Annotated in this window: 29 protein-coding genes and 1 pseudogene; 14 read left to right on the top strand and 16 right to left on the bottom strand. The window is 71.8% G+C overall.

Annotated features, from left to right (window positions below; all coding sequences use genetic code 11):
- Positions 1 to 30: 30 nt before the first annotated feature.
- From WH07_RS07720 to WH07_RS07710, 3 genes are all read right to left on the bottom strand, one after another.
- Positions 31 to 1,797: an MOSC and FAD-binding oxidoreductase domain-containing protein gene (locus tag WH07_RS07720; RefSeq protein ID WP_046496945.1), complete on the bottom strand. Its 1,767-nt coding sequence runs from the start codon at positions 1,795 to 1,797 to the stop codon at positions 31 to 33.
- 54 nt (positions 1,798 to 1,851) lie between these two features.
- Entirely contained in the window at positions 1,852 to 2,721 is an 870-nt protein-coding gene (locus WH07_RS07715; RefSeq protein WP_046496943.1) for an alpha/beta fold hydrolase, read from the bottom strand.
- 146 nt (positions 2,722 to 2,867) lie between these two features.
- Complete coding sequence (locus WH07_RS07710; RefSeq protein ID WP_198533749.1) at positions 2,868 to 3,467, bottom strand: CGNR zinc finger domain-containing protein; 600 nt, start codon at positions 3,465 to 3,467, stop codon at positions 2,868 to 2,870.
- Between the two features lie 212 nt (positions 3,468 to 3,679).
- Here WH07_RS07710 and WH07_RS07705 point away from each other — a divergent pair, with 212 nt between their 5' ends.
- From WH07_RS07705 to WH07_RS07690, 4 genes are all read left to right on the top strand, one after another.
- Complete coding sequence (locus WH07_RS07705) at positions 3,680 to 4,537, top strand: DUF427 domain-containing protein (RefSeq protein WP_046496939.1); 858 nt, start codon at positions 3,680 to 3,682, stop codon at positions 4,535 to 4,537.
- A 39-nt stretch (positions 4,538 to 4,576) separates the two neighbouring features.
- Complete coding sequence (locus WH07_RS07700) at positions 4,577 to 5,293, top strand: SDR family oxidoreductase (protein ID WP_046496936.1); 717 nt, start codon at positions 4,577 to 4,579, stop codon at positions 5,291 to 5,293.
- Between the two features lie 195 nt (positions 5,294 to 5,488).
- The gene (locus WH07_RS07695) at positions 5,489 to 6,940 is read left to right on the top strand and encodes a dihydrolipoyl dehydrogenase family protein (protein ID WP_198533748.1); all 1,452 of its coding nucleotides are present in this window, start codon (positions 5,489 to 5,491) and stop codon (positions 6,938 to 6,940) included.
- Between the two features lie 34 nt (positions 6,941 to 6,974).
- Positions 6,975 to 7,511 (top strand): HPP family protein, encoded by a 537-nt coding sequence (locus WH07_RS07690; protein ID WP_079023034.1) that lies wholly within the window; start codon positions 6,975 to 6,977, stop codon positions 7,509 to 7,511.
- 351 nt (positions 7,512 to 7,862) lie between these two features.
- Here the strand turns inward: WH07_RS07690 and WH07_RS07685 are convergent, their stop codons facing one another.
- The 4 genes from WH07_RS07685 to WH07_RS07670 all read right to left on the bottom strand — a co-directional run bounded on the left by WH07_RS07685 (position 7,863) and on the right by WH07_RS07670 (position 12,533).
- The gene (locus tag WH07_RS07685; protein ID WP_046496929.1) at positions 7,863 to 8,357 is read right to left on the bottom strand and encodes a pyridoxamine 5'-phosphate oxidase family protein; all 495 of its coding nucleotides are present in this window, start codon (positions 8,355 to 8,357) and stop codon (positions 7,863 to 7,865) included.
- Positions 8,358 to 8,541: 184 nt separating this feature from the next.
- A complete protein-coding gene (locus tag WH07_RS07680; protein ID WP_046496926.1) occupies positions 8,542 to 9,384 on the bottom strand; it encodes an NmrA family NAD(P)-binding protein in 843 nt (280 codons plus the stop codon).
- Between the two features lie 158 nt (positions 9,385 to 9,542).
- The gene (locus WH07_RS07675) at positions 9,543 to 10,721 is read right to left on the bottom strand and encodes an acyl-CoA dehydrogenase family protein (RefSeq protein ID WP_046496924.1); all 1,179 of its coding nucleotides are present in this window, start codon (positions 10,719 to 10,721) and stop codon (positions 9,543 to 9,545) included.
- A 408-nt stretch (positions 10,722 to 11,129) separates the two neighbouring features.
- A complete protein-coding gene (locus WH07_RS07670) occupies positions 11,130 to 12,533 on the bottom strand; it encodes an MFS transporter (protein ID WP_046496956.1) in 1,404 nt (467 codons plus the stop codon).
- A gap of 218 nt (positions 12,534 to 12,751) precedes the next feature.
- Between WH07_RS07670 and WH07_RS07665 the strand changes: the two genes are divergently transcribed.
- Positions 12,752 to 13,189 (top strand): winged helix-turn-helix transcriptional regulator, encoded by a 438-nt coding sequence (locus WH07_RS07665; RefSeq protein WP_046496921.1) that lies wholly within the window; start codon positions 12,752 to 12,754, stop codon positions 13,187 to 13,189.
- A 128-nt stretch (positions 13,190 to 13,317) separates the two neighbouring features.
- On the opposite strand, the gene WH07_RS07660 is transcribed toward WH07_RS07665, so the two are convergent.
- Complete coding sequence (locus WH07_RS07660; RefSeq protein WP_046496918.1) at positions 13,318 to 16,581, bottom strand: BTAD domain-containing putative transcriptional regulator; 3,264 nt, start codon at positions 16,579 to 16,581, stop codon at positions 13,318 to 13,320.
- Between the two features lie 180 nt (positions 16,582 to 16,761).
- On the opposite strand from WH07_RS07660, the gene WH07_RS07655 reads away from it, so the two are divergent.
- From WH07_RS07655 to WH07_RS07640, 4 genes are all read left to right on the top strand, one after another.
- The gene (locus WH07_RS07655) at positions 16,762 to 17,370 is read left to right on the top strand and encodes an NADPH-dependent FMN reductase (protein ID WP_046496913.1); all 609 of its coding nucleotides are present in this window, start codon (positions 16,762 to 16,764) and stop codon (positions 17,368 to 17,370) included.
- Positions 17,371 to 17,377: 7 nt separating this feature from the next.
- Positions 17,378 to 18,160, top strand: coding sequence for a thioesterase II family protein (locus WH07_RS07650; RefSeq protein ID WP_046496910.1), 783 nt, complete (start codon positions 17,378 to 17,380; stop codon positions 18,158 to 18,160).
- A gap of 51 nt (positions 18,161 to 18,211) precedes the next feature.
- A complete protein-coding gene (locus WH07_RS36130) occupies positions 18,212 to 20,509 on the top strand; it encodes a BTAD domain-containing putative transcriptional regulator (RefSeq protein WP_052744287.1) in 2,298 nt (765 codons plus the stop codon).
- Between the two features lie 336 nt (positions 20,510 to 20,845).
- Positions 20,846 to 21,475 (top strand): hypothetical protein, encoded by a 630-nt coding sequence (locus tag WH07_RS07640; protein ID WP_046496907.1) that lies wholly within the window; start codon positions 20,846 to 20,848, stop codon positions 21,473 to 21,475.
- On the opposite strand, the gene WH07_RS36125 is transcribed toward WH07_RS07640, so the two are convergent.
- Both WH07_RS36125 and WH07_RS07630 read right to left on the bottom strand, forming a co-directional pair.
- A complete protein-coding gene (locus WH07_RS36125) occupies positions 21,444 to 23,621 on the bottom strand; it encodes a BTAD domain-containing putative transcriptional regulator (protein WP_198533747.1) in 2,178 nt (725 codons plus the stop codon). The genes WH07_RS07640 and WH07_RS36125 overlap by 32 nt on opposite strands.
- 148 nt (positions 23,622 to 23,769) lie before the next feature.
- On the bottom strand, positions 23,770 to 25,365 hold the full coding sequence (locus WH07_RS07630; protein ID WP_046496905.1) for an aspartate aminotransferase family protein: 1,596 nt from the start codon (positions 25,363 to 25,365) through the stop codon (positions 23,770 to 23,772).
- 200 nt (positions 25,366 to 25,565) lie between these two features.
- Here WH07_RS07630 and WH07_RS07625 point away from each other — a divergent pair, with 200 nt between their 5' ends.
- Positions 25,566 to 26,117 carry a flavin reductase family protein gene (locus WH07_RS07625; RefSeq protein ID WP_046496902.1) on the top strand — a complete coding sequence of 184 codons (552 nt, stop codon included), beginning with the start codon at positions 25,566 to 25,568 and terminating at the stop codon, positions 26,115 to 26,117.
- A gap of 93 nt (positions 26,118 to 26,210) precedes the next feature.
- Here WH07_RS07625 and WH07_RS07620 read toward each other — a convergent pair whose 3' ends face one another.
- From WH07_RS07620 to WH07_RS07610, 3 genes are all read right to left on the bottom strand, one after another.
- Positions 26,211 to 27,386, bottom strand: a complete 1,176-nt coding sequence (locus WH07_RS07620) for an acyl-CoA dehydrogenase family protein (protein WP_106409526.1) — start codon at positions 27,384 to 27,386, stop codon at positions 26,211 to 26,213.
- A 138-nt stretch (positions 27,387 to 27,524) separates the two neighbouring features.
- Positions 27,525 to 27,950, bottom strand: a complete 426-nt coding sequence (locus tag WH07_RS07615; protein ID WP_046496897.1) for a YybH family protein — start codon at positions 27,948 to 27,950, stop codon at positions 27,525 to 27,527.
- Between the two features lie 49 nt (positions 27,951 to 27,999).
- Positions 28,000 to 28,377, bottom strand: coding sequence for a YybH family protein (locus WH07_RS07610; protein ID WP_046496894.1), 378 nt, complete (start codon positions 28,375 to 28,377; stop codon positions 28,000 to 28,002).
- A gap of 261 nt (positions 28,378 to 28,638) precedes the next feature.
- Between WH07_RS07610 and WH07_RS07605 the strand changes: the two genes are divergently transcribed.
- The 3 genes and pseudogenes from WH07_RS07605 to WH07_RS07595 all read left to right on the top strand — a co-directional run bounded on the left by WH07_RS07605 (position 28,639) and on the right by WH07_RS07595 (position 53,562).
- Positions 28,639 to 42,408, top strand: coding sequence for a type I polyketide synthase (locus tag WH07_RS07605; RefSeq protein ID WP_046496948.1), 13,770 nt, complete (start codon positions 28,639 to 28,641; stop codon positions 42,406 to 42,408).
- A gap of 115 nt (positions 42,409 to 42,523) precedes the next feature.
- Positions 42,524 to 47,119, top strand: a pseudogene (locus tag WH07_RS41715) (type I polyketide synthase); the annotation flags it as partial.
- Between the two features lie 74 nt (positions 47,120 to 47,193).
- Positions 47,194 to 53,562, top strand: coding sequence for a type I polyketide synthase (locus tag WH07_RS07595; RefSeq protein ID WP_046496888.1), 6,369 nt, complete (start codon positions 47,194 to 47,196; stop codon positions 53,560 to 53,562).
- A gap of 252 nt (positions 53,563 to 53,814) precedes the next feature.
- On the opposite strand, the gene WH07_RS07590 is transcribed toward WH07_RS07595, so the two are convergent.
- Positions 53,815 to 54,825, bottom strand: a complete 1,011-nt coding sequence (locus tag WH07_RS07590) for a methyltransferase (RefSeq protein WP_046496886.1) — start codon at positions 54,823 to 54,825, stop codon at positions 53,815 to 53,817.
- A gap of 43 nt (positions 54,826 to 54,868) precedes the next feature.
- The gene (locus WH07_RS07585) at positions 54,869 to 55,360 is read right to left on the bottom strand and encodes a PhzA/PhzB family protein (RefSeq protein WP_046496882.1); all 492 of its coding nucleotides are present in this window, start codon (positions 55,358 to 55,360) and stop codon (positions 54,869 to 54,871) included.
- 185 nt (positions 55,361 to 55,545) lie between these two features.
- Here WH07_RS07585 and WH07_RS07580 point away from each other — a divergent pair, with 185 nt between their 5' ends.
- On the top strand, positions 55,546 to 56,385 hold the full coding sequence (locus WH07_RS07580) for a PhzF family phenazine biosynthesis protein (protein ID WP_046496877.1): 840 nt from the start codon (positions 55,546 to 55,548) through the stop codon (positions 56,383 to 56,385).
- 163 nt (positions 56,386 to 56,548) lie between these two features.
- On the opposite strand, the gene phzG is transcribed toward WH07_RS07580, so the two are convergent.
- Positions 56,549 to 57,187, bottom strand: coding sequence for a phenazine biosynthesis FMN-dependent oxidase PhzG (gene phzG / locus WH07_RS07575; protein ID WP_046496875.1), 639 nt, complete (start codon positions 57,185 to 57,187; stop codon positions 56,549 to 56,551).
- Positions 57,188 to 57,252: the final 65 nt, after the last annotated feature.

The following is a 57,252-nucleotide window of genomic DNA, read 5'->3' as shown; positions in this document are numbered from 1 at the left end:
CGCTGTACACCGTGCCGGCAGGCAGGAAGCTCAGGGTTCCAGGGGCGGGGTGGTGTAGTCGACCTCGCCCGAGACGAGAGGGGTGACACAGGTGTGGCAGACGCCGGTGCGGCAGGACCAGCGGGTGGGGATGTCACACGCTTCGGCGAGTTCCAGCAGGGAGTTGTAGACCGCCGACCAGGGCGCGGAGATTCCGCTGCGGGTGAAGGTGACGAGAGGGCCCGAGCCGGGCGGGCCCGGGGGCTGGTGGGGGCGCACGGCCGCGGCCGCCGCAGCCGCGATGCCGGGGTTGAGGGGGGCCCGGGCGCCGAACAGTTCGGTGTGGATGCGGTCACTGGGGAAGCCGAGATCCCCCAGCGCCTTGCCCAGGTCGGTCATGAAGGATTCCGGCCCGCACAGATAGACGTCGGCGTCTGCCGGAATCCCCAGGGCGGCCAGAGCCTCGGGGGTCAGATGCCCGTACGTGACAGGTGTTCGCCGCCCGGCCCCGGTCCCATCAGGTGGTGCCGTGTAGAAGATGTGCTGGTGCGCTTCGGGCAGCCGGTCCAGGAGGCGGCGGGCTTCGTCTGCGAAAGCGTGCTGTTCAGGGTTGCGTGCCGTGTGGATCCACCACACGGGCGCCGGGTGAGGTCCTGAGGCCAGTCGGTACAGCATGGCGAGTACGGGGGTGACACCGATGCCTGCGGAGAGCAGCACGACGGGGTCGGTGCCCTCCGCCAGCACGAAGTCGCCTCTGGGGCTCGCGACGTCCAGGAGCGTCCCGGGGCGCACTTCGGTGTGGAGATACGTGCTCACCAGGCCGTGGGGCTCGCGCTTGACGCTGATGCGGTAGCTGTCCGTACCCGGGTCGCCCGCACCCAAGTCGCCCGTACCCGAGTCAGCCGTACCCGAGTCGCCCCTTCCCGGCGCGGAGGACAGCGAATAGCTGCGTACCGGAGCGGGCTGAGGGCCGTCGGTGATACGGATCGCCAGGTACTGACCCGGCCGCGCCTCGGGCAGTGGACGGCGGTCGGTGGGTTCGAGGTGGATCGAGGACACGGTGGGGGTCTCGGAGACGACGCGGGCGACCCGCAGCGGTCTGAACCCCGGCCAGCGCGCGCTTCCCTTGTCCGGCCGGGCCGGGGCCTCGGCCTGATCGGCGGCCTCGGCCTGGTCGGCGGCTTCGGCCAGCTCGTCGAAGGACCGCCGCCAGCCGGGGCTCAGCGCCGGGATGGACCGTGCGGTACGGATCTTCGCCGGATCGCGGCCCGGCAGATAGAGCAGGGCGTCGATTTCGGCGACGCTGAGCTCCCCCGGCCCGGTCCGGGTACGGATGATCTCGTCGCCGGCCTGGACCCGGCCTTCTTCGATGACGCGCAGATAGAAGCCGGGGCGGTGGTGGGCGACGAGCAGGGAGGCCATGGCGGGCACTCCCAGACGCATTCCGACCCGGTAGCACGTGACGCGCGGCTGGGTGACCTCGAATTCGGCTTCGCCCATCCGGTAGCGGTCGCCGATGCACACCTCGTCGTCGGCGAGCCCGTCGACGGTGAAATTCTCGCCGAAATGACCGAACCGCAAGTCATCGCGTTCGAGCTGTTTCCGCCAGTACCGGTAGGAATCCAGTTGGTATACGAGCACGGCCCGGTATTCCCCGCCGTGTCCTTCAAGATCTCCCTGACCGTCGCCGTCGATATTCAGACGCCGCACCATCCGGGGGCCTTGAACAGGTACTTTCCACACCCCGGTGTGGACGGTCCTGCCTTGCCAGGACACGTCCTTCGGCATACCGACATTCACCGAAAGCAGCGTCGCCATCACGCTTCTCCTGAGTGGGCGGATCCTATGACGCGGATCGAATGACGCGGCCCGTCAGACGACGATGCGGCCGAGGAAATCGCGGATGTGCTCGGCGATGATTTCCAGATGGCTCTCCAGAGCGAAGTGCCCGGACTCGACGAGATGGATCTCGGCCTTGGGCAGGTCCCGCTGGAACGCGCGGGCACCGTCGGGGCCGAAGATCTCGTCGTTCGCGCCCCAGACGGCCAGCAGCGGCACCTGGGACTCACGGAAGTACTGGTGGACGGCCGGATAGAGATCCACGTTGGTGGGATAGTCGCGGAACAGCTTGAGCTGGATCACGTCATTGCCGGGCCGGTCCAGCAGCGCCTGGTCGTGGACCCAGTTGTCGGGGCTGACGAGGCTGGTGTCGGCCACGCCGTTCACGTACTGCCAGCGCGTGATCTCGGCGGTCAGCGCGGCGCGTACCGGTGCCTCTGTCTCCGGACTGGGCGACTGGGCATAGGCGAACAGGCCGTCCCAGAAGGTTTTGACAAAGCCGTCGCTGTAGGCGTTGCCGTTCTGGCTGACGATCGCGGTGACGCACTGCGGGTCCCGCAGCGCCAGCCCCCATCCGATGGGGGCGCCGTAATCCTGTACGTACATGGCGAACCGGTTGACGTTCAGTTGGTCGAGCAGCCCTGAGGTGATCTCGGTGAGCGCGGCGAATGTGTACGGGAACTCGTCCAGGCCCGGCATCGCCGACTGGCCGAAGCCGATGTGATCGGGAGCGATGATCCGGTAGCGGTCCGAGAGGGCCGGAATCAGATTCCGGAACATATGAGAGCTGGTCGGGAAACCGTGGAGCAGCACCAGGGCGGGTGCCTGCGGATTGCCCGCCTCCCGGTAGAACACGTCCAGGCCATTGACGGTGGCGGTGCGGTAGTGCACGGGAAGTGTCATGTGCCTAACCCCTTCGATGATTCATGCGGTTGGTTCATGCGATTGCACACCGGATCCCATATGCCCAACCTTGCACCAAATTCTAATAAGTGCAGCAGTTTTGGTGCGCGATCAGGTGCCCGGGAGGTCGGACGCGTACCGGCAGGTCAGGCGTCCCGGGAGTGGGTGCGCCCGTAGTGGCGGGCGACCCGGGCGCGATTGCCGCAGACATTGCCGACACACCACTTGCGGCGCTTGTTCTCGGCGAGGAACAGCATCGAGCAGTCCGGGCTGTCGCATCTTCGCAGGAGCTCCAGCCGCTCGGGGCGCGCCAGGAGTCCGATCACTTCGCCGGCGATGGCCGCGAGCGCGGCGTTCCCGCCGTGCTCGATGTGCCAGCGGGTCTCCTGGCGCACCCCTTGCCCGGTCATGACCAGGCGCGGGCTGCGGGGAACCGACGACGCGGTCGCGTTGATGTCCTCCACCGAGGCGGGGTCCGCCTCGCGCCCCTCCACCCGGGCGTCGAGCACATCGCGGACGGCCGTACGCAGTCGCCGGACCGCGGCGGGAGCGGGAGCCGGGCCGGGCGGCAGCCGGCGCGCCTGGATGCCCCACCAGACCGCCCCGGCCTCGGGGGTGCCGATGAGATCGACCGGCGGGTCCCTGACCGTCATCACCGTGTCCGCGAGGTCCAGCGCGACCAGCGGTTCCCCTCCCATGGGGAAGCCCGCCGCCTGTAGCTCCTCGACCGTCACCTTAATGTTCACATCCGGATTGTACCCATTAGGTTACGTGGCGTCCAGCGAGCTTCCGACTCACGTGACCGCTGATGGATCCACAGGATTGACCGCCTTGCTCATCGGAGTTAATGGATATAGCTTCAACCTATACATTAGGCGACTACGGGTCGCGCGGTGATTCACCGGGGTGCATCGTGGACAGGGGGCGGCCTCCGGCCCGTCGACGGGAAGGAACGGTCATGGGACTGTCATGGCAGCAAGGCCCGCTGTCCTCCGGCCGGATCGGACACTTCTTGACACCCGGTCCACTGCCCGAGCGGCTGCTGTTCGCCGAGCCGCTGCGCCGGCGGATGCGTGTGCTCTTCAACGGCGAGTGGATCGCCGACAGCGAGGACGTGGTCCTGCTGCACGAGCCCGGGCGCTACCCGGTGGCGTACTTCCCGCGCGGCGATGTACGGGCGGACACACTGGCGGCGAGCGACCGCGTCACCTCGCACAAGGAACTGGGCGACACCGCCTGGTACGCCGTACGGGCCGGTGACCGCACCGCCGAGCGAGCGGCCTGGGAGCTGACCGGCCCGCCGGAGTACGCGGGCGAGCTGAGGGGCCGGATCGCGTTCGCCTGGCGGGCGATGGACGCCTTCTACGAGGAGGACGACCGGATCCTGGGGCACGCCGCCGACGCGTACCACCGCATCGACATCCGCGGCACCTCACGCACGCTGGAGGTCCGCTCCGAGGGCGAGGTGGTGGCCCGGTCCGCGCACCCGACGGTGCTGTACGAGTCGGGATTCGCGCAGCGCTGGTACGTACCGCGTTCCGACATCGACGAAAGCCGGCTGCGTCCTGTGGAAGGGCAGACGTTCTGCCCGTACAAGGGCGTGTGCGACTACTACGACATCGATGGCGCACACCGCGCGGCATGGACCTACCGCAACGCGCACACCGAGGTCGGCCGCGTCAACGACATGGTCTCCTTCGAACCGGACGGCGTCGAAGTCCTCCTGGACGGAAAGCGCCTGGAACCGGAGCCGGGGCAGCTCGTCGTTCCGCACGGCGTCGACCGTGATCTGGACACCACGGCCGGCACGCACTGATCCCGACCGGCACTCACCGACCCCCAGAAGGAGACCGTCATGGCAGCGTCCCTGCACAACAGGACCGTGCTCGTCGTGGGCCGCGGCAGCGGACTCGCCCGGGCGGTGGTCGACGCCGCGCTCGCGGCCGGCGCCCGTGTGATCGCGGCAGGCCGGGACCGTTCCACACTCGAAATGGAATACAAAGGCACCGACGTGCTCACCAGGAGCGTCGACCTGACCGACGAGAACTCGATCGCGGTGCTGGCCGAGGACGTCGGCAGCGTCGACCATGTCGTCTCGGTCGCCTCCGCCAGGGCACGGGGAAAACTGAGCGAACTGAAGCCCGAGGCGGTTCTCCTCTCGTTTCACACCAAGGTCGTCGGGCCGATCATGCTCGCCAAGCACTTCGCGCCGAGGATGCCCGAGGACGGGTCGTTCGTACTCTTCTCGGGAGTCGCCGCGCTCGAGCCCGACCCGGGATATCTCGGGGTCGCCGCGACCAATGGATCGGTCAACACCGTCGTCCGCTCGCTCGCTGTCGAACTCGCACCGATCCGGGTCAACGCGATCTCGCCGGGCACCGTCGACACCGGGGCCTGGGACGGTCTGGGCGAGCAGAAGAAGGCGGAGATGTTCGCACGTCTGTCGAAGGAGAACCCCTCGCGGCGTATCGGCACCACGGACGACATCGCCGAGGCGGTCGTCTTCGCGCTGACGAACACATTCATGACAGGCGTCTCACTGGCCGTCGACGGTGGCCAGCCCCTCGTATGACCGTCGTATGACCGACGTGGCCGGCGACCGTACGACCGACCTGGCCGACGACACGGTCTCAACTCCCCGGCTTGGTAAGGTGCCGAGAAATCGGCAACAAACCGACATACAAGGCATTTTTTGTCCGGGCGCCGGCCCTCCCCGCGCCGGAGGACGCGCAAGACGGGCACCGATCGTGGAAGACGGGAGCGGATCGTGAGTGACGCAGTGGGATCCTCCGCGGAGAACACGTATGACGTCGTCGTCATCGGCGCGGGGCCCGTCGGGCAGACCGCCGTCGAGCGGGTGCGGGCCGCCGGGCTGAGTGCGGCCGTGGTGGAGAAGGAACTGGTCGGCGGCGAGTGTTCGTACTGGGCGTGCATTCCCAGCAAGGCCCTGCTGCGGCCGGTCGTCGCCGTCGCCGATGCCTGCCGGGTCGACGGCGCGCGGCAGGCGGTCGGCGGTTCGGTCAGCGCCCCGGGGGCGTTCGGCCGCCGCGACCGTTCCGTTTCGAGCTGGGACGACGGCGGACAGGCCGACCGGCTGGCGGGCATGGGTGCCGAGTTGGTGCGCGGCCACGGACGGCTGGACGGGCCGCGCCGGGTCGCCGTCACCCCCGCCGACGGCCCGCCCGTCGTTCTCACCGCCCGGCACGCCGTGGCCGTGGCCACCGGCAGCGACGCCGTACTGCCCGAGCTGCCCGGGATCGCCGAGGCCCGGCCCTGGACCAATCGCGAGGCCACCGATTCCAGCACCGTGCCCAGGCGGCTCGCCATCGTCGGCGCCGGAGGTGTCGGGGTGGAGATGGCCAGCGCCTGGCAGGGCCTGGGGTCCTCGGTCACCCTGCTCGTCCGCCGCTCCGGCCTGCTCCCCCGGATGGAGCCCTTCGTCGGCGAAGTGGTCGCCAAGGGGCTCACGGAGGCGGGAGTGGATGTACGTGTCGATGTCGCCGTCACCGGGCTGAGCCGTCCCGACTCCAGCGGACCGGTCACCCTGACGCTGAGCGACGGCGGCCGACTGGAGGCAGACGAGGTGCTGTTCGCCACCGGCAGGAGCCCGCGCACCGACGACATCGGGCTGGAGACGGTGGGCCTCACCCCCGGCGACTGGCTGGAGACCGACGAGACCTGCCGGGTACGGGGTGTCGAGGACGGCTGGCTCTACGCGATGGGCGATGTCAACCACCATGCCCTCCTCACCCATCAGGGCAAGTACCAGGCCCGTATCGCCGGCGATGTCATCGGCGCCCGCGCCACCGGGCAGCCGCTGGACACCGCGCCATGGGGCGCCCATGCCACCACCGCCGACGTCCACGCCGTACCGCAGGTCTTCTTCTCCGATCCGGAGGCGGCCGCCGTCGGTCTGTCCGCGGCTCAGGCCGAGCAGGCCGGGCACCGGGTGCAGGTGGTCGACGTCGACCTCGGCGATGTCCCCGGGGCGTATCTGTACGCCGACGGCTACCAGGGCCGGGCCCGGATGGTCGTCGACCTCGACCAGGGCCATCTGCTCGGTGTGACCTTCGTCGGCCCGGGGGTCAGCGAACTCCTCCACTCCGCCACCGTCGCCGTCTCCGGGCGGATCCCGGTCGAACGGCTCTGGCACGCCGTCCCCTGCTTCCCCTCCATCAGCGAGGTCTGGCTGTTCCTGATGAAGGCGTACCGGGGCTGAGCGGCGCGGCCACGGAGATACGGAGAGAACCCGCGTGCCGGTGCGTCGAGCGACCAGCGTGCCCGCGCGGCTGCGTACGGGAGTCCGGCTGTTCGTCCTGGCCGCCGTCGCGCTGGTGGCGGTGGGGACCATCGGCCGGTCACTGGAGTGGGTGCTGCTCACCACGACCCTCGGCCCCACGGCGTACATCCTGCTCGCGCACCCGCACACGGAGGCCGCCCAGGTCCGCAGCTCCGTCCTCGGACACACCTGTGCCGCCGCCTCCGGGCTGCTCTGTCTGGCGGTCTTCGGTCTGTGGCGCTATCCGTCCATCGCCGATCAGCGGACCGACACCTGGCGGCAGATCGGCGCCGAGGCGCTGTCGGTGGGGCTGACGCTCTTTCTGCTCGTCCTGCTGAACGCCCATCATCCGCCGGCCGCCGCGACCGCCCTGCTGATCACCTCGGGGATCGCCAGGCCGGGACCGCCGCTGTACGGCATGCTCACGGGCCTCGCCCTGCTGATCACCGCGGCCGCGCTGCTGTCCCATGTGCCGTTCCCGGCGAAAGGGCGGCGGGCGAAGCGCGGCTAGGCCCTGTCCGGCCGATCTTCGCGGGCCCGGAACGCCTGGCACGGCGCCTCGCTGCGTTGTCGGAGTCGTCCAAGTACGTCCAGTACGAGAACGATCCTCCGCCTTCCGATGCACCGCACCAGCCGCCCCGGGCTGATCCACGAAGATCGACCGGACAGGACCTAGCGCGGGCTGCCCGGGGGGCGTCTGGCCGAACTGCCCTGCTCTGCCTGGGGATGTTGAGGCATCGGATGAGCCGCCGGGCGGACCGGTCGCGTCCGGTCGTACGCGGTGCGGGAGTTGTCGTGGGTGCGGGTGGAGCACGACCCGGCGGCCGACGAGTGGGGGCCCATCGGCCGGCGGCCTGAACGGTCAGCTCTTCTCGTCCTCGGGCTTCGTCCAGATACGGCTGCTCAGGTCAGTGCCCCGGAGCACCTGTACGCGCCAGGGGTCGATCCGCAGGACGTGGTACTGCGGGTCGGCGGGACCGCCGCGCCAGAAGTTGTACGGGTCGTACCCCACACCGGGCGGGCTGCCCTTCTGGTACAGCTCCCAGGCGTACGTCTTGGTCTCCATGTCCTCCGCCCAGGTGGAGACACTGTCGACATAGACCGCGTTCTGGCGCGGGCTCCAGTACGCGTAGGTGGTGTGCGGGTTGTTGGCCAGGTGGGCGACCTTCACCGGGGTCTTGTAAGCGGCGAGCCAGCCGACCGGCTTGCCGTCCACGACCTCCCAGATCGGCAGCAGCACCCGGGCACGCGGGCGGGACTTCTTGTCCACCGTAATCATCGTGCAGTAGCGAATGTCTTTGATGTATTCGAAGAATTTGTCCGCGAGCTCGGAAAACGAGTCGACCTTGGCGGCCATGCGGGCTCCTGTCCGCTAGCAATTAACCTGAACTGAAAGGTGATCCGTAGAAGGTCACACCGAAACCAGCATGCATCGGCCGCAAGAGTCCTGGAAGAGGGCACTTTGAAGTCACCTACTCACCCTCGCCATACCGTGGAATACGAAAGATTCCATACCGCGGACGGGAACTGACTGCCCCGGCTCAGACGTTCCAGGCGCCGCGGGCCGCCGCGTCGGCCACGAAGTCGGCGAAGTCGCGCGGCTCACGGCCCAGGACCCGGCGCACGGTGTCGGTGGGGACGGCGTTCTTGTTGTCGCGGATCTGCGCGACGAGATCGGCCACGAAGAGGGCGTAGTCGGCGGGGACCTCGTACTGGACGAGTTCGTCGACGTAGTCCTTGTGGTCGACATCGACGTAGCGGACGGTACGGCCGATGGCGGCGCTGATCGTGTCGGCCGCCTCACCGAGGCCGATCGCGCGCGGACCGCTCAGCTCGTAGGTCTCCCCGGCGTGCCCGTCGTCCAGGAGCGCGGCGGCGGCGACCGCGGCGACATCGTCCGCGTCCACGAAGGGCTCCAGACCGTCGCCCGCGGGAAGCCGCAGCTCACCGTCCTTGACGCCGTCCAGCAGGACGCCCTCGTCGAAGTTCTGGTTGAACCAGTTGGGGCGCAGCACGGTCCACTCGGCACCGGACGCCTTGACCGCCTCCTCGCCGGCGATCAGGGACTTGCCGCCCACCGGCTCGGTCACCCGCGCCTGGAGCAGCACCAGTCGGCGCACCTTCGACTCCACGGCGAACTTGGCGAGTTCACGGATGTTGGTCTCCGCGTCCCAGGCCCCGGGCTTGTCCTGCATGTCGACCAGATAGGCGGCGTCGGCGCCCTGGAGCGCGGGTTCCCAGGTGTTCCGGTCCTCCCAGTCGAAACGTACCTGGCCGGACCTGCTCGCGGCACGGGCGTGCGCGCCGCGTTCCTGGAGCCGGCTCACCAGACGGCGGCCGGTCTTGCCGGTCCCTCCCAGGACGAGAACGGTCTTGTCGGTCATAGCAGCGGAGTCCTTCCCAGCCGTGGATGTACGAGGATCGAAAAACTTGTTGTGGGCATGACAGAGATACGCACGTCCGGGCCACCCGCCCGCCTGCTCGGCGGGTGGCCTGGACGACGTGGTTCTGCCGGAACCGGCCCGCGGCGCGGGTCAGCGGCTCACAGGAAGGGCGTGTCGGGGGCGAGGCCCAGAATGGAGCGCCCGTGCACTTCCTGGTTGGAGTTGAACGCGAACAGCGCGTGCAGCGCGAGCCCCCGGATGTCCCGGTGGAAGCGCTGGAACGGGACATCGCGCATGATGACCGAGGCGCCGCTGGCCTCGAACAGCTCGTCCACGGCCTCCTTGGCGAGCTGGATGGCGTACGCCGCCTTGCCGCGCACGGCAGCCCGCTCCTCGACCGACGGCTGGGTGCCGGCGTCGGCGTGCTGCTGGATCAGGCTCAGCCAGCCCTCCTGGAGCCCCTCGGCCGCCGCGATCTTGTTGGCGGCCGTGGCGACCTGGATCTGGGTGACCGGCGACTGGCTCTGGTCGGTCCACGAGGTGTACGTGATACCGCGGCCCGGCAGCCGGTCCAGGAACAGGTCGAAAGCACCCTTGGCGATCCCGATGTACGCCGAGGCGCCCTGGGCCATGAAGAAGGGAATGAACGGGTAATTACGGCCGGTGGCACCGGTGTTGGAACGGTCACCGGTCGCGCCGTTGAGGATGTCGATCAGGAACGCCACCCGGTGGGCGGGCACGGTCACGTTCTCGGCGGTGACGGTGGAGCTGCCGGTGCCGGCCGCGGACGAGGTGTGCCAGTCGTCGGCGATGCTCAGCTCGGAGAACGGCACCAGGGCCGCGAACGGGGCCGGGGTCCCGTCCGGGCCGGTGAGCAGCGCCGACAGCAGCGCCCAGTTGGCGCCCCGGGAACCGGAGATCCACTTCCAGGAGCCGTTGAGGGTGTAACCGCCCTCGGTGGGGGTGAGGGTGCCCGTGGGGGTGAAGCCGGTGGAGACCCGGGCGGAGCCGCCCGCGTACACCTCCTCCTGCGCCTGGTCGGAGAACTGGCTGGGAACCCATGAACTGGACACCCAGATCATCGACACCCAGCCGGTCGCCGTGTCGGCGCGGGAGATCTCGGTCAGGATCCTGATCTGGTCGGCGAGCGGCGCCTCGAGTCCGCCGAAGCGGCGCGGCACCGACAGGCGGAACACGCCGGCCTTGTCGAGCAGTTCGATATTGGCTTCCGGGATCCAACGGCGTTCCTCGGCCTCGGGACCGCTCTCCCGAAGCGTCGCGGCCAGACCGGTCACCTCGTCGAGAACCGCGGCGACGGCGCTGTCCGTCGTAGTCATTCTGCCTCCTGAGCAGTCTCGTCCCACCCGGGGGAGGTGGGAGGGGGCCCGGGCAGCCGCCGGGCAGCGGCCCTGGACCGTTGATGCGAATGGGTCAATACGCGCCGCGCGGTTCAGACCGCAACGCAACTGGGCGGAAGCAACCGAAAGCAATCGACCTCGATTCCGGCGCGCACCGACATTCTCTCGGAGGTGCGGTCTCCTACCGGTAATCAGTAAGTCTTCGCCAATCCTCGCCCAATCCATGCCCAATCCACTGCCAATCGCGCACCAATTGGGGCCGGGCACAGCGGTCCCGTACCGGAGCCGGACATGAAAAAGCGACGCCCTGGCCGGCGGGGGAATTGCGGCCAGGGCGTCGCGTTCGGGGAGCACCGCGCGGGGCGGCGCCGGGGGTGTACAGGCGCGTTACGAGACGGGCGCGGCCTCGGCCACGGACTTGTCGGCGACACCGGAGCGGTCACGCAGCCCGAAGGCGCTGATCAGTGTGGCCAGCAGGGCCGCGACCAGCGGTACGACCAGGGCGGCCTGGTATCCGTCGAGCTGAGCCGCGGGCGACGAGCCGTCCGTGGTGGCGATGTTGACCGCGGCCACCGAGGAGAGGCCCAGAGCGGCGCCGAACTGGAAGGAGGTGTAGAGCAGACCGCCCGCGACGCCCTGCTCCTCCTCGTCGATGCCCTCGGTGCCGACGATGGTGAGCGGACCGTACGCCAGGGAGAACGCCAGGCCGAGGATGATCAGGCTCGGGAACATCATCGCGTACGTCCAGTCCGGCCCGACCGGCAGGAACAGCGCGTACGACAGCGACGCCAGGATCAGACCGCCGAAGATCACCCGGGCGTTGCCGAACTTCTCGACCAGCTTGGGCGTCAGGGTCGGCGACAGGATCGCGTCGATACCGATCACGATCATCGCGAAGCTGGTCTCGAGCGTCGACCAGTTCCGCAGTTCCTGGAGGTACAGGACGACGATGAACTGGAAGCCGAAGAAGCCGGCCGCGAACAGGAGCGCGGCGATGTTGGAACGGACGAGCTTGGAGTTGGCGAAGATGCCCAGCCGGACCAGCGGCGAGGACGACCTGCGCTCGATGGCGACGAAGGCGAGGAACAGCACCAGGCTGGCGGCGACCGTACCGACCGTCCAGGAGACCGCCACATGAGTGGCGCGCTCGACGGAGAACACCAGCAGCAGGATCGCGCCGGTGACGGTGATCGCGCCGCCCAGGTCGACGGGCTGGCCGTCGCGGCTGGGGCGGGCCGACTTGGGGATGAGGGCGAGGGCGGTGATCAGGATCAGGAAGGACAGGATCACCGGCGCGAAGAACACCCAGCGCCAGTTGACCGCGGCCAGCAGACCGCCGACGACCAGACCGATGGAGAAACCGCCGGCGGCGGTGCCCGAGTAGACGAGAAGGGCCTTGTTGCGCTTGGGGCCCTCCTCGAAGCTGGTGGTGATGATCGACAGACCGGCCGGGGTCATGAAGGCCGCCGCGACACCGGTCACGAACCGGGCGACGATCAGCATCCAGCCCTCGGTGGCGAAACCGCCGAGGCCGGAGAAGAGCAGGAAGACCACCAGCCAGAAGACGAACATCTGACGGCGTCCGAACAGGTCCGCGGCCCGGCCGCCGAGCAGCATGAAGCCGCCGTAACCGAGCACATAGGCACTCATGACCCACTGGAGCATGCCGGTGGACATGCCCAGATCCTCACGGATCGACGGAAGGGCCACATTGAGCATCGCGACATCGATGCCCTCCAGGAAGATCGCGCCGCACAGCACGAACAGCACGCCCCAAGCGCGCCCGCTCATGCGGTCGGTGCCGCTGCCCGACGGGTTTTGCACTGTGGACACAGGATGTCTCCTTGAACACGCAGGAATGATGAAAGGAAATCCGCCCGCGCTCTTGTCCGGCGCAGGTGAAGCGCCCGGGGAAGCTATTGCGGTTCCCTGGGCGCACATTCGGGTTACGCGAGAGCCTGCCGGTTCCCACTTGTAACTCTCGGAATCATCGGGCAAGCTGACTGGCCATGGAAGAAGGCACTTTAAAGTCACCGACGCACTGCACGGGTACCGATGGGGACTACGACATCCTCCAGTGGGACACGCGCGAAGGCTGCGAGGTACGGCAGATCCTCGACCGCGTCGCCGACAAGTGGTCGCTGCTGGTCATAGCGCTGCTGGAGCGGCGGACCCTGCGCTTCACGGAACTGCGCCACAGGATCGAGGGCATCAGCCAGCGGATGCTGACGGTGACCCTTCGTCAGCTCGAACGTGACGGACTTGTCCGCCGGACCGTACACCCGGTCGTGCCTCCGCGGGTGGACTACGAGCTCACGCCTCTCGGGGCGACGCTTCACGACACCATCCAGGCCCTGGTGGCGTGGACGGAGGCGCATCAGCACGAGATCGCGGTCGCTCGCAGCGAGTACGACCGGCGCCTGGAGTTCGAGTCCCAGGCTTCCTGAACCGGCGTCCGGCCGGTGACCGCCCGTGCGGGACCGGCCGGCCATCGGCCGGTAACTGCCCGCTCACCGCCGGGTGTTCACGCGCCCCGAGCCCGAGCAAAGGCCATGAGGAGTCGACTGACACCCCGTCAGTGACCCTTCGGGGGCTGCTCCGTCTCCGTGGCCGCCTGGGTCACATGGTCCGTCCGCTCCCCCGCCGAGAACTCCGCCGCGTACGCCTCCTCGCCCAGCACACCCCTCAGGCGCGCGGCGACGCGCTCCACATCGGCCTGCTCGGCGGGCGGCTGCGGGGCCCCGGCCCGCCTTCGGGTGGCGGCGGCCGTGCCCAGCAGCCGGGCCGCCCTGCCCCAGAGACCGGCCAGTGAGTGCGCGCCCGCGAGCCCTTCCAGGGCCAGCGCGACCGCCCGGGGGTCGCCGGTGGACATCGCAGTGGCCAGGCCGTCCTGATGCAGTGTCAGCGCCTGTGCGGCGTCCCCGCGTTGCTCCGCGATGAAACCCAGTTCGGCCAGTACGAGAGCCAGGCCCGGGGCGTCGTAGCGGCTGCGGTTCCAGGTGAGCCACGGGCGCAGCCGGGCCTCCGCGACCTCCAGATTGCCCTCGCGCCGGGCACCGAGGGCCAGACCGAGGGCCGCGAACTGCTCGGCCGGCCGGTTGCCCTGCTCGACGGCGAGGCGCTGCGCGCGGGTGTGGAAGTCCTCCGCCTCCCGGTAACGCCGTTCGAGGATGGCGATCCGGCCGAGCCCGGAGAGCTGACGGGACACCTCGGGCCACAGTTCGAGCGCCTCCGCGATCCGCAGTCCCTCACGGTGGAGCTGTTCGGCCTGTTCGTAACTCCCGTTGATCTCGGCCAGTACGCTCAGCACCTCGGCGGCCTTCAACTGCCCCCACTGCTCACCGAGTTCGGTGAACTGCGCGCGCGCTTCGAGGGCGTTGTCACGCAGGGCGTCCAGATCACCCCGGGCCAGGGCCAGGGCGGCGCGGCTGCTCAGCGCGGCGGCGGTCCCCCAACTGTCGCGCAGCGCACGGAAGTTCTGCAAAGCGCGCTGTACGCCGTCCTCCCCGGCCGACAGGACACCCACGCTCCAGTGGGCGGCGCCGAGGAACCACTCGGCCCTGACCTGCCCCACCTCGCGCTCCGACTCGCCGCTCTCGCCCTTGGCGAAGCCGATGTCCGAGGCGCCCTCGCCCAGCAGCATCGAGAAGCCGGCGTGCCAGGAGGCGGCCTCGGCCTGCTCGGTGGGGGTCACCTTGCCCGCGGTCACCTCGCCCTCGATGGCCAGCGCGGTCGCCAGCGCTCTGCGGGCCTCACCGAGCCTGCCGCGCAGGAACCGGTACCAGCTCAGCGCGTTGGACAGGCGCAGTGCGCGGTGGGCGTCGTTGTTGCGCCTGGCCTCCTCAAGGGCGCGCTGGAAGTTGGCCGCCTCCCCGTCCAGGCGGCGCAGCCAGCGGCGCTGGTCGCGGCCGTGGAGATGGGGCTGGGCGCGCTCGGCCAGCTCGGTGTAGTAGCGCAGATGGCGGGCGGCCGGCTCACCGGACTCGCCGGATTCGCCGAGCCGCTGCAGACCGTAGGCGGCGACGGATTCGAGCAGCCGGTAGCGCGCCCCCGCCGGGCTGTCGCTCCTGAGTGCCAGGGAGCGGTCCACAAGGACGGCGAGCGCGTCGACGACGTCCTCGCCCGGCATTCCCGGGCCCGAGCAGACCTGTTCGGCCGCCTCCAGATCGCAGCCCTCGGCGAACACGGACAGCCTGCGCAGCACGGTCTGTTCACGGGTGTCCAGCAGGCTCCAGCTCCAGTCGATGGTGGCCTGGAGGGTGCGGTGGCGGCGGGGTGCGTCGCGGTATCCGCTGGTCAGTATGCGGAACCGGTCGTCGAGCCGGTCGTACAGCTCGTCCACGCCCAGCGCCCGGACCCGGGTGGCCGCCAGTTCCAGGGCGAGCGGAATGCCGTCCAGGCGCCGGCATATCTCGGCGATCCTGCGGACGGTGGGGGTGTCGGGTGAGAAGTCCGGGTCGGTGGCGCGTACCCGGTCGACGAACAGCCGTACCGCGCTGGAGGCGAGCACGGCGTCGAGCCGGTCCTCGCCGGGCAGCGGCAGACCGAGCGAGGGCACCGGCCACACCGTCTCACCGCTGATCCGCAACGGCTCCTGGCTGGTGGCGAGGATATGGAGACCGGGAGCGCCGTCGAGCAACGGCCCGGCGAGGCGCGCCACATCGTCGATCGCGTACTCGCAACTGTCCAGGACAAGCACCAGCCGCTGGGAGGCGAGGACGTCCGCGAGGCGCTGGGTGGCTCCCGCGGCGCGGCTGTCGAAGGCGGACTCCCTGATTCCCAGGACCGCCATGATCCGTTCGGCGAGCGGCTCCGAACCCATGGCGCGCTCCGGGGCGCAGGCGCCCGCCAGCTCCACCAGCCAGGCCCCGTCCGGGAATTCGGCGGTGAGTCCATTGACGGTGGCGGCGGCCAGCCGGGTCTTGCCGACCCCGCCGGGGCCGGTGAGGGTCACCAGCCGCTGCCGTGAGATGAGCGAGCGCACCTCGTCCATCGCCTCGTCCCTGCCCACCAGGGTGCTCACCGACGCGGTCAGATTGGTACGGACGCGGGCCGCGGTCGCGGGATCGGTACGGGATTCCTGCCGGGCCAGTTGGGGGTCGTGGCGGAGTATCGCCTGCTGGAGCGCGTCCAGCGCGGGCCCCGGCATCAGGCCCAGTTCCTCGTCGAGACGGCGGCGCAGATCCGCGTAGCTGTCGAGCGCCTCGGAGGGGCGTCCGGCCCGGTAGAGCGTACGCATCTGTACGGCGCGCAGCCCCTCCCGGAGCGGGAACCGGTCGACCAGGGCGGTGAGTTCACCGACCAGCACACTGTGCTCGCCCAGTTCGAGCCGGGTCTCGGCGTACACCTCCACCGCCGCGAGCCGCTCCTCCTCCAGCGCAGCGGCGGCGGACCGTACGAACGGCTGGTCGGCGAAGTCCGCGAACGCGGGCCCGCGCCACAGCGACAGGGCGTCCGTCAGGACGGCGGCCTTCGCGCGGGGCTCGTCACAGCCCCGGGCCTCGGCCACGAGTGCGCGGAAACGGCCGATGTCCAGAGCTTCCGCCGGTATGTCGATGGTGTATCCCGGTGCTTGGTGGGCGATGAGGGTGCGGGCGCCCGCCTCCGCGTTCTCCAGGGCCCGCCGCAACTGCGAAACCTTGGCCTGCAAGGATGAGGTGGGGCGGGCCGTGTAGGCGGAGCCGCCCCAGAGGTCCTCGATCAGCCGTCCCGTGGGCACCACCTCCCCGTGGTGGGCGAGGAGATCGGCGAGAAGCGTACGCACCTTCACCTCGGGAACCGGCACCAGCCTCCCCTCGGCGCTCCACACCTCCAGCGGGCCCAGCACCCCGAATCGCATGACCTCACAGTAACCCGGGCGCCTCACGGAGTGACGAGAGTTCTCGCGGGCCACAGCCGCCCGCGGCAAGAGCGGGGTGGGCGCCCCGAACCGGACCCGAAGCAAACCCGAAGGACCATCCGCGACTGTGGGACCGGACCCAGGGCCGCAAGAGGGGGAAGTCCGGTGCGGGGAAACGGGATGGCCGAGAATGACCGGCTGCGGCTGGTGATCGTCATCGGCAGTGTCAGGAAGGGCCGGTTCGGACCGGTCGCCGCGGAATGGCTGGCGTCCCGCGCGCGGTTACGGCGTGATGTCGACGTCGATGTCATCGATCTGGCCACGGCCTGGCTGCCCGATGTCATGTCCGCCGATCCTACGGCGGTCAAGCCGCAGGCGGTCAAGGACCTCGCGCCGTGGCTGGCCGCGGCCGACGCGTTCGTGGTGGTGACGCCCGAGTACAACCAGAGTTTCCCGGCCTCCCTGAAGAACGCCATCGACTGGTACGACGAGGAGTGGCACGCCAAGCCGGTCGCCTTCCTCTCCTACGGGGGCGCCTCCAGCGGGCTGACCGCGGTCGGCCAGCTCCGGCAGGTCTTCGCCGAGGTCCATGCCATCACAGTGCGCGAGACCGTCAGCTTTCACAACTACTGGGAACGGTTCGGTCCCGACGGACGCCCCATCGACGAGGAGGAGTGGGAGACGGCCGCCGCCCGGATGCTGGACCGGCTCGGCTGGTGGGCCCGGGCGCTGCGGCTGGCCCGCGCCCAGGAACCCTACGGGCACCTTCAATCGCACGCACGGGAGTGAGAACACCATGAACAGTCAGTGGTTCAGACGGTTCGGAGAGGCGAGGTCCGGCGGAGTACGGCTGATCTGTTTCCCGCACGCCGGCGGTTCCGCCAGTGTGTATGTCCCCCTGTCGCGCCGGCTGTCGTCCGGTCCTGATGACGGTGACGGTGTTGACGTACTGGCCGTGCAGTACCCCGGGCGTCAGGACCGCAGGAACGAGACCCCGCCGGCCGGCATCGTCGAGCTGGCCGGGCGGATCGCCGAGGAGCTGGGCACGGCGGACGGCCGGCCGTACGCCTTCTTCGGCCACAGCATGGGCGCGCTGCTCGCACATGAGACCGCACGCGCCCTGGTGACCAGGGGCGCGCCGGTCCCGGTACGGCTGTTCCTCTCGGGACGCGGGGCGCCCACCCCGTACCCGAACCGGCACGATGTGCTGGCCGACGACCGGGAGATCCTGGCCGCGGTCCGCTCTCTGGGCGGAACCGGTGCCACTGTGCTCGCCGACCCCGAGCTGGTGGAGATGGCGCTGCCCGCGCTGCGCGCCGACTACCGGGCGCTCGCCTCGTACCGCTGGAGCGGCGGTGCGCCGCTGGACATTCCGATGACCGTGCTGGCCGGGCGTGACGACCCGGTCGTCGCGGTCGAGGAGGCGGCGCGCTGGCGGGAGTTCACCCGGGCCGGATACGAGCTGGAGGTCTTCCCCGGCGGTCATTTCTATCTGGACCAGCATCTCGACGCCGTGGCCGGGCTGGTGCTGAGCGGTGTCCATGCGCATATGCGGGCAGCGGTACAAGGGGGCCAGTAGTACGAGCCCCGGTCACCGACTGTCAGTTGGTCAAACGATGGGGGAGAAGGCGTGGAATTCAGGATTCTGGGTCCGCTGGAAGTCCAGTCCCGGGACCGTACGTTGGTCCTGGGCGGCTTCAAACAGCGGGCGGTGCTCGGAAAGTTGCTGTTACGGGCCAACCAAGTGGTCGCCACCAGCGAGCTGCTGGACGCCCTCTGGTCCCAGGAGAGCCGTCCGGTGACGGCCAGGAAGATCATACAGAACGCGGTGTCAGGGCTGCGGGCGGCGCTGTCACGGCAGCACTCGCTGCTGGAGGTGCCGGGGGCCTCGGCCCCGGAACTGCTCACCCGGTCCCCGGGCTACATGCTGCATGTGGCGCCCGACACCCTCGATGTCTCCCGCTTCGACCGGCGGGTGGCCGAGGGCCGCAAACTCCTCGACGCGGGCGAACCGGCGCTGGCGGCCGAGCTGTTGCGCGAGGCGCTGGACGAGTGGCGCGGGCCTGTCCTGTCGGACCTGGTGGAACAGGGCCTGGACTGGCCGGAGGTGGCACGGCTGCGACAGCTCAGACTCGACGCGATGGAGTACCGCTTCGAGGCGGAGCTGGCCTGCGGACGGCACCACGCCGTCCTCGGCGAGCTGGTGTCGCTGGCGGAGTCGGAGCCGCTGCGCGAGCGGCTGTGCGGGCAGTTGATGCTCGCGCTGTACCGCTGCGGCCGGCAGGCCGAGGCGCTGAGCGTGTTCAGCCGGGTACGGCTCGAACTGGTCGAGGAGTACGGCCTGGAGCCCTCGCGGGACCTCCAGACCCTCCAGCAGCACATCCTCCACCACCACCCCTCGCTCGCGGCGCCCGCCGGGGCACCGGCGGAGGTGGCGCAGGTGGCACAGGTGACGGAGGTGCCGCGGCCCGCGCCGCCCGGGCTGCCGCCGGCGCCGTCCAGGGCGGCGCTCCGGCCGGCCGGCGCACCGGTCGCGGTGATCGGTCCCCCGGACCCCGGTGTCCTGGTGGACGACGAGCCGGCGGCGGCGCGGGTGTCCGACGGCGGTGAGCCGGTGAGCAGGCGCCAGGAGGTGTCCGTACTCCTGATCCAGACCGGCACCCCGCCGGACGACCCGCTGGACGCGCAGCGGCTCAATGCCGCGCTGCACCGGGCGGTGACGGTGGTCGCGGACTGCATCGAGGAGCACGGCGGCACCGTCGTGGGGTCGGTGGGCCATCTCTCCGCGGCGCTGTTCGGGCTGCGGGACGATCCTTCGTCGGCCTCCCTGGACGCGGTACGGGCGGCGCTCGCCGTACGCGACCGGTTCGGGGACGTACCGGATCTGGCGGTCCGCTCGGTGGTCACCACGGGCGGGGTGCTGGTACGGCACGTACCGGGCGCGCCCGGCGGCGGAGTCTCCGTGGTGGGGGCGCTGCTGGACACGACACAGCATCTGCTCTCGGACGTGCCGCCGGGGAAGGTGTACGTCAGCCGGAAGGCGGCGGTCGGCACGGACAGCCATGTGCGCTATCTGCGGGTGCCGGGGAAGGCGGGCACGGTCTCCGATGTACGGGAGGCCTCGGTGTTCTGTCCGCAGGGGCTTCCCGCGGGCGCTCTCGGCGGAGTCCCGAGCGGAGTGCCGGGCGGGCTTCCGGGCTCAGTCGCGGGCGGGCTTCCGGGGGGTGTTCCCGGGGGCGTGCCGTTCCCCAGGGAACACGAACTGGACATCCTGAACAGCCTGCTGGCGCACTCCCGCCATCACCGGGTGCCGTATCTGCTGACGGTCCTCGGCGAGCCGGGGTCGGGCAAGTCCCGGCTGCTGGCCGAGTTCGAGGACCGGGTCACCCGGACTCCCGGCGATGTGCTGGTGCTGCGGCCGTCGGCGCCCGCGAGCGGCGCGGCCAGTCTGCACACCCTGGCCGGTGCCCTGCTCGACGCCTGGCGGGAGTTCTCGTCGATCCCCCCGGACACCTCACAGGGCGAGCTGCTCATGCGGCTGGTGCGCGGAACGGTCGGCAGCGGCCCGATGGCGGACCGGCTGCTCCAGGATCTGCTGGTACCGAACCGTCCGCAGCCCTCCATGCACCCCCGCCATGTCATGAACAGCTGGGCGGAGCTGCTGTCCATGCGGGCGAGGCAGCAGCCGCTGGTCCTGTGTCTCGACAATCTTCATCTCGCCTCGGACGCGGTGCTGGACTGGGTGGAGGAGCTGGCCACGACGGCCGCCAACGCCGCCCTGCTGATCGTGGCGTGCGCGCGGCCCGAGCTGCTCGGCAAGCGCCCGCTCTGGGGCGTGGGGCAGCGCAGCACCAGTACGCTCAGCCTCACCCGGCTCTCGGAGCCGCCCGGGCTGCCGCTCCAGGCGGTCTCCGGCGGCGAGGCCTAGGGCCTGTCGTTTGGATCTTGCTGGGCTCGCGTGCCCTGGCACCGCGTCTCGCGGCGTTGTCGTCAGTCACCAGGGCTCCGCCATGGCTCCATCCTCCGCCTTGCGATACACGGCACCAGACCCCACTCCCTGATCCAGCCAGATCCAAACGAAAGACCCTAGGCAGTCCCCGGCGGATCCCGTCCGGCGGTGCCCGGCGGTAATCGGCGGCGTCAGCCGTACGGGCGGCGGGCGTTACCGGAGGCCCGCGGCAACCGGCCGGTCACGGGCGTTCCATGACCGCCGTGCAGATCAGCAAGTGGTTCCGTGGTGTACGGGACTTGGTTAGCTGCTCGTATGGACAACAGCCATACGCAGCGCGAGCACCCTGGCCCCGAGTCCTCGACCCGGGCGACCCTGGGGCCATTCGAGCACGAGGCGACACTCGCCGCCTTCGTCGGCAGGGAGTTCACCGTGGCCCTCACGGAAGGACTCCGCCGGGCGAGGGTCACGTCCCGGACAACGGCGTCCGGTGACGGTGCTCCTCCTGTCCGCCGTCCCGCACCGGAGCGGGCGCCGGGCGCGTCCCTGCTGGCGGAGCACTCCGGAGCGATCCTCCGTCATTTCGAGAAGACCCTGCTGACCGTTCCCGCGCTGAGTGTCCTGCTGCACCACAGGACTCGGTTCTCGGTGGGGCGGTGGGCGCGGCAGGTGCTGGCCGCCGCGTGCCGGACCGAGCGCCCGGCAGGCCGGGACGTACCGCCGTTCCCACGGGGCGCGGCCCATCAGCACGCGGTCGCGATATCCCTGCTGATCGAGTCGGCGACGCTCACGCTGCCGCCGGACGCGCCGGAGTGCCTGGAGGTGATCCGGGCGCTGGCCCGCGCCGGCGGTCTCACCGGCGCGGGGGGCGCCCGGGCGCCGCGTGCGGCCCGGGCGGCACGTTCCGTGCCCGCTATGCCACCACTGCTGCCCGGCCCGGCATGAGCAGGCATTCGAGAAGCTGGTCGAGCGCGTCGTCGGCGACCGGGCCGAGACTGATCGTCATCGCCTGCGGGCGGCCGGCGGCCCAGCCGGGGCGGCGCGCGAGGAGCCGCGCGTCCGCGCCGACGACATTCAGCAGCGGCAGATCGGCGCGCGGGTCGGCCAGCTTCTCGACCAGTTCGAGCAGCGGTTCGTCGGCGCGGTCGAGATCGTCCCAGATCACCACGAGGGGGTGCTTCGCGGCGGCCAGGGCGAGGAAGTCCCGCCAGGCGCCCAGGACTTCACGCCGTACGGGGCCACGCGCGTGGATGAGCGGGCCCAGGGCGGCCAGCAGGGCGTCCCGGGTCTCCTGGTCCTCGGTGAGCCCGGCGAGGGCCGTGTCGAGCTTGGCCGAGGCGGCATCGGGGGTGTCCTCGGGGCCCGTCCCGGCGTACGAGGCGAGCATCTGAGCCGGCGCGGACATACCGCCGCGCGAAGGGGCGGCCGTACCGGTCAGTACGCGTACGGGCTCGGCGGTGCCGGTCTCCACCAGCCGCCGGAACTCCAGCAGCAGCCGGGTCTTGCGGCCGGGCGGGCCGAGGACGGTCACCAGGTGCGGGGTCGAGCGGTGCCGGGTTCTGAGCAGGATGGCCCGCATCAGGTCGAGCTCGCACTCGCGGTCGCCGGCCGAGGTGCCGCACTGATTGGTGAAGCCGTCCCCCACGGCCATCAGCTCCCAGGGGGCCATATTGGTGCCGCCCCCGCGATAGGTGATGTGCCCCTCGGTCAGCCGGCGGGTGGCGTCGCAGACATGGACCTCGCCCGCGGGGACCGAGCCCAGCGCCGCCCGGCAGTCGTCGACGAGATGGCCGCCGATCCAGGGCGGGGTCACCCCGGCACCGGGCCAGCGGCAGACGACGACCTGTCCGGTGTACACCGCGCCGTGGGCGAAGAGCGCCTGGCCCGTGGAGCCGGAGTGCAGGGTGGCGGCGGCGATGGTCAGACAGTCGCGTACGGCGGCGGCGGCCCGTACCGCGCGCACCGCGCCCGCGGTCTCCGAGGCCTCGTCGTCCTCGAAGAGCCCGAGCAGGACGGAGCCCAGCGCCGAGGCGACGATGCCGCCCTCCGCCTCGATCTTCTCGCGGGCGAGCTGGGTCACCGCGTCGAGGACGCGGTCGACGTCCTCCGGCGGCAGGGTGCCGAACTCGGGTCCGAGCCCGAAGCGCAGCAGAAGCACACTGGCCTGGTGGTACTCGCTCGGTACGGCGATGCTCGCCGGCGGGGGCCCGGCCGCGGGCAGTGCCCCGGGGCCTGGGACCGGACGCGGCGAGGGCAGGGCGAACTCCGGGATCTGCGCGGCCGGTACGGGCCCCACCGGCTGCCCGCGCTGTCCGGGCTGCGGGGGCTGTCCGGGCTGTGCGGTGCGCCGCAGGTCCAGTGCCGGGTCCTGGGTGAGGACGGCCCGCTGGAGCTGCTGGAGTTCGGGGCTCGGCTCCAGGCCGAGACCGTCGACCAGGGCCTCCCGTACCCTCCCGTACACCGCGAGGGCGTCCGCCTGCCGGCCGCAGCGGTAGAGCGCGAGCATGAGCTGGCGCGAGGCGCGCTCGCGCAGGGGCTCGGCCTCGACCAGTGCCTTGAGTTCATGGAGCACGCTCTGGTGGCCGCCGCAGGCCAGCTCCGCCTCGAAGCAGTCCTCCATGACATCGAGGCGCTTCTTCTGGATCGAGGCGACCTCGGCCCAGTAGGTGCCCTCCTCGGCGAGATCGGCGAGCACCGAGCCGCGCCAGAGCGCGAGCGCCTCGGTCAGCAGGTCGCGCGCGGCGGCCGGGCGCCCGGCGGCCAGGGCCGCCCGGCCCGCGGCGACCCGCTGCTGGAACACCAGGAGGTCGACCTGCTCGGGCCGTACCCGCAGCATGTACCCGGGATTGCGGGTCAGCAGCTCGGGCGCCGACTCCCCCGAGGACGGCCGGGCGAGGACTCCGCGCAGCCGCCAGATCGCGTTCTGAAGGATCTTCCGCGCGGTCATGGGCGCGTCATCGGCCGGCCAGAGGGCCCCGAGTAACTGGCTGGTCGAGACCACCTGGTTGGCGTGGAGCAACAGGTAGGCGAGAGCGGATCGTTGCCTTACGCCACCAAGTTCCACCAGGCCGTCGTCATTATCGACTTCCAACGCACCCAGGACACGAAAACGCATGAACTCCCCCGTTCAATGGCCATCGGCCACCGTAATTATCCGATAATGCTTTCGTCAAAGTCTTACCGAGGCGTGGGCGTTCAGAGGCGCGACCGGCGGCTCAGTGGGGGATGAGCCGGCGGGCTCAGGCCGCGGTCAGCGCTTCGCCCGCCCCGGCCCTGAGCAGCTCGCACACATCGCGCAGCCCGGCGTCGAGCTGGGCGATCTCGGCGTCGGTCAGCTCGATGGAAGGCTCGAAGCGCAGGGTGTTGACCGCGCTCGCCGTAGGAAATGTACGCACCCGGTGGCGGCGCAGCAGATGCCCGGCGAGGACGTAGCCGAAGAACCCGCCGACCGCGATCTCCTGGATCACCGGGGACGACGACCCCGACTGGTCCAGGAATTCGAGGCCCAGCATCAGGCCCCGGCCCCGGACGTCTCCGACGACGTCGGGGAAGTCCGCCCGTACGCCGTCCAGCGCCGCCCGCAGGGCCGCGCCGCGCTCCTCCGCGGCCCGGTAGGCCCGTCCGCCGTCGGCCTCCAGCAGTTCGAGGACCTTGAGGGCGATATGACAGGAGAAGCTGTCCTTGGCGAAGGTCGAGCTGTGGACGATCTCGAATTCCTTCCGGTAATACTTCTCGCGCACCAGCATCACGGATGTCTTGGCGATTCCGCCGCCCAGTGTCTTGGCGAGGGTGAAATAGTCGCCGCGCAGTCCGAGCGGGGCACTGGCGAGAAGTGTTCCGGTCCTGCCCATTCCGCTCTGGATCTCGTCGACGACAACGGGGCAGTCGATCGACTCGCAGAACTTCTGGATTTCCCCGGCGAATTCCCGGGAAAGCACCCGGATTCCGCCCTCGCCCTGAATGGGTTCCACCAGGAAGGCGCAGAAGACGGGGAACTCCCGCTCGGTGAGGGTGAGCTGCCCGTCGACGACCTGCGTGCCGAGGAGAACGCCCCGCTCCTCGGCATGCACCTGCTTCAGGACATCGGGCCGGTCCTGCGGTACGAACCGGGCCTGCGCGGCCAGCGACTTGAAGGGGGTGCGGTACCCCTCGTTGTGCGTGAGCTGCACACTCGCCGCGAGCTTGCCGTGGAACCCGCCCTCCAGCGCCAGGAACAGCGGCGGCCGCGCGGTCTGTCCGGCGTTGCGCCGGGCGAGCTCGGCCGTCAGCAGACCGAAGGCCTCGGCGGGGTCCCGGGGCGGGGTGAGGCCGAGCCGTTCGAGGGTGTGCTCGGCGACGACGGCGGTGCCGTTCTCCACCGCGGTGCGCGCGGCGTCGTTCTGTACGGAGATCTCCTCCAGGAGCGCGGCGATGCGCATCCCCCGGTCCAGCTCGGCGTGTTTGACCGCGGCCTCGACCGCTTCCGCACCGCTGTTCGCGAATACGGCGAAATACGGTTCGTCAGTGCCCAGTTCCCGGCGGATGATCCGGTTCAGCTCGGCGGCGAGGGTGTTGGCGTAGGGGTGGCTGGAGAACTGCGCGTGCACCGGGGTGTCCCCGTCGAGCAGTTCCCGCGCCCTTTCGACGATTTCCGGCCGGTTGTGCCCGAGCAGGACGGAGCCGTAGCCGCCCGCGAAGTCGACGACCGGTATCTCGCCACCCTCGCCGTCCCGTTGGTAGAGCGTATTGCCCTTCGCACGGACGTATTCGACCGACAGGCCCACGCCGGCGAGTACTTCACGGAGAAAAGGTTCGGCCAGTTCTCTGGACGGGGTTGCGGTGTTGGTGTGATCCATGCACCACAGGGTGCTCGGGTCCGGTCAACCAGCGGTCACCAGAGGGTCATCCGCGGTGTGTACGGGCAGGTGGCACGGCGGTTACCCGAGGGTGGGAGATGTCGGCGCGGACGCGGGTACGTTGAAGTCCACCGGCCGGCCAGGGATACCCACGGATGGCACGTGATGTGCCCTGCTCAAAATACCTCGGAGAGGGTGGCATGAATTCCGCGTCCACTGAACTCGATCCCGCGGCCCTGCGTTCGGGGCCACAGCCGGTGAAACCCGTCCGGCTCAGGGAAGTGATGTCCCGCTTCGCGACCGGTGTCACGGTGATCACCGTGGGCGGCGAGCATGTGCACGCCATGACGGCGAACGCGTTCAGCTCGGTCTCCCTCGATCCGCCCTCGGTGCTGTGCAGTGTGAGCCATGGCGCGGTGATGCACGGCGCGCTGACCTCCGCGGGCCGGTTCGCCGTCAACATACTCGGCGTACGGCAGGAGCCCCTGGCGCGGCATTTCGCGGACAAGCACCGGACGCTGGGGGCGGCCCAGTTCGAAGGGGTGACGTGGGAGGCCGGAGAGCACACCGGGGCGCCCCTGCTGGCCGGCTCGGTGGCCTGGCTGGAGTGCGAGCTGACCGACTCGCATGTCTTCGGCGACCACACCATCTTCATCGGGACGGTCCTGGCGGCCGGCCAGGGCAGCGACGAGGACGGGCTGCTCTTCGTCAACGGCCGCTTCGGCAAGGCGGATCCGGGCGCCGGGCAGTAGACGCGCGGAGCATCGCCGGACATACGGAAGGCCCGGGGCCGTGACAGCGACCCGGGCCTTCTGGGTTGACGCTTGTGGATCGACGCTCCGAGGTCAGAGGAAGTACGTACCGGGCTCCAGGCCCAGCAGGACCCGGCCCTGCACCTCCAGGTTGGCGTTGAGCTGCACCAGGGCGTGCAGCGAGAAGCCCTGGATGTCGCGGTGGAAGCGCTGGAGGTCCACATCGCGGCGGATGACCGAGCCCCCGCTCGCCGCGAAGAGCAGTTCCACGGCCTCCTTCGAGAGCTGCGCCGCGTAGGCGGTCCTGCCGCGGATGACGGCCTTCTCCTCGTCGGACGGCTGGACGCCCGCGTCGGCCGCGTTCTGCAGCACCCGGTGCCAGGAGCGGGAGAGCGCCTCGGCCGCGTCGATCTTGTTCGAGGCGAGGGCCACCTGCTGCTGGGTGAGCGGGTGCTGGCTCTGCTCGGTCCACTGGGTGTAGGTGATGCCGCGTCCGGGGAGCCGCTCCAGGAACAGTTCGAGCGAGCCGCGCGCCATCCCCAGGAAGGTCGCGGAGACACTGGACATGATGTAGCCGAGCAGACCGTAGTTGCGGCCGGTGGCACCGGTGTTGGAGCGGTTGCCGGTGGCGGAGACCATGGCCTCCTCCAGCGGTACGACCCGGTGCGCGGGCACGAAGACGTCCTTGGCGGTGGTCGTCGAGCTGCCGGTGGCGGCGCCGGCCGAGACATGCCAGTCGTCGGCGAACTCCAGCTCGGAGGTCGGAACCAGCGCGACCAGTTCCTCGGCCGTCCCGTCGGGCTGCTCGACGACCGCGGCGAGCAGGTCCCAGCCCGCGCCCCGGCAGCCGGAGTTGAAGCGCCAGGTGCCGTCGAGCCGGTAACCGCCCTCGGCCGGCTTGAGGGTGCCGGTGGGGGCGAAGACGATGGAGACCCGGCTGCTGCCGCCCTCGAAGACCTCCTTCTGCGCCTGGTCCGGGTAGAGGGTCGCGCACCAGGCGCTGGTGAGCCACACCATCGTCAGCCAGCCGGTGGAGGGGCAGCCCCGGGACACCTCGGCGATGACCTCGGCCTGCTGCGCCGCGTCGAAGTCGAGACCGCCGTGCTCGCGCGGCACGGCCGTACGGAACACCCCGGCCTTCTCCAGCAGTTCGATGTTCTCGTCCGGTATCCAGCGCTGCTCCTCCGCGGCGGCCCCATTGCGCCGGAGGGCGGGCACGGCGTCGCGTACCGCGTCCAGTACGGAGGTCAGTTCTTCCTGCGTGGCCACTATCTCTCCTTGAAGTGCCGTGAAATGCATGGAATGCGGGGGGAATTACCTGGGGACTGTCTTCACTTACGCCAGAACCCCCCTGATCGCAGGGGGGTTCGCGGTCGCGCCCCTAGCTCGCGCCCTGGTGCCGTGGTACTAGTCGGCGACCAGGCCGGTGGCGGCCACCGGGCGGTCGATGGACATCAGCCAGCGGCCGTCGTCCCCGCGCCGCAGGACGTCGGTGCACACGCCCCGGAGCTGTACGGGCTCGCCGTCCGGGCCGGTCGTGTCGATCTCGTAGTTGACACCGATCAGCGCGACGTCGCCGGCCACATACGCGTGGGTGATGCTGGCCCGGAGGTCGGGCTTGGTGCCGAGGAACTCCTTGAAGAACGCGAGGCGCGCCGCACCGGTGAGCGGCTCACCCGAGAAATTCGAGATGGAGTCGTCGCGGTAAAGGCTGTTGAACAGCTCTCCGTCACCGGAGTTGAACGCCGCGATGAAGATGTCGTTCTGGGTTTCGGAGTCGCTGGTGAGATCGGGGTTCGCCGGGTCGAAGTCCACACTGAATGTGTACGCCATGGTCGGTCAGTCCTTTCGGGGATTCAGGGGATAACTGCGCCGACCGGGATCAGGCCTGGCCGTACGGGTCGTCGACGGCGTAACGCCACACCTTGTCCTCGCCCAGCCTCAGGACGTCGACGCCGGTGCCCTGGAGCCGCTCGGGCTTTCCGTCGGCGTCGACCGTGTCGATCGTCCAGTCGACGATCAGCAGGGCCGTGTCGTTGGTCACAAACGTCTGCCGGGGCACGGCGGTCATCGTCGGCCGGTTCTTGAGGAATTCCCGCTGGTATTCCCGGCGCGCGTCGCCCGTCAGCGGCTTGCCCGGCTCCCAGACGGCGACGGCCTCCGCCGTGTAGAAGCTGTCGACGGTTTCGAAGTCGCCCGCGTTGAAAGCCTCGACATACTGACTGGTGTGCTTTTCCACGTCGTCGGTGAGCTGTGACATGACGAGATCCAACCTGCCTTCTGTTGTAGCCGGGTGCCACCCATTTCGTACGCCGACACTATTGCGACGCCATCAACCTCTCACCCATGAACGGGTAATGCGGCGATCTCCCGGCCCCTGGCAGGGGTGATTACCGCCCGGTGGAGCCGCGCTGAGAGGGCTGAGAGAACCACCTGCCTACGATCTGGAAGCAGTGTCACTGAAATGCCTTTCAAGGTCGCCCAGTTCGGCCGGATTCACTGGAAAGGGAAGTCGAGCGCGATGACGAATCAGCACCATTCCCACAGGGCTGCTCAGGGCGACGGGCTCGAAGAGGGCGTAGCGGTCGTCGGAGTGTCCTGCCGGCTTCCCGGGGCGGACGGCCCCGAGGCCTTCTGGGACCTGCTGCGCACCGGCTCGGACGCCGTCACCGAGGTGCCGGAGGGGCGCTGGCTGCCCGCGTCCGGCACGGAGGCGTACGAGGCGGCGGAGCCGGGGACGCGCCGGGGCGGGTTCCTGGACCGGGTCGACACCTTCGACGCGGACTTCTTCGGTGTCTCGCCGCGCGAGGCCGTCACCATGGATCCGCAGCAGCGGCTGGTGCTGGAGCTGGCCTGGGAGGCCCTGGAGGACGCGGGCACCCTGCCGGCCGCGCTGCGGGGCAGCCGTACCGCCGTGTTCGTGGGCACCCTGCGCGACGACTACGCGTCCCTGCTCTACCAGTACGGCGACCGGGCCATCACGCAGCACACCATGGCCGGGGTCAACCGGGGTGTCATCGCCAACCGGGTCTCGTACCACCTCGGTCTGCACGGCCCGAGCCTGACGGTCGACTCGGCGCAGTCCTCCTCGCTGGTCGCCGTCCATCTCGCCTGCGAGTCACTGCGCTCCGGGGAGAGCGACACGGCGATCGCGGCGGGCGTCAATCTGAACATCCTCGCGGAGGGCGCGGTCACCGAGGAGCGGTTCGGCGGGCTCTCGCCGGACGGTACGACGTACACCTTCGACGCACGCGCCAACGGCTTCGTGCGCGGCGAGGGCGGTGCGGTCGTCGTACTCAAGCCGCTGGCCCGCGCGGTCGAGGACGGCGACCGGATCTACGGGGTGATCCGCGGCAGCGCGGTCAACAACGACGGTACGACGCCGGGCCTGACGGTCCCCGGCCGCCCGGCGCAGGAGCGTGTGCTGCGCGAGGCGTACGAGAAGGCCGGGGTCGACCCGGCGGCCGTGCAGTACGTGGAACTGCACGGCACCGGGACCCCGGTGGGCGACCCGGTCGAGGCGGCGGCGCTGGGCGCGGTGCTCGGCGCGGGCCGGGCCCCCCGGGCGCGGCTGCGGGTCGGCTCGGCCAAGACCAATGTGGGCCATCTCGAAGGCGCGGCCGGCATCGTCGGCCTGCTCAAGGCGGTGCTGGCGCTGAGCCACCGGCGGCTGCCCGCGAGCCTCAACTTCGACACCCCGAACCCCCGGATCCCCATGGACGAGCTGGGACTTGAGGTGCAGCGGGAGCTGACCGAGTGGCCCGCGCCCGAGCGGCCGCTGATCGCCGGGGTGTCCTCCTTCGGCATGGGCGGCACGAACGCGCACGTCGTGCTCACCGAGGGTCCGGTGTCCCTCGCGCCCGGCGCTGCCGCACAGCCCGGGACCGCCGCTCCCGGTGTGGTCCCGGTGGTCCTCTCCGGGCGCTCGGAGACGGCGCTGCGGGCCCAGGCCGCCCGGCTGCGCGACGCCCTCGCACGCGAGGACGCGCCAGCCACGGCCGATGCCGCCTGGTCCCTGGCCACCACCCGTACCGTCTTCGAGCACCGGGCGGTCGCGCTCGCCGCGCCCGAGGGCGGTCCCGCCCTGCTGAGCGCGCTCGACGCGCTCGCCGAGGGCCGGGCGTCGGCGGATGTGGTGCGGGGCGCGGCCGGGCCGGGGCGGCTCGCCTTCGTCTTCACCGGGCAGGGTGCGCAGCGCGCCGGGATGGGCCTGGAGCTGTACGGGGCGTTCTCCGCGTTCACCGAGGCGTTCGACGCGGTCCGCGCCGAGCTGGACCCGCTGCTCGGCCGGCCGCTGCTGGAGGTGATCGCCTCCGGGGAGGGCCTGGACGGGACCGGGTTCACCCAGCCCGCGCTGTTCGCCCTCGAAGTGGCGCTCCACCGGCTGGTCGAGTCGTGGGGCGTGGTGCCCGAGCTGGTCGCGGGGCACTCCATCGGCGAGATCGCCGCCGCGCATGTGGCGGGGGTCCTCGATCTGCCGGACGCCGCGCGGCTGGTCGCCGCGCGCGGCCGGCTGATGCAGGCGCTCGACTCCGGCGGCGCGATGGTCGCGGTGGAGGCCACGGAGAGCGAGGTGCTCGCGCTGCTCGCCGGCCATGAGCGGCAGGCGGGCATCGCGGCGGTCAACGGGCCGCGCTCGGTGGTCCTGTCCGGCGCCGAGGACATCGTGCTGACCCTCGCGGACCGGCTGCGCGACCAGGGGCGCAGGACCAGGCGGCTGACCGTCTCGCACGCCTTCCACTCCCCGCTGATGGACCCGATGCTCGACGACTTCCGTACCGTCGTCGAAGGGCTGACCCTGCGCGCGCCCCGGCTGGACGCGGTGTCGTCGGTGACCGGCGCGTCCGTCACCGACGCCTGGTCGTCGGCCGCGTACTGGGTGGAGCAGGTGCGCCGTCCGGTGCGGTTCCTGGACGCGGTCCGGGCCCTGGAGGACGCGGGCGCCACGGCGTTTCTGGAGCTGGGCCCGGACGCGGTCTGCTCGGCCATGGTGCGCGACAGCGTCCGGGAGGCGGACTCGGTGGTGTCGGTGGCCGCGCTGCGCCGGCGCCGCCCGGAGGCCAGGACTCTGCTGGCGGCCGTCGCCGCCGTCTTCGTACGCGGTACGGACATCGGCTGGGGCGGCGTCCCCTCGTACGGCGACGCCCGCCGCGTACCGCTGCCCACCTATGCCTTCCAGCGCGAGCGCCACTGGGTGTCGGGCACCGCTCGTACGGGCGAACTCGCGCCCGCCGAAAGGGAGTCGACCGCCCCGGCGCCGACTGAAGCGGTGGATGTGACCGCGCTGGTCACCGGGCAGGTCGCGGCCGTGCTGGAGTATCCGGCCGGTCGGCGGGTGCCGCCGCACGCCACATTCAAGGAACTGGGCTTCGACTCGCTGATGTCGGTGGAGCTGCGCGACGCGCTGGCCTCCGCGACCGGGCTGCGCCTCGCCGGCGGGCTGCTCTTCGACCATCCGACGCCCGACGCCCTGATCACCCATCTCGGCGCGGCCCTCGCCGGTACGGATACCGCACAGGCCGGTGAACAGCCCCTGCCCGGCGGCTCGGACGAGCCGATCGCGATCGTCGGCATGGCCTGCCGCTACCCCGGCGGGGTCGCCTCGCCCGAGGACCTGTGGCGGCTGCTGGCCGAGGGGCGCGACGCCGTCTCCGGCTTCCCCGCCGACCGTGGCTGGGACCGGAACCTGTACGACAGCGACCCGACGCGCAGCGGCCACAGCACTGTGCGCGAGGGCGGGTTCCTGGACGACGCGACCCGCTTTGACAACGGCTTCTTCGGGATCTCGCCGCGCGAGGCGCTGGCGATGGACCCGCAGCAGCGGGTGCTCCTGGAGACCGCGTGGGAGGCCGTGGAGCGGGCGCGGCTGGACGCGGACGCGCTGCGGGGCAGCCGTACGGGCGTGTTCATCGGCGCCACCACGCTGGACTACGGGCCCCGGATGCACGAGGCTCCCGACACCGTCGACGGCTATCTGCTGACGGGCACCACCCCCAGCGTGATGTCCGGGCGCATCGCCTACCAACTCGGCCTGGCCGGACCGGCGGTGACCGTCGACACGGCGTGCTCGTCCTCGCTGACCGCCCTGCATCTCGCCGTACGGTCGCTGCGCTCCGGCGAATCGACGCTGGCGATCGCGGGCGGCGCCACGGTCATGTCGTCCCCCGGGATGTTCGTGGAGTTCTCGCGGCAGCGCGGGCTCGCCGCCGACGGCCGGTCGAAGTCGTTCGCGGCCTCGGCCGACGGCACCTCCTGGGCCGAGGGCGTGGGCCTGCTGATCGTCGAGCGGCTCTCCGACGCCCGCAGGAACGGGCACCAGGTGCTGGCCGTCATCCGGGGCAGCGCGATCAACCAGGACGGCGCCAGCAACGGTCTGACCGCGCCCAACGGCCCCGCGCAGGAGCGGGTCATCCGCGCGGCGCTGGCCGACGCGGGGCTGGCCCCGGCGGACATCGACGCCGTGGAGGCGCACGGCACCGGCACCCGGCTGGGCGACCCCATCGAGGCGGAAGCGGTCATCGCCACCTATGGGCGCGACCGCGCGGACCGCGCGCCCGTGCGGCTCGGGTCGCTGAAGTCGAACATCGGGCACGCCCAGGCGGCGGCCGGTGTGGGCGGGGTCATCAAAATGGTGCAGGCCATGCGCCACGGCGTACTGCCCAGGACGCTGCATGTGGACGAGCCGACACCGATGGTCGACTGGGGGTCCGGCGCGGTCGAGCTGCTCACGGAGGCGGCCGAGTGGCCCGAGACCGGGCAGCCGCGCCGCGCCGCCGTCTCGTCCTTCGGGATCAGCGGCACCAACGCCCATGTGATCATCGAGCAGAGCCCGCCGGCCCCGGAGCAGACACCCGAGGCCGAGCCGTCCGGGCGGCCCGCGCCCTGGCTGCTGTCCGCGCGGGACGCGGTGGCGCTGCGCGAACAGGCGGCCCGCGTCCGCGCGTTCGCCGCCGGTGACGTCTCGCCGTACGACACCGGGCTCTCCCTGGCCACCACCCGTACCGCGCTCCCCCACCGCGCGGCGGTCGTCGCCACCACGGCGGAGGACCTCCTGGCCGGGCTGGACGCGCTCGCCGAGGGCCGGGACGACCCCCGGGTGGTGAGCGGCGGCGCGGCGGGCTCGGGCAGGACCGCCTTCCTCTTCACCGGCCAGGGCGCGCAGCGCACCGGCATGGGCGGGGAGCTGTACGAGGCGCACCCGGTCTTCGCCGAGGCGCTCGACGCGGCCTGTGCCGCGCTGGACGCGCATCTCGAACGGCCGCTGCGCGAGGTGCTGTTCGCCGCCGAGGGCAGCGCGGACGCGGCGCTGCTGCACCGGACCGCGTACACCCAGCCCGGGTTGTTCGCCATCGAGGTCGCGCTGTTCCGGCTGGCCGCGCACCACGGGCTCACCCCCGATCTGCTCGCCGGGCACTCCATCGGCGAGCTGGCCGCCGCCCACTGCGCGGGTGTGCTCTCGCTCGACGACGCGGCGCGGCTGGTCGCCGCCCGGGGCCGGCTGATGGAGTCGGCGCGGGCCGGGGGCGCGATGGTCGCGATCGAGGCGGAGGAGGGCGAACTCGGCGAAGAACTGGCCGAGTTCACCGGACGGCTGTCCGTGGCCGCGGTCAACGGACCCGCCTCCGTGGTGATCTCCGGTGACGAGGACGCGGCGGAGACGGTCGCGGAACGGTGGCGGGCGCGGGGCCGCAGGACACGCCGGCTCCAGGTCAGCCATGCCTTCCACTCGCCCCATATGGACGCCGTGCTCGACGAGTTCCGCGCCGTCGCGGCCGGGCTGGCCTTCCACGCGCCGGAGATACCCGTCGTCTCGACGGTCACCGGGCGCCTCGCCACCACCGAGGAACTCACCTCGCCCGACTACTGGACCGGGCAGATCCGCGAGGCGGTGCGGTTCCTCGACGCCGCCCGGGAACTGGAGGCGCGTGGCGCCACGGTGTTCGTGGAGATCGGCCCCGACGCCGTTCTGGCGTCGCTCGCCCGAGGCTGCCTCGCCGGTGAGGAGGCGGTCACCGTACCGCTGCTGCGTGCCGGGCGGCCCGAGCCGGAGACCCTGGTCACCGGTCTCGCCACCGCGCGGGTCCATGGGGCGCCGCTGGACGGGGCGTCGTTCTTCCCGGGTGCCCGCCCGGTCGATCTGCCGACGTACGCCTTCCAGCGCGAGCACTACTGGCTGGCGCCGCGGACACCCGGTGACGCACGGTCGTTGGGCCTCGACCCCGCACAGCACCCGCTGCTCTCCACCGCGGTGGACCTCGCGGACGGCGAGGGCCTGGTCCTGACCGGTCTGCTGTCGGCCGCGACGCATCCCTGGCTGGCCGACCACGCCGTGGGCGGCGGGGTGCTGCTGCCCGCCACCGCCTTTGTCGAACTGGCCCTGGCCGCGGGCAGCCGGATGGGTGCCGATCGGGTGGGCGACCTCACCCTGGAGGCCCCGCTGCCGCTGCCCGACGACACGGCGGTCCGGGTCCAGGTCACGGTGGGCGCTCCCGCCGCCGACGGCGGCCGGCCCTTCGGCGTGCACGCCAGGCCGGACGGTGGAGCGGACGACTCGGTGCCCTGGACCCGCCATGCCTCCGGTGTCCTCGGCGGCCCCGCGTCCGGCTCCGGCGCGCGGGACCTCGTACATTGGCCGCCCGCCGGGGCCTCCGCCGTACCGCTGGAGGGCGTGTACGAGCGGCTCGCGGACCTCGGGTACCAGTACGGCCCCGCCTTCCAGGGGCTGACCGGCCTCTGGACGTCCGGCGACGATCTGTACGCGACGGTGCGGCTGCCGGAGGAACAGCACGCGCCCGCCGCCCTGTTCGGCCTCCATCCCGCACTCTTCGACTCCGTGCTGCACCCGCTCGTCCTGCACGCCGCCGACGCGGCGGGCGACGGCGCGGTCCGGCTGCCGTTCGCGTGGGCGGGTACGGAGCTGTACGCGACCGGCGCCACCGCGCTGCGCGTCCGGATCTCCCCCGCGGGCCGGGACACCTTCACGCTCGCCCTCGCCGACACCACCGGTGCCCCGGTGGCGTCCGTGGAGACCCTCACCCTGCGCGCCGTCCCCAAGGAAGGACTCGCCAGGGCCGCGGTACGGGATGACGCGCTGTACGCCGTGGAGTGGACGCCCGTACCGGCCGCCGGCTCCGCCCCGGACCTGCGGATCGCATGGGCCGAGCACGGTGAACTACCGGACGCGGAAGGCCTGGAGGCCGTCGTCGTACGCACGGAGGACCTCGCCGCCCGGGACGGGGATCCGCTGCGGGCGGCGCACGGGACCGTACGGCGTGCCCTCGCGCTGGTGCAGCGGTTCCTCGCCGACGAGCGGTACGCGGAAGCGCGACTGGTGTTCGTCACGCGGGGCGCGGTCGCGGCGGGTCGTAACGAAGAGAACGGAGGGAGCGGAGGGAGCGACGGTCTCGCGTCGGCTCCGGTGTGGGGTCTGGTCCGCTCGGTGCAGAGCGAGCACCCGGACCGGCTGGTGCTGCTCGACTCGGCGGACACGGTCGACGAGGAGACGGTGACCGCCGCCCTGGCCGGCGGCGAGCCCCAACTCGCCGCTGTCGGGGGTGACTTGCGAGCGCCCCGGCTCGTCCGGACCGGGCAGGACGTCGACAGGGCTCCGGCCGCGCTGGACCCCGACGGCACGGTCCTGATCACCGGCGGCACCGGCGGTCTGGGCGCGCTCTTCGCCCGCCATCTCGTCGCCGAGCACGGTGTACGGCATCTGCTGCTGGTCAGCCGACGCGGCGAGGACGCCCCCGGTGCCCCCGAACTCCGTTCCGGACTTGAGGGGTCGGGCGCCCGGGTGACCGTCGCGGCCTGCGATGTCGCCGACCGGGAACAGCTCGCCGCGCTCCTCGGCACCGTACCGGCCGAGCACCCGCTGACCGGTGTCGTGCACACCGCCGGCGTGCTCGACGACGCCACCGTCGAGGCCCTCACCGCCGAGCGGCTCGACGCCGTGCTCGGCCCCAAGGCCGACGCCGCCTGGCATCTGCACGAGCTGACCCGCGAACTGCCCAGGCCACTGGCCGCCTTCGTCCTGTTCTCCTCGGTCTCCGGCCTCACCGGGACCGCCGGGCAGGCCAACTACGCTGCCGCCAACACCTACTTGGACGCCCTCGCCGCGCACCGCCACGCGCTCGGTCTGGCCGCGACCTCGCTGGCCTGGGGTCTGTGGGACGCCACCCACGGCATGGGCGGCACTCTCGGCGAGGCCGGCGTGGCCAGGTGGGCCAGGGCCGGCGTCCGGCCGCTCACCCCGGAACGCGGCCTCGCGCTGTTCGACCGCGCACTCGCGGACGGGCGGGCGCTGAGCGTGCCCGTCGACTTCGACCTGGCCGCCCTCCGCTCCCGTACCGAACCGCCCGCACCGCTCCTGCGCGCCCTCGTGCGGACCGCGCCCCGCCGCGCCGCCGCGGTGGCCCCGGGCGGCGACACGGGCTGGGCCCAGCAGATGGCGGCGCTGCCCGACGACAAGCGCCGCGAAGCGGTCCTGGAGCTGGTGCGGTCCACCGTGGCCGGGGTGCTGGGGCACACCCGCGCCTCCGCCATCGATCCGCGCCGGGCCTTCAACGAGATCGGCTTCGACTCCCTCGCCGGAGTGGAGCTGCGCAACCGGCTGAACGCCGCCACGGGGATACGGCTGTCCGCCACCGTGGTCTTCGACCACCCGTCCCCGGGGGCCCTGGCCGACCGTCTGGTCACGCTGGCCGCGGGTGCGGGTACCGACGCGGCGGCGGCGCGGCCCGCCCCGGCCCGTGCCGCCGCCGCGACCGACGAGCCGATCGTGATCGTCGGCATGGCCTGCCGCTATCCGGGCGGGGTCGGCTCGCCCGAGGACCTGTGGCGGCTGGTCGCGGAGGGCGGTGACGCCATCAGCGAGTTCCCGGTGAACCGTGGCTGGGACCTGGACCGGCTCTACGACCCGGACCCGGCGCACACCGGCACGTCGTATGTGCGGCACGGCGGGTTCCTGCACGAGGCCGACCAGTTCGACCGCGAGTTCTTCGGGATCTCGCCGCGCGAGGCCACCGCGACCGACCCGCAGCACCGGCTGCTGCTGGAGACGGCGTGGGAGACGCTGGAGAGCGCGGGCATCGACCCGGCCGCGCTGCGCGGCTCCCGTACGGGCGTGTTCACCGGGGCCATGTACGACGACTATGTGTCGCGGCTGGCCGCCAGCCCCGAGGAGTACGAGGGTTTCCTGCTCGCCGGGAACCTCTCCAGTGTGGTGTCGGGCCGGCTCTCGTACACGTACGGTTTCGAGGGTCCCGCGGTCACGGTCGACACCGCCTGCTCCTCGTCCCTGGTGGCGCTGCATCTCGCGGCCAACGCGCTGCGGCGCGGCGAGTGCGATCTGGCACTGGCCGGCGGTGTGACGGTGATGGCGGGGCCGAGCGTCTTCGTCGAGTTCTCGCGGCAGCGCGGCTTGTCGGCGGACGGCCGCTGCCGTTCGTTCTCGGCGGACGCGGACGGCACCGGCTGGTCGGAGGGTGTCGGGCTGCTGCTCGTCGAGCGGCTCTCGGACGCCCGGAGGAACGGGCACCAGGTGCTGGCCGTGCTGCGCGGCAGCGCGGTCAACCAGGACGGCGCCAGCAACGGCCTCACCGCGCCCAACGGTCCTTCCCAGGAGCGGGTGATCCGCGAGGCGCTCGCCGATGGCGGGCTGACCCCGGCGGACATCGACGCGGTGGAGGCGCACGGCACCGGCACCCGCCTCGGCGACCCCATCGAGGCACAGGCCCTGCTCGCCACCTACGGACAGGACCGGCCCGCCGAACGGCCCCTGCTGCTCGGCTCGCTGAAGTCCAACATCGGACACGCCCAGGCAGCCGCCGGGGTCGGCGGAGTCATCAAGATGGTGCAGGCCATGCGCCACGGCGTACTCCCCAGGACCCTCCATGTCGGTGAGCCGACGCCGATGGTCGACTGGGACTCCGGTGCGGTGGAACTGCTCACGGAGGCCACCGACTGGCCCGAGACCGGCCGTCCCCGCCGCGCCGCCGTGTCCTCCTTCGGGATCAGCGGCACCAACGCCCATGTGATCATCGAGCAGGGCCCGGAAGCCCCCGAGCGGGAGACCGCCGCCGCGCCCACCCTGCCCGTCGTGCCCTGGCTGCTGTCGGCGCGCGGCGAGGACGCCCTGCGCGCCCAGGCCGAGCGGCTGCACGCCCATGTCACCGAGCGGCCGGACACGGATCTCGCGGACATCGGTCTGTCCCTGGCCACCACCCGTACCGTGCACGACCAGTCGGCGGCGGTCCTCGCCGCGGACCGGGACGGCCTTCTGGACGGTCTGGCCCGGCTGGCCCGCGGCGAGACCCCGGCGTCGGTGGTACGGGGCGACTCCCCGGCGCAGCGCGGGAAGACGGCGTTCCTGCTGACCGGGCAGGGCGCGCAGCGGCTGGGCATGGGGCGTGAACTGTACGCGGCCTCCCCGGTGTTCGCCGCCGCCTTCGACGCGGTGTGCGAGCATCTCGACCGCGAGCTGGTACGCCCCCTCAAGCAGGTGCTCTTCGCGCCCGAGGGGTCCGCCGACTCGGCGCTGATCGACCAGACGGCGTTCACCCAGGCGGCGCTGTTCGCGGTGGAGACCGCCCTGTTCCGGCTCGCCGAACACCTCGGTCTGGTCCCGGACTTCCTGCTCGGGCACTCCATCGGCGAGGTCACCGCCGCCCATCTCGCGGGTGTGCTCGACCTGCCCGACGCCTGTGTGCTGGTCGCCGAGCGCGGCCGGCTGATGCAGGCGGCCAGGGAGGGCGGCGCGATGGCCGCGATCGGGGCGGCCGAGGACGAGGTGCGCGAAAGTCTGGCCGACCACGCCGGCCGGGTGACGGTCGCCGCGGTCAACGGCCCACGGTCCACGGTGATCTCGGGCGACGCGGAGGCGGTCGACGCGCTCACGGCACTCTGGCGCGAGCGGGGCAGCAGGGCGAAGAGGCTGCCGGTCAGCCATGCCTTCCACTCCCCGCACATGGAGGAGGTGCTCGACGAGTTCCGCACCCTCGCCGGGGACCTCACCTTCCACGAGCCGCGTATCCCGGTCGTCTCCAATCTCACCGGGACCCTCGCCACGGCGGAACAGCTCGCGTCGCCCGAGTACTGGGCGCGCCACATCCGCGAGGCGGTCCGGTTCCACGACGGGGTACGGCAGCTCGTTGAGCTGGGCGTCACGGAGTGGCTGGAGCTGGGGCCGGACGGCGTGCTGACCGCGCTCGTACGCGAGTGCCTCGGGGACCTCGGAGACCTCGGGGACGCACCCGTCGGGGTCCTCGCCCCGGCGCTGCGCAGGGGCCGTCCCGAGACGGCGGTCTTCGCGGGGGCCCTCGCCCAGCTCGCCCTGCGCGGCGCCCCGGTGCGCTGGGAGGCCGTCTTCCCGGGCGCGCGCCGGGTGGAGCTGCCGGGCTACGCCTTCCAGCACCGGCGCTACTGGCTGGACGCCCCGGCGAGCGCGGGCGACGCGGCCGGGTTCGGTCTGGCCGCGGCGGACCATCCGTTCCTGGGCGCCGCGGTGGTGCTGGCGGACCGGGACGAGCAGGTGCTGACCGGCCGGCTCTCGCGGCACAGCCACCCGTGGCTGACCGGCCATGTGGTCGCGGGCACCGTCCTCGTACCGGCCACCGGACTGCTCGAACTCGCTCTCAAGTCGGCAGCGCAGACCGGGACTTCAGGGGTGGACGAACTGACGCTGGCCGCGCCGCTGGTGCTGCCCGAGCACGGCGGCGTACAGCTCCAGGTGTCCGTGTCGGCCGCCGAGGACGACGGTGGGCGGGCCTTCCGTATCCACTCGCGGCCGGACGGTGACGAGACGACCGGGGAGTGGACCCTGCACGCGCACGGCCGCCTGCTCGGCGGCCCGGCCGACGGCGGTACGGACCTGATGGCATGGCCGCCGCCCGGCTCGGCCGAGACCGATCTGAGCGGGGCGTACGAGCGGCTCGCCGAGCAGGAGTACGAGTACGGCCGGCCGTTCCGGAACCTGCGGCGGCTGTGGACAGGACCGGCGGGCGAGCTGTACGCGGAGGTCTCGCTCGGCGAGGAACTGCGCGCCGACGCCGGACGGTTCGCCCTGCACCCCGCGCTGCTGGACGCCGCGCTGCATGCGCTGCTGCCTGGGGTCACGGACCGGCCCGGGAAGCCCTGGCTGCCGTTCGCCTGGAACGGTGTCACCGCGCACACCGCCACCGGTCCGGCGAGCCTGCGGGTCAGCCTGACGCCCGCGGCCGGCGGCGACGCCGACTCGCCGGTGTACGCCCTGACCGTCGCGGACGGCACCGGGTCGCCGGTGGCCTCGGTCGAGGCGCTCACCCTGCGGCCCCTGTCGGCGGAAGCGCTGCGGGCGGCGGGCGGCGGCGGTACGGCGGACGGGCTGTTCCGGGTGGACTGGACGCCGCTGACCGGCGGGGCCACGAGCACACCGCTCGGCGAACCGGCCCTCATCGGCACCGCCGGGAACGCCGGGAACGCCGCCTGGGCGGCCAAGGCGACCGCGTACGGCTCGGTCGGCGAACTGCGGGCCGCGCTCGACCAGGGCACCGAAGTGCCGTCCCTGGTGCTGCTGCCGCTCCTCGGCACCGGGGCGGCGGACGGGGCCGGGGTGCCGGACGCGGCCCGCGCCGTGCTGCACCGGCTGCTCGCGGAGGTGCAGGCGTGGCTGGCCGACGACCGGTTCGCCTCGTCGCGGCTCGCCGTGATCACCCGGAACGCGGTCGCCACCGCGCCCGCGGAGCCGACGGATCCGGTGCATGCCCCGGTCTGGGGACTGCTGCGCTCCGCGCAGACCGAGAACCCGGGCCGGATCGTGCTCGCCGACCTCGACGACGCGGGCCTCGACGACACCGGACTCGACGCCCCGGACAGCCCGCTGTCCCCGGGCATGCTCACCGGCGACGAGCCCCAACTCGCCGTCCGCGAAGGCCGGATCCTCGTACCGAGGCTGGCCCGCGCCCTGCCGGCCGAGGACTCCGCTCCGGACTGGGGCGACGGCACGGTCCTGGTCACCGGCGCGACCGGTGCGCTCGGCGCGGTCCTCGTGCGCCACCTGGTGCGGCGGCACGGCGTACGCCACCTCCTGCTGGTCAGCCGACGCGGCGACGGCGCGCCCGGCGCGGCCGAACTCCGCTCGGAGCTGCTGGACCTGGGCGCCGAGGAGGTACGGTTCGCCGCCTGCGACACCGCCGACCGCGACCAGCTCGCCGCGCTGCTCGGCACCGTACCGGCGGAGCGTCCGCTGACCGGTGTCGTCCACACCGCGGGTGTCCTCGACGACACCACGGTCGAGGCGCTGACCCCCGAGCGCCTGGACGCCGTGCTGCGTCCGAAGGCCGACGCGGCGTGGCATCTGCACGAGCTGACCCGGGAGCTGCCGCTGTCGGCGTTCGTCCTCTACTCCTCCGTCGCCGGGCTGCTGGGCACGGCCGGGCAGTCCAACTACGCGGCGGGCAACACCTTCCTCGACGCCCTGGCCGCGCACCGCAGGGCACTGGGCCTGCCCGGCACCTCGCTGGCCTGGGGGCTCTGGGCGGAGAGCAGTGCTCTCAGCGGGCATCTCGCCGAGGCCGATCTGCGCCGGCTGGCCCGCTCCGGGCTGCGTCCGCTGGCCACTGACGACGCCCTGACGCTCTTCGACGCCGCACCGGCCACCGGCGAGGCCGTACTCGCGGTCACCCGGCTGGACACGGCGGCGCTGCGGGCCTCCGGCGAGCTGCCGCCGCCGCTGCTGCGCGGTCTGGTGCGTACGGCGCCGAAGCGGGCCGCGAGCACGGCCGCCGAGCCGGCGGCGGGTCCCGGTCTGGCGGAACGGCTGGCCGCCCTGCCGCCCGGCGAGCGGGACCGTACGCTCACCGATCTGGTGCGCGGGCTGGTCGCCGAGGTGCTCGGGCACGCGGATCCCACCGCGATCGCGCCCGAACGCCCCCTCCAGGAGCTGGGGTTCGACTCGCTGACCGCGGTCGAGCTGCGCAACCGGCTGGCCGCCGCGACCGGGCTGCGGCTGCCCACCACGCTCGCCTTCGACCACCCCACCCCGGGGGCCCTCGCCACGTATCTGCGCGAGCGTCTCACGATCGACGAGATCACCCCGGACGAGCCGGTGCTGGCCGAACTGGCCCGGCTCGGGCCCGCCATCGAGGCGGTCTCGGGGGACGCGGGGGCGCACGGCCGGATCGTCGCGCGGCTCCGGGAGCTGCTGAACGCCGCCGAGACGGCGGGCCTGCCCGCCGCCTCCGCCGAGGAGACCGAAGCCGATCTCGACAGCGCCACCGACGAGGAGTTGTTCGCCCTGCTCGACGACCTCGAATGACCCGGTGCCGTCCCCGGCGCACCGCGCACCCATGAGGCAGCAGACCGATCCCACAGGAGTTGAGAACACCATGGCGGGCGAGGACAAGCTCCGCGACTATCTCAAGAAGGCCATCGCGGATGCCCGTGACGCGCGCAGACAGTTGCGCGAGGCCGAGGACAGGCACCACGAGCCGATCGCGATCGTGGGCATGGCCTGCCGCTATCCGGGCGGTGTGGCCTCCCCCGAGGAACTGTGGCGGCTGGTGGCCGAAGGCACCGACGCCATCAGCGAGTTCCCGGACAACCGCGGCTGGGACGTGGAGCGGCTGTACGACCCGGACCCGGACCACGCCGGTACGTCGTACGGGCGCGAGGGCGGTTTCCTGCACGACGCGGACGGCTTCGACGCGGAGTTCTTCGAGATGTCCCCGCGCGAGGCCCTGGCGACCGACCCGCAGCAGCGGCTGCTGCTCCAGACGGCGTGGGAGGCGCTGGAGAGCGCGGGCGTCGATCCGGCCGCGCTGCGCGGCTCCCGTACGGGTGTGTTCACCGGGGTGATGTACAACGACTACGGCTCCCGGCCCCATCTTCCGGCCGACGGTTTCGAGGGGTATCTGTTCAGCGGCAGCGCGGGCAGTGTGGCCTCGGGGCGGCTCTCGTACACCTACGGTTTCGAGGGTCCGGCGGTCACGGTCGACACCGCCTGCTCGTCCTCGCTGGTCGCCCTGCATCTCGCGGCGAACGCGCTGCGGAACGGCGAGTGCGATCTGGCGCTGGCCGGGGGCGCCACGGTGATGTCGACGCCGGTCGCGTTCGTGGAGTTCTCGCGGCTGCGCGGGCTGGCGGCGGACGGGCGGTGCCGTTCGTTCGCGGCCGGCGCGGACGGCACCGGCTGGTCGGAGGGTGTCGGGCTGCTGCTCGTCGAGCGGCTCTCGGACGCCCGGAGGAACGGGCACCGGGTGCTGGCGGTCGTACGCGGCAGCGCGGTCAACCAGGACGGCGCCAGCAACGGACTGACCGCCCCCAACGGTCCGGCGCAGGAGCGCGTGATCCGGCAGGCACTCGCCAACGCCCGGCTGACCGCGGCCGATGTGGACGCGGTGGAGGCGCACGGCACCGGAACGCGCCTCGGCGACCCCATCGAGGCACAGGCCCTGCTCGCCACCTACGGACAGGACCGGCCCGCCGAACGACCGCTGCTGCTCGGCTCGTTGAAGTCCAACATCGGACACGCCCAGGCAGCCGCCGGGGTCGGCGGAGTCATCAAGATGGTGCAGGCCATACGGAACGGCGTGCTGCCCAAGTCGTTGTACGCGGACGATCCGACGCCCATGGTCGACTGGGACTCCGGTGCGGTGGAGCTGCTGACCGAGGCGACCGACTGGCCGGAGACGGGCCGCGCGCGCCGCGCCGGGGTCTCGTCCTTCGGTTTCGGCGGGACGAACGCGCATGTGATCGTGGAGGAGGCCCCGGCCGAGGAGCCGGCGGCCGAGGCCGAGCGCCGCCCGGCCGGGGTGGTCCCCTGGATCCTCTCCGCCAGGACTCCTCAAGCCCTGGCCGACCAGGCACGCAGACTGCTGGCGCATGCCGAGGCCGACCCGTCGCTGACCGCGCGGGACATCGCGTACTCCCTCGCCCTCACCCGCACCACACTCGACCACGGCGCGGTGACCGTCGGCGCGGACCGCGATGAACTCCTGGCGGGGCTACGGTCGTTGGCGGAGGGAGCACCGACGACCGGTGGCCGCACTCCGGGGCGGCTCGCCTTCCTCTTCACCGGTCAGGGCGCGCAGCGCATCGGTATGGGCATGGAACTCTACGCCGCCCACCCCGCCTTCGCCGAAGCCTTCGACACCAACTGCGCCCACTTCGACCCCCACCTCGAACGCCCCCTGCGCGACGTCATCACGACCGGTGAAGGACTGGACGACACCGCCTATACGCAACCGGCGCTGTTCGCCCTGGAAGTCGCCCTCTACCGGCTCGTCGAAAGCTGGGGCATCACCCCGGACTACCTCACCGGACACTCCATCGGCGAACTCTCCGCCGCCCACATCGCCGGAATCCTCACCCTCCCCGACGCCACCCGACTCGTCACCGCACGCGCCCGCCTCATGCAGACCATGCCCCCCGGCGGAGCCATGATCGCCATCCAGGCTCCGGAGGCAGCGGTACGGCCGCTGCTCGAAGGACGGGAGACCGAAATCGGTGTCGCGGCCGTCAACGGCCCTGCCTCCGTGGTGATCTCGGGCGATGTCGAGGCGGCGACGGAGATCGAGGCGCGGCTCAAGGAGCAGGGGTACCGCACCCGGCGGCTCACGGTGTCGCACGCCTTTCACTCGCCCCATATGGACGGCATGCTCGACGACTTCCGCACCACCGCCAAACAACTCACCTACGCCGAACCAACCATCCCCGTCATCTCCACCCTCACCGGACACCTCGCCACCGGAGACGACCTCCGCACCCCCGACTACTGGACCAACCAAGTCCGCCACGCCGTCCGCTACCACAACGCACTCCAGACCCTGGAGTCGCAGGGCGTCACCACCCTGCTGGAGCTGGGCCCGGACGGCGTCCTCACGGCTCTCGCGGCGGCGGGCGCGGACCGGCCCGAGGCGCTGACGGCCGTACCGGCGCTGCGCCGGGGACAGCCGGAGGGCCGGACCCTGGTGAACGCGATCGGCACACTGCACCTCAACGGGGTACGGGTGGACTGGGAGCGGTCCTTCGCGGGCACCGGTGCCCGGCGCGTCGCCCTGCCCACCTATGCCTTCCAGTCCGAACGCTTCTGGCTCGCGCCCGAAGTCCCGGAGCCCGGCACCGCCGAGGGGACCGGGCTCGTCCAGCGTGCCTGGGAGCCACTCGAACTGCCGGAGCCCGCTGAGCCGGTGCGCTGGGCCGTACTGGCACGGGAGTGGCCGGACACACCGCAGGACACACCGCACAACGGACCGCAGGGCACACGGCTGGACACACCGCACAACGTGTCACAGGAAGCACCGCAGGACGCACCGCTCGACGCGCCCCGTTTCGCACGGGTCGCGGACCTCGCCGCGCAGGCCGAGGCCGAGGGCGGCGCGCGGCCGACCGCCGTGCTCCACCGCCTCACCGCGTCGGCCCGGGCACCGCACCAAGCGCTCGCTCTCGCCCAGGAATGGCTGGCGGAGGACCGGCTGCCGGGTGTTCCCCTGGTCGTGCTCACCAGCGGCGCGGTGCCGGCCGGCGAGGCCCCCGACCCGTACACCGCCGGGGCGTGGGGGCTGCTCAGCTCGGCGCAGTCCGAGGCACCGGGCCGGATCGTCCTGGTCGACGCCGCCTCGGCCGTGGACCCCGTCGTCCTCGACTCCGTCGTCGCCTCGGGCGAAGCCCGTACGGCCGTACGTCCCGAAGGGGTGCTCGCGCCCCGGATCCGGCCCGTACAGGGGCACCGCTCTCCCGCGGCGCTCGATGCCGGGGGTACGGTCCTGATCACCGGCGGCACCGGCACCCTGGGCTCGCTGGTGGCCCGCCATCTGGTGACCGCGCACGGTGTGCGCCATCTGCTGCTGACGAACCGTCGGGGAGAACAGGCCCCAGGAGCCGAGGAGTTGGTGTCCGAGCTGTCGGGACTCGGCGCCTCGGTCACGGTCGCGGCCTGCGACGCCGCCGACCGGGAACAGCTCGCCGCGCTGCTCGGCACCGTACCGGAGGAGCACCCGCTCACCGCAGTCGTCCACACCGCGGGCGTCCTCGACAACGGCCTTGTCTCCGGGATGACGTCCGAGCGGCTCGCCGCGGTACTCGCGCCGAAGGCGGACGGGGCCCGGCATCTCGACGAACTGACCCGGGACCTGGACCTCGGCGCGTTTGTGCTGTTCTCGTCGGCCGCCGGGGTGTTCGGCGCGCCCGGCCAGTCCAACTACGCGGCCGCGAACGCCTGTCTCGACGCGCTCGCCGAGCGGCGGGCCGCCGAGGGCCTGCCCGCCACTTCCGTCGCCTGGGGGCTGTGGCGGTCCGGAGGGATCAACGCGCATCTCGACGAGACGGAGCTGAGCCGGTTCGCGCGGGACGGCTTCCGGGCCGTCACCGACAGCGAGGGCCTCGCCCTGCTCGACCGCGCCCTGGCGTCGGGACAGCCGGCGGTGATCGCCAGCGTGGCGGGAGCGGTGGGCGCCCGGGGCCCCGCCCGGCCGACGGCACCGGACGGCGCCGCCGGCCACGCCGCCCTCACCGAACGGCTGGCGGAACTGCCGGGACCGGAGCGGGAGCGGTATGTGCTGACCCTGGTCAGCGAGGAGGTCGCCTCCGTACTGGGCCATGCCTCGGCGGAGGCCGTCACACCCGACCGGCCCTTCCAGGAACTCGGCTTCAACTCGCTGACGGCCGTGGAGCTGCGCAACCGGCTCGGCGCCGCCGCCGGTCTCACCCTGCCCGCCACCCTGGTCTTCGACCACCCGACCCCGGCGGCGCTCGCCGCGTTCCTGCTCACCCGGGCGGCACCCGCCGCCGAAGACCCGGCGAAGGCCGTCCTGGCCGAACTGGACCGGCTGGAGGCCGCGTTGGCCACTCTGGCCCCCGAGGACGAGTCCCGCCCCACCGTCTCCGTACGCCTGCATTCGCTGCTGGGGAAGCTCAACGCCAAGACACCGGATCCCGGTGGCGAGGAGCCCGGCGAGCCGTTCGCGGCCGCGTCGACCGACGACATCTTCGACTTCATCGACAACCAGCTCGGCCGGAGCTCGGGCTGACACCACCGGCCGGCCGGAGCGCCCCGCGTCCGACCGGCAAGAGACCGACACCGACAAGGAGAGACTGATCCCGCATGTCCGCTGACCCGTCCAAAGAGCAGAAGCTGGTCGACTATCTGAAGTGGGTCACTGCGGATCTGCAGAAGGCCCGTGAGCGGATCAACGAGCTGGAGAACGCCGGTGAGGAGCCGGTCGCCATCGTCGGGATGGCCTGCCGGTTCCCCGGCGGGGTCACCTCGCCCGACGGTCTCTGGCGGCTGGTGGCCGAAGGCACCGACGGCATCAGCGAGTTCCCCGCCGACCGGGGCTGGGACCTCGAACGGCTCTACTCCCCCGACGCCGACGCGCCCGGCACCTCGTACACGAAGGAGGGCGGATTCCTCGACGGGGCCGCCCTGTTCGACGCGGGGTTCTTCGGGGTGTCGCCCCGCGAGGCACGGGCGATGGACCCGCAGCAGCGGGTGCTCCTGGAGACCGCGTGGGAGGCGCTGGAGGACGCCGGGATCGATCCGGCGTCGCTCAAGGGCTCCAGCACCGGGGTGTTCGCGGGGGTGGTGGAGCAGAGCTATCTCGGTCTTGAGGGGCCCGAGGAGCTCGAGGGCCATCTGATGACCGGCCGGCTGAGCAGTGTGGCCTCCGGACGGATCGCCTACACCCTGGGCCTTGAGGGCCCGGCCGTGTCGGTCGACACCGCCTGCTCGTCGTCGCTGGTGGCGCTGCATCTCGCGGCGCAGTCGGTACGGAGCGGGGAATCGGCGCTGGCACTGGCGGGCGGCGCCACCGTCACCGCCACTCCCGGCGGTTTCGTCGACTTCTCCCGGCAGAAGGGCCTCGCCCCCGACGGGCGCATCAAGTCCTTCGCGGCGGCGGCCGACGGTACGTCGTGGTCGGAGGGCGTGGGCATCCTCGTCGTCGAGCGGCTGTCGGACGCGAAGAAGAACGGGCACCGGGTGCTGGCGGTCGTACGCGGCAGCGCGGTCAACCAGGACGGCGCCAGCAACGGCCTCACCGCCCCCAACGGCCCTTCCCAGGAACGGGTCATCCGCCAGGCACTCGCCAACGCCCGCCTCACCGCCGCCGATGTGGACGTGGTCGAGGCCCATGGCACCGGCACCCGCCTCGGCGACCCCATCGAGGCACAGGCGATCCTGGCCACCTACGGTCAGCACCGCCCGGCCGAACGGCCCCTGCTGCTCGGCTCGTTGAAGTCCAACATCGGGCATACGGTCGCGGCGGCCGGGGTCGGCGGCGTCATCAAGATGGTGCAGGCGCTGCGCCACGGGGTCCTGCCCAAGACCCTGCATGTCGATGAGCCGACCCCGATGGTCGACTGGTCCTCGGGCGCGGTGGAGCTGCTGACCGAGGAGCGTCCTTGGCCGGTACGGGAGGACGCGCCCCGGCGCGCCGCCGTGTCCGCGTTCGGGGTGAGCGGGACGAACGCGCATGTGATCGTGGAGGAGGCGCCGGCCGAGGAGCCGGCGGCCGAGGCCGAGCGCCGCCCGGCCGGGGTGGTCCCCTGGATTCTCTCCGCCAAGACTCCCGAGGCCCTGGCCGACCAGGCACGCAGACTGCTGGCGCACGCCGAGGCCGACCCGTCGCTGACCGCGCGGGACATCGCGTACTCCCTCGCCCTCACCCGCACCACACTCGACCACGGCGCGGTCGCGGTGGGCACGGATCGCGATGAACTCCTGGACGGCATAAGGGCGTTGACCGAAGGAACGCCGCTCACGATCGCGCGCACCCCGGGCCGAGTGGGCTTCCTCTTCACGGGTCAGGGCGCGCAGCGCATCGGTATGGGCATGGAACTGTACGCCGCCCACCCCGCCTTCGCCGAAGCCTTCGACACCATCTGCGCCCACTTCGACCCACACCTCGAACGCCCCCTGCGCGACGTCATCACGACCGGTGAAGGACTGGACGACACCGCCTATACGCAACCCGCCCTCTTCGCCCTCGAAGTCGCCCTCTACCGGCTCGTCGAAAGCTGGAGCATCACCCCGGACTACCTCACCGGACACTCCATCGGCGAACTCTCCGCCGCCCACATCGCCGGCATCCTCACCCTCCCCGACGCCACCCGACTCGTCACCGCACGCGCCCGCCTCATGCAGACCATGCCCCCCGGCGGAGCCATGATCGCCATCCAGGCGTCCGAGGACGAGGTCCGCCCCCTGCTCAAGGGCCGCGAGGCCGAAATCGGCATCGCCGCCGTCAACGGCCCCACCGCCGTGGTGATCTCCGGCGACGCCGAGGCGGCCGAGGAGGTGGCCGCGCGGCTGCGTGAAGCGGGCAGGAAGACCAGCCGTCTGCCCGTCTCCCACGCCTTCCACTCGCCCCACATGGACGGCATGCTCGACGACTTCCGCACCACCGCCAAACAACTCACCTACGCCGAACCCACCATCCCCGTCATCTCCACCCTCACCGGACACCTCGCCACCGGAGACGACCTCCGCACCCCCGACTACTGGACCAACCAAGTCCGCCACGCCGTCCGCTACCACAACGCACTCCAGACCCTCCAGGAACGCGGTGTGACGGTCTGTGTCGAGCTGGGACCCGACGCCGTCCTCAGCGCCCTCGCCCAGAATGTGTTCGACAGCGGGCGGGGCGGGGTCACCACCGCCGCCCTGCTGCGCCGCGGCCGCCCGGAGGCGGAGACCCTGGCCGGCGCGCTCGGCCGGCTGCACTGCGCGGGGGTACGGCCGGACTGGGCGGCCTATTTCGCGGGGACCGGCGCCCGGCGCGTCGCCCTGCCCACCTATGCCTTCCAGCACGAGCGGTACTGGGTGGAGCCGGCCGGGGCGCCGGCGGACGCCGCCGGGCTGGGGCTCGTACCGGCGGGGCATCCGCTGCTCGGGGCCGCGCTGCGGCTGGGCGGCAGCGACGAGACGGTGTTCACCAGCCGGCTGTCCCGGAGCACGGCGCCGCCCTGGCTGGCCGGGCAGACCCGGGGCGGGGTCGCGGTGCTGCCCGAATCCGCGTTGGTGGAGCTGGCGGTACGGGCCGGGGACGAGGCCGGCTGCGGCTCCCTGGACGAGCTGCTCGTCGCCGAGCCGGTGGTACTGCCCGCCGAGGGCGGTATCCACCTTCAGGTCCGGCTCGGTGCCCCGGACGCCGACGGGCGGCGCGAGATCACCTTCCACTCGCGCCCCGACGACGCCGAGGTGCCGTGGACCGCGCATGCCCATGGGGTGCTCGGGGCCGTACCGGGAACGCCGTCGCCGGGCCTGGACCAGTGGCCGCCCGCCGACGCTGCCGAGACCGCTCCGGAAGCCGTCTACGAGCGGTCGGCCGGGACCGGGGTGGTGTACGGGCCGGAGGTCCGGGCGCTGACCGGGCTCTGGCGGCGGGGGCGCGAGCTGTTCGCCGAGGTGCGGCTGCCGGAGGGGGCGCGGGCCGAGCCGGGCCCGTACGGACTGCACCCGGTGCTGCTCGACGCGGCCCTGCTCCCGCTGCTCACGGACGCCGGGCCCGCGACCGTCACCGCCTGGCAGGGGGTACGGCTGTACGCGGCCGGAGCGACCGGCCTGCGCGTCCGTCTCACTCCGTGCGACGACGGCACCGTGGCGGTTCGGCTGGCCACCCCCGCCGGGCAGCCCGTGGCGGACATCGCGGCCGTCACCGTACAGCCCCTCGATCTGCCGGCTCTCGCGGCGGGCGCGGCCCGTGACCACGAGGCGCTCTTCCACCTCGACTGGACGCCGTACCGTCTCGCCCTGTCCGACGCCCCGGCCACCGACACCGTCGTCGAGCGTCTGCGCTCCGCCGACGCCGCCGACCCCGTTGCGTCGCTGCACGCCACCACCCGCCGTGCGCTCGAACTCGCCCAGCACCGGCTGGCCGACGAGGAGAACACCGACACCCCGTTGACCGTCGTGACCTCGGGCGCCGTGAGCACCGGGCCCGGTGAGCCGATCAGCGATCCGGGCGCCGCCGCGGCCTGGGGTCTGCTGCGGTCCGCGCAGTCCGAGGCGCCGGGCCGTATCGTCCTCGTCGACGCGGAGCCCGGGACCGACCCGGCGCTGATCGCCGCGGTCGCCGCCTCCGGCGAGCCCCAGTCCGCGATCCGCGGGGGCGTCGTGACCGTACCCCGGCTGTCCCGCACCCGGCGTCCCGGAACCACGGCCGAGGCGCCCGCGTTTGACCCCCAAGGCACGGTCCTGATCACCGGCGGCACCGGCTCCCTGGGCTCGCTCTTCGCCCGCCATCTCGTCACCTCGTACGGTGTCCGCCATCTCCTGCTGGTCAGCCGCCGTGGCGAACAGGCCGCAGGAGCAGCCGAGTTGGCGAGCGAACTCACCGGGCTGGGCGCCACCGTCACCATCCGGAGCTGCGATGTCTCCGACCGGGACGATCTCGCCGCCCTGATCGCCGGAATCCCCGCCGACCACCCCCTCACCGGGATCGTGCACACTGCGGGCATCCTGGACGACGGGCTCGTCCCCGCGATGACGCCCGAACGGCTGACGGCGGTGCTCACCCCGAAGGCGGACGCGGCCTGGCATCTGCACGACCTCACCCGCGGGCTCGACCTCACCGCGTTCGTGCTGTTCTCCTCGGTCGCCGCGCTGGTGGGCGGTCCCGGCCAGTCCAACTACGCGGCCGCCAACGCCTCCCTGGACGCCCTCGCCCAGCACCGCGCGGCCTCCGGTCTGGCCGCCACCTCGATCGCCTGGGGTCTGTGGGCCGAGGCGACCGGGCTGACCGGCGGGCTCAGCGAGACCGACCTGAAGCGGATCGCCCGCAGCGGCCTGCTGCCGGTACCGACCGCCCAGGGCCCGGCCCTGCTGGATCTGGCGCTCCGCGCGGGCCGCCCCGACGCCGTGGCGACCCCGCTCGACTTCGGCGCGCTGCGCGAACAGCCGCGTATCTCCCCGGTGTTCACCTCGCTCGTACGGCGCCCCGCGCGGGAGACCGTACGGGACGAGGCCGCCGAGACCACCACGCTCGCCGAGCAGCTCGCCGGGCTCGACGAGGAGCGGCGGCACGAGGCCGTCAGGGACGCGGTGCTCGACGAGATCGCCGGGGCGCTCGGGCACTCCGGCAGCCGGGGCATCGACGCGCGCCGCCCGTTCCAGCAGCTCGGTCTCGACTCGCTGACCTCGGTGGAGCTGCGCAACCGGCTCGCCGCCCGCACCGGTCTGAAGCTGCCCGCGACCCTGGTCTTCGACCACCCGGACCCGGACACGCTGGCCGCGTATCTGCTGACCCGGCTCACCGGGGCCAGCGGCTCCGGGGCCGCGGACACGGAAGCCTCCGGCACCGTGGACTACGCGGCGGACATCCAGCTCGCGGACGACATCCGCCCCGCCGGCGAGGTCGTGCGTACCGCCGTCGATCCGCGCGACGTACTGCTCACCGGCGCCAGCGGATTCCTCGGCGCCTTCCTGCTGCGGGATCTGATGCGTACCACCACCGCCCGGATCCACTGCCTGGTCCGGGGCGCCGACGACTCCGCCGCGTACGAGCGGCTGCGCGAGAGCCTGGAGTGGTACCGGGTCTGGGGCCAGATCGATCCGGAGCGGCTCTTCGTCCTCGCGGGCGATCTGGCCGAGCCCCGGTTCGGTCTCGCCGAGGACACCTTCGACGGCCTGGCCGTTACCGTCGATGTCGTCTACCACGCCGGGGCGACCGTGCACTGGCTGCATCCGTACCCGGCCCTGAAGGCGGCCAATGTCGGCGGTACGGAGGAGATTCTGCGGCTGGCCGCGCGCCACCGTACGGTGCCGGTCCACTATGTCTCCACGGTCGGCGTGTTCAACGGGCCCGTGACACCGGGCGTTCCGCTGAAGGTGACCGATCCCACGGGACCGGCCGAAGCCCTGCCCAGCGGCTATCTCCAGAGCAAGTGGGTCGCCGAACAGGTGCTGGACCTGGCCAGGGAGCGGGGCATTCCGGTGTCGGTGTACCGGGTCGACGTGATCTCCGGCGACCAGGTCAACGGCGCCTGCCAGACCCGCGACTTCGTATGGCTCACGCTCAAGGGCCTGCTTCAGTCGGGGGCCGTGCCGTCCGGTACGGGAGGGCGCTTCCATCTGCTGCCGGCGGACTATGTGAGCGCGGCGATCCTCGGGGTCTCGCGCGATCCCGGCTCGGCGGGCGGCACGTTCCACCTGTTCAACCGCAGCTCGCTGAGCCTGGCGGACTGTGTGGAGCGGCTGCGCGGTCTGGGGTACGAACTCCGGGACACCGGGCGGGAGGAGTGGACCGAGGCGGTGCGCTCGGACCGCGACAACGCGCTGCTGCCGCTGCTCCACGCCTTCGAGATGATGACCACGGACACGGACGCCTTCTATCCGCCCATCGACACGGCCGAGACGGACCGGGCGCTGGCGGGCACCGGGATCGTCTGCCCGCCGCTGACGGGTGAACTCTTCGACAAGTACGTGGAGTTCTTCGTGGCGGAGGGCCACTTCCCGGCGGCCCCGGCCCGCTAGGGCGTGTCTTCAAAGTCCCGTCTGCCCCACGACGCCCGGCACGCGCACTCGCTGTGTTGTCGGAGTCGCCCGAGTACGTCCAGTACGCGGGCGATCCTCCGCCTTGCGATTGCACGCACCGGACGCCGCGAGGCCCGCCCTGCGGGCGGACGACGCTACTTCCGAAACACGCCCTAGACGCCGACGCGACAAGGGCCGGCCGGGGTTTCCGGCCGGCCCTTGTCGCATGGGGCACGCGGGACTCTTGTGGTGTCAGGCGCGCGGGGCCGCGATCAGCGCGGTGGTCTCCATGGGGAGCGTCGCGATCCGCTCGATGTCGAAGCCGGCCCGGTCGAGCAGGGACCGGAACAGCTCGTCGGAGCGGTGCCTGCCGCCGTTGGTCATCAGCAGATGCAGGTCCCACAGCGCGGGCAGCACCGTGGAGTTCTCGTCGGTCACGGTCCGGTCGAGGACGAGCAGCCGGGCGTCGGGACCGGTCATCGCCTCCCGGCAGAGCCGGAAGGCCTCGACGGCGTCGTCGTCCGTCCATCCGGCGAGGACCCGGCAGAACAGATACACGTCGCCGCCCTCGGGGACGGCCTTGAACATGTCGCCGCCGTGCAGTTCGACCCGGTCCAGCCCGATCTCACGGGAGAGGTACTCCCGCGCGATCGGTATGACGTGCTCGCGGTCGATCAGCTTGCCGCGGGCGTCGGGGGCGGCCCGCAGGAGCACCGACAGCAGGTGGCCGTTGCCGCCGCCGCAGTCGACGATCGTCTTGCCGCCGGAGAAGTCGAAGACCTCCGGGACGTAGTCGAAGAAGAGATTGCCGGCCTTCATGGTCCGCTGGAACCGGTCGGCCATGTCCTTGTGCCCGTCGAGATACGGGTACAGGGCCTCGCCGTAGGCGAGTTCGAAGCCCGCGGTCAGGGTGGTGAAGCACTCCGCGGCACGGCCCCAGGCGGTATAGAACTCCTCGCCGTAGAGCAGGCACATGTCCCGCATCGACCCGGGCCGGTCCATGAGCACCTCGGACACCGGGGTGTTGAGATACCCGCTCCGGTGGTCGCCCTCGAACACGCCCATCGCCACCAGCAGACGCATCAGACGGCGGATGCCCTCCTCCTCGGCGCCGGTCGCCCGGGCGAGTTCACCGCTGGTGGTACGGCCGGCTTCGATGTGGTCGGGCAGGCCGAGCTTCGCGGCGGTGTGGACGGCCTGGGCGCGCCAACCCCCGGTGATCAGCTCGATGACTTCTTGGGCCGCCTTCAGGTCGGCTTTCACTGTGCACACTCCAGGATGTCGCGATAACCGGGTTGTGACGGGCTCAGGTGGGAATGCCGCCCCGCTGGATCACCGGAATGTCTATGCCCAGCGCGCGGAGCTGGTTGTACGGGTTCATGAACTCGCGGTTCTGCACGATCTTTCCGTCGTCCAGCAGGAACGAGTGGATGAAGTGGTTCTCGTAGTGCCCGGCCGGATAACCGGGGAAGAGGATCGCGCCCTTGCCGTCGCACTCGACCCAGAACCGGTTGGGATCCTGTGTCTCGTAGATCTCCACGTTGTACCAGACCCAGTCGGGGAAGCACTGGAGCGACCATTCGCCGTGCGCCTTCAGCTTGTCACGGCCGCGCGAGACGATCGGTTCCTCGGTGTCCGCGGTGTAAAGGCCGCCGCTGCCTTCCTCGGTGAAGAGCTGATAGCGGGTCAGACGGCCTTCACCGGTCCTGCTCATGTAATCCTCGACCACGGCCCGGTTGCGGCGCCTGAGTTCCGTATCGTCGTCGGACACCGGTGTGTTCACGGTGGCTTCGGCCATTGCGGACTCCTCGGGAGACGATGGCTGGCGGGGCCGGGAACGCACCCGGCCGGTCCGGAAAACCTTATACGGGCCGCCCGGTGTCCAACCGGGGATTCCCTTCCGTTGGACACCCGGGCGAACTCCCGCACTTGGACACCGGGGATTCATTGCCGCCCCGCCCGGCCGCCCGATAATTTTCAGGAATGCATGAATACGTAGTCGCCGATGTTTTCACCGACAAGCCTCTTTCGGGAAATCCGGTGGCCGTCTTCCTGGACGCCTCGGACCTGTCCGCCATTCAAATGCAGCGTCTGGCCCGGGAGTTGAATCTCTCGGAGACGACTTTCGTTCTTCCGCCGCGGGACGGCGGCGATGTGCGGGTGCGTATCTTCACTCCGGTGAACGAGCTGCCGTTCGCCGGACATCCGACGCTGGGCACCGCGATCGTGCTGGGCGCCGCCACCCGGGACGACCGGCTGCTGATGGAGACGGCCCACAGCACGGTCCCGTTCACCTTCGAGCGCGGCCCGGACGGTGCGATCCGCTCGGCGCGGATGCGGCAGCCCGTCCCGGTCTGGGAGCCGTACGAGGAGGCCGAGGACCTGCTGGCCGCGCTCGGGGTGAAGTCCTCCGTGCTGCCGGTGGAGGTCTACCGCAACGGTCCGCGCCATGTGTTCGTCGGGCTGGAGAGTGTGCCGGCGCTGTCCGAGGTGACGCCCGATCTCCGGGCTCTGGCACGGCACTTGGACATGGCGGCCAACTGCTTCGCGGGCGAGGGGACCCAGTGGCGGGCGCGGATGTTCTCGCCCGCGTACGGGGTCGCCGAGGACGCGGCCACGGGCTCGGCCGCCGGTCCGCTCGCCATCCATCTGGCGCGGTACGGGCTGGTCCCGTTCGGCCGGCGGATCGAGATCCGCCAGGGCGTGGAGATGGGCCGCCCCTCCACGATGCTCGCCACCGCCGAGGGTGCCGGTGAGCGGGTCGAGAAGGTGGAGGTGGCGGGCTCGGCCGTCATCGTCGCCCGGGGAACGTTCCAGCTCTGACACCGGACGGGGTCCCGGCACACCGGCGGCGCGGCCGGACCGTACGGCCGGCGCCGAGAGCCGTACCGTACGGTCACCGCCGCCGGGCGCGGCCGGATCGTACGGTCAGGCTGGAACCGTACGGCCGCGCCCGAGGCCGTACGGTCACGGTCGCGGCCCTACGTCACGGTTGCAGCCGCACGGCCGTCCAGCCGTCGCCGTTGCGGTCGTACCGCAGGCGCCTGTGCAGCCGGTCCGCGCTGCCGTGCCAGAACTCCACCGCGGACGGCCTGAGCAGATAGCCGGCCCAGGCCTCCGGCCGCGGCAGCTTCTCCCCGCTCTCCGCGAGGACCCGCGCCTGCTCCCGCAGCGCCTCCTCGTCCTCCAGCGGTTCGCTCTGCCGGGCCACCGCCGACATCGGGTGGGTGGCCGCGGGACGGGCGTTCCACAGCGCGTCGGACTCGCTGTCGGGGAGGCGTGTGGTGGGCCCGGTGAAGACGATCTGCTGCCTGGTCTCGCGCCAGTACCAGACCCCCGAGGACCAGCCGGTGGCCACGATGTCCTGGCCCTTGGGGCTGCCGGCGTGGCTGGTGAAGACCAGGCCCTCGGCGGTGAGGGCGATGGTCTGGACGGTACGGTTCGACGCCCGGCCCGCGCTGTCGGCGGTGGCCAGCGCCAGCGCCCCCGGTTCCCGTACCCCCAGCTCCTGCGCTGTCTTGAACCAGTCGCGGAACAGCGCGACGGGGTCGGCGGGCGGCTCGTCGAACTCGGGCAGCTCCAGATCGACGGATCCGGCGAAGGTCAGTGGATTGTCTTCCGGCATGTCTTCTCCGTGGACGCGGGAACGAAAAGTCGGGTCGGGCAGAGGTCAGGGCAGGGATACGGGGG

The organism is Streptomyces odonnellii, assembly GCF_000981895.1.
Lineage (GTDB): Bacteria > Actinomycetota > Actinomycetes > Streptomycetales > Streptomycetaceae > Streptomyces > Streptomyces odonnellii.
This window is presented reverse-complemented; position numbering and strand designations above follow the sequence as displayed.

Excerpts from the sequence above, each read along its gene's own strand:
- WH07_RS07720 (WP_046496945.1), bottom strand. The coding sequence starts at position 1,797 with ATGGCGACGCTGCTTTCGGTGAATGTCGGTATGCCGAAGGACGTGTCC.
- WH07_RS07715 (WP_046496943.1), bottom strand. The coding sequence starts at position 2,721 with ATGACACTTCCCGTGCACTACCGCACCGCCACCGTCAATGGCCTGGAC.
- WH07_RS07705 (WP_046496939.1), top strand. The coding sequence starts at position 3,680 with ATGGGACTGTCATGGCAGCAAGGCCCGCTGTCCTCCGGCCGGATCGGA.
- WH07_RS07700 (WP_046496936.1), top strand. The coding sequence starts at position 4,577 with ATGGCAGCGTCCCTGCACAACAGGACCGTGCTCGTCGTGGGCCGCGGC.
- WH07_RS07685 (WP_046496929.1), bottom strand. The coding sequence starts at position 8,357 with ATGGCCGCCAAGGTCGACTCGTTTTCCGAGCTCGCGGACAAATTCTTC.
- WH07_RS07680 (WP_046496926.1), bottom strand. The coding sequence starts at position 9,384 with ATGACCGACAAGACCGTTCTCGTCCTGGGAGGGACCGGCAAGACCGGC.
- WH07_RS07675 (WP_046496924.1), bottom strand. The coding sequence starts at position 10,721 with ATGACTACGACGGACAGCGCCGTCGCCGCGGTTCTCGACGAGGTGACC.
- WH07_RS07670 (WP_046496956.1), bottom strand. The coding sequence starts at position 12,533 with ATGAGCGGGCGCGCTTGGGGCGTGCTGTTCGTGCTGTGCGGCGCGATC.
- WH07_RS07665 (WP_046496921.1), top strand. The coding sequence starts at position 12,752 with ATGGAAGAAGGCACTTTAAAGTCACCGACGCACTGCACGGGTACCGAT.
- WH07_RS07660 (WP_046496918.1), bottom strand. The coding sequence starts at position 16,581 with ATGCGATTCGGGGTGCTGGGCCCGCTGGAGGTGTGGAGCGCCGAGGGG.
- WH07_RS07655 (WP_046496913.1), top strand. The coding sequence starts at position 16,762 with ATGGCCGAGAATGACCGGCTGCGGCTGGTGATCGTCATCGGCAGTGTC.
- WH07_RS07650 (WP_046496910.1), top strand. The coding sequence starts at position 17,378 with ATGAACAGTCAGTGGTTCAGACGGTTCGGAGAGGCGAGGTCCGGCGGA.
- WH07_RS07640 (WP_046496907.1), top strand. The coding sequence starts at position 20,846 with ATGGACAACAGCCATACGCAGCGCGAGCACCCTGGCCCCGAGTCCTCG.
- WH07_RS07630 (WP_046496905.1), bottom strand. The coding sequence starts at position 25,365 with ATGGATCACACCAACACCGCAACCCCGTCCAGAGAACTGGCCGAACCT.
- WH07_RS07625 (WP_046496902.1), top strand. The coding sequence starts at position 25,566 with ATGAATTCCGCGTCCACTGAACTCGATCCCGCGGCCCTGCGTTCGGGG.
- WH07_RS07615 (WP_046496897.1), bottom strand. The coding sequence starts at position 27,950 with ATGGCGTACACATTCAGTGTGGACTTCGACCCGGCGAACCCCGATCTC.
- WH07_RS07610 (WP_046496894.1), bottom strand. The coding sequence starts at position 28,377 with ATGTCACAGCTCACCGACGACGTGGAAAAGCACACCAGTCAGTATGTC.
- WH07_RS07605 (WP_046496948.1), top strand. The coding sequence starts at position 28,639 with ATGACGAATCAGCACCATTCCCACAGGGCTGCTCAGGGCGACGGGCTC.
- WH07_RS07595 (WP_046496888.1), top strand. The coding sequence starts at position 47,194 with ATGTCCGCTGACCCGTCCAAAGAGCAGAAGCTGGTCGACTATCTGAAG.
- WH07_RS07585 (WP_046496882.1), bottom strand. The coding sequence starts at position 55,360 with ATGGCCGAAGCCACCGTGAACACACCGGTGTCCGACGACGATACGGAA.
- WH07_RS07580 (WP_046496877.1), top strand. The coding sequence starts at position 55,546 with ATGCATGAATACGTAGTCGCCGATGTTTTCACCGACAAGCCTCTTTCG.
- phzG (WP_046496875.1), bottom strand. The coding sequence starts at position 57,187 with ATGCCGGAAGACAATCCACTGACCTTCGCCGGATCCGTCGATCTGGAG.